Origin of the sequence: Solwaraspora sp. WMMD1047, from assembly GCF_029626155.1 — a bacterium.
In the GTDB taxonomy this organism is placed as follows: domain Bacteria; phylum Actinomycetota; class Actinomycetes; order Mycobacteriales; family Micromonosporaceae; genus WMMD1047.
This window is the reverse complement of the sequence record NZ_JARUBL010000001.1, coordinates 2,284,289-2,340,882: the sequence shown is the minus strand read 5'-3', so window position 1 is coordinate 2,340,882 and position 56,594 is coordinate 2,284,289. Positions and strand designations below refer to the sequence as shown.

Sequence of the window (56,594 nt, the reverse complement as noted above, 5' to 3'; positions counted from 1 at the left end):
GCACCGGTCGATCGGCACCACCTCGTGCGACCGGTGCTTGAGCAGGCCCACCCGGCCGCCGGCGTCGACCGCGTACCGCATCCTCGACCGCCAGCCGAGCGGGCCGCCGGGCAGTTCGTCGACCCGGACCGCCAGTTCGTCGAGCTCGGCCGGGGTCAGCCCGCCGAGGCGGGTCAACTGCTCGCGGACCACGGCGGCTTTCCAGGCCCGCTGACCGGCCGGGGTGACGTGCTGCAGGTCGCAGCCGCCGCAGCGGTCCGGGCCGGCGTACGGGCAGGGCGGCGACACCCGCTGCGGGGCGGCGGTGAGGATCTCCACCGCGTCGGCGCGCAGGTAGGCGCGGTGCACCTCGGTGATCTCGGCGACCACCCGCTCGCCCGGCAGGGCGTGCCGGACGAAGACCACCCGGCCGTCCAGCCGGGCCACGCAGTGCCCGCCGTGCGCCACCGCGCCGACGGTCAGCTCGACCCGCTCCGCCTCGCCCGGCCCGGCCAGCGGATCGGTCCGCTCGGCGCTCATCGCGCTCCCCCGGAGCCGTCGCCGGGGCGACCGGCCGGGCCGTCCCCGGCGCCCGGCTCGTCGACCGTGGCCGGCTCGTCGGTTGCCGCCGGCTCATCCATTGCCGCCGGCGCGTCCGTCGCCGCCGGCTCGGCCACGGCGGTGGCCGTCGCGGTGGCGCCGCTGCGTACCGCCTGCCGGTCCGCCGGCACCGCAACCGGGACCTCACCGGCGCGCGGACCCCGCACCGGCCCCCGGCTGAGGGTGGCGTCGTAGCGCGCCAGGTTCTTGTTCGCGGTCGACGCCAGCTGCCACGGCACGCTCGTCACCATCACCCCGGGCTCGAAGAGCAGCCGGCCCTTGAGCCGCAACGCGCTCTGGTTGTGCAGCAGGTTCTCCCACCAGTGCCCGACCACGTACTCCGGGATGAAGACCGTGACCACGTCGCGCGGCGACTCCCGGCGGACCGACGCCACGTAGTTGATGATCGGCCGGGTGATCTCCCGGTACGGCGAGTCGATGACGGTCAGCGGCACCGGCATGTCCCGCCGTTCCCACTCCTGCTGGATCGTCCGGGTGTCCTTCTCGTCCACGTTGACGGTGACCGCGGTGAGCGTGTCCGGCCGGGTCGCCCGGGCGTAGGCCACCGCCCGCATGGTCGGCATGTGCACCTTGCTGACCAGCACGATGGCGTGATTCCGGGCCGGCAGGACCGGCCGCCCTTCAGCCGGGGCCAGCTCGACGGCGATCCGGTCGTAGTGCCGCCGGATCGCCAGCATGATGCCGTAGATCACCGCCATCGCGACGATCGAGATCCACGCCCCGTGGGTGAACTTCGTGGCCAGCACCAGCACCAGCACCGAGCCCGTCATCGCCGCGCCGAAGCCGTTGATGGCCCGGGACCGGATCATGCGGCGGCGCCGGGTCGGGTCCCGCTCGGTGCGCAGCAGCCGGTTCCAGTGCCGCAGCATGCCGGTCTGGGAGAGCGTGAAGGAGACGAAGACGCCGACGATGTAGAGCTGGATCAGCCGGGTCACCTCGGCCTCGAAGGCCACGATCAGCACGACCGCCATCACGGCCAGGAACATGATCCCGTTGGAGAAGGCCAGCCGGTCGCCCCGGGTGTGCAGCTGCCGCGGCAGGTAGCGGTCCTGGGCCAGGATCGAGCCGAGGACCGGGAACCCGCTGTAGGCGGTGTTCGCCGCCAGCACGAGGATCAGCGCGGTCACGAACAGCACGAAGTAGAAGCCCGGCGTGAAGGTGTCGAAGATCACGTCGGCGAGCTGGGCGGTGACGGTCGGCTGGACGAAGCCGGCCGGCACCCCCTCGATCTGCAGCGCCGGGTTCTCCACGTACTGCAGACCGGTCAGCAGGGCCAGCGCGATGATGCCGAGCAGCATCGTCGCGGAGAGCGTGCCCAGCAGCAGCAGCGTGGTGGCCGCGTTGCGGCTCTTCGGCGGTTTGAAGGCGGGTACCCCGTTGGAGATCGCCTCCACCCCGGTCAGCGCGGCCGACCCGGACGAGAACGCCCGGACCAGCAGGAACGCCATCGCGAAGCCGGTCACCGACTCCTCGGCCCGGATCGTGTAGTCGGCGCTCTCCGCGCGCAGCTCGTGGCCGAGCACGAAGATCCGGAACATTCCCCAGCCGATCAGCGCGAGCAGCCCGACGATGAAGGCGTACGTCGGGATGGCGAACAGGATGCCGGACTCCCGGACGCCACGCAGGTTCAGTGCGGCCAGCAGCAGCACCGTGCCGACCGCGAAGGCCACCTTGTGCTCGCCGACGAACGGCACCGCCGACCCGAGGTTCTCCATCCCCGCCGAGACCGAGACGGCCACCGTCAGCACGTAGTCCACCAGCAGGGCGCTCGCCACCACCAGCCCGAACCGCCGCCCCAGGTTGACCGTCGCCACCTCGTAGTCGCCGCCCCCGGACGGGTAGGCGTGCACGTTCTGCCGGTAGCTGGCGACCACGGTGACCAGCACCAGCACCACCGCGAGCGCGATCCACGGCGAGTACGCGTAGAACGCGGCGCCGGCGATGGAGAGGGTGAGCAGGATCTCGGCCGGCGCGTACGCCACGCTGGAGAGCGGGTCGGAGGCGAACACCGGCAGCGCGATCCGCTTCGGCAGCAGGGTGTGCTGGAGCCGGTCGGACCGGAACGGGCGACCGAGGAGCAGCCTCTTCAGCAGAGAGGTGGGACGTGCCACAAGCGCTAAGGGTACGGCCGGGCCGGCGCCGGTCGCGCCCGGTGGCCGATCATCGCGCGGTACGGGTCGGGCGGCGCGGACGAGGCCCGTCATGGCAGGCTCTTGGCTGAGACCACCAGGCGCCGGGGACCGGCGTGGTCAGCCCGGGAGGAAGCACCGTGCACGTCGTGATCATGGGATGTGGCCGGGTCGGCTCCACCCTCGCCCACAGCCTGGAGAGCCGGGGCCACTCGGTCGCCGTGATCGACCAGGACGGTGACGCGTTCCGCCGGCTCGGCCCGGACTTCGGCGGCATCACCGTGACCGGGGTGGGCTTCGACGGTGAGGTGCTGCGCCAGGCCGGGATCGAACGGGCCGACGCGTTCGCCGCGGTCTCCAGCGGCGACAACTCCAACATCATCTCCGCCCGGCTGGCCCGGGAGACCTTCGGCGTGGCGCGGGTGGCGGCCCGGATCTACGACCAGAAGCGGGCCGAGGTCTACGAGCGGCTCGGTATCCCGACCGTGGCCACCGTCCGCTGGACGGCCGACCGGATGATCCGGCACCTGGTGCCGGAGGGCAACGTGGAGCTGTTCCGGGACCCGACCAGCACGGTCTCGATCATCGAGGTGCCGGTACACAAGGACTGGGTCGGCCGGACGCTGCGCCGGCTGGAGGACGCGACCGGCGCGCGGACCGCGTACGTGATGCGGTTCGGCATCGGCACCCTGCCGGCCGCCGCCACCGTCCTGCAGGAGGGTGACCAGGTCTTCATGCTGGTCACCGACGACATCGCCGGGCCGGTGACGACGGTGGCCGGTTCACCGCCGGAAGGGGGTGCGTGAGGATGCGGGTCGCCATCGCGGGCGCGGGCAACGTGGGCCGCTCGATCGCCCAGGAGCTGATCGGCAACGGCCATCAGGTGATGCTCATCGAGCGGCAGCCCAAGATGCTGCGCCCGGAGCGGGTGCCGAGCGCCGAATGGGTGCTGGCCGACGCCTGCGAGGTGGCCAGCCTGGAGGAGGCCGACATCGCCAGCTGCGACGTGGTGGTCGCCGCGACCGGCGACGACAAGGTGAACCTGGTGGTCTCGCTGCTGGCCAAGACGGAGTTCGCCGTCCCCCGGGTGGTGGCCCGGGTGAACCGGGCGGAGAACGAGTGGCTCTTCACCGAGCAGTGGGGCGTCGACGTGGCGGTCAGCAAGCCCCGGGTGATGGCCGCGCTGGTCGAGGAGGCGGTCACCGTCGGCGACCTGGTCCGGCTGATGACCTTCCGGCAGGGAGAGGCGAACCTGGTGGAGATCACCCTGCCGCCGACCGCCCCGTACGTCGGGCACCCGATCCACTCGGTGCCGCTGCCCCGGGACTCGGCGCTGGTGGCGATCCTGCGCGGCAAGCGGGTGCTGACCCCCAGCCCGGACGACCCGTTGGAGGCCGGCGATGAGCTGATCTTCGTCTGCACGGCGGAGGTCGAGGACGGGGTGCGTCAGGTCATCCTCGGCCCCGACAGCGTGGAGCGGACCCGCGGCTCGCACTGACGAACCGCCCGCCGGTCAGCCGGTGGCCGGCAACTCAGCCGGCGACCGGGGCCGGGGCCGGGTTCTCCCGGGTCACCCGGCGGACCGTCCAGACCGTGATCGCCAGCAGCAGCGCGTACGGCGGGTAGCCCAGGGCGAGCCGGGCGATGCCCAGCGCCGTCTCCATGTCGGCCAGGTAGAGCAGGGCCTGAACGCCGACCTTGATCAGCCAGACCACTCCCCAGAGCACGGTCAGCCAGGTGAAGGTCCGCACCAGCCGGGCGTCCTGCCGCCACTCGGAGCGCCCGCCGGCGGCGAGCACCGACCAGATCCAGCCGACAAGTGGCTGGCGGACCGCCGCCGAGGCGAGCAGCAGCAGTCCGTAGAAGATGCCGTACAGGATGCCGGGTAGGTAGAAGTCCTTGCTCTCCCCGGTCCGCCAGGCGATGACCGCGCCGATCCCGATGCCGAACAGCCCGTTGACGGCGTGCCGGATCGGCCGGCGCTGGGACAGCCGCAGGACCGCGATCCCGACCGCGATGGTGACCGACGCGATGAGCGCCGGACGCAGGCCGGCGATGATGTTGATCAGCACGAAGACGACGATCGGGATGCTGGACTCCACCAGGCCGCGCCAGCCGCCCAACTGCTCGGCCATCTGCTCGCTGATACTCGGCAGCGGCGGCTCGTCGTCCACCGGCGTGGCCGGCCCGGCCTCGGCGCTGCGGTGCTGTCCAGTCGTCATCGGCACGTCTTCCGTCTCGCGGTGGCGGCTGTCCGGCCCCGTTCTCACCGGGGCGGTTCCAACTCGTAGTACGGGTTGTAGATGACTTTACGGTCATCCCGGACCGCCATGCGGCCGCGCGCGGTCAACTGCCGCCCCGGCTCGATCCCGGCGATCTGCCGGCGGCCCAGCCAGACCAGCGTGACCACGTCGCTGCCGTCGTAGAGGTCCGCCTCCAGGGTGGGCAGGTTGGTCCGGGGGGTGTAGACCACGGTACGCAACCGTCCGCACACCGAAACCAGCTGCCCGCGCCGGCACTGGCCGGCCAGCACGCTGCCGGACTCGGCGCTCTCCCGCTGCAGCTCGCGCGCCTCGATCTCGGCCTCGCTCGCGGTGAACCGCCGGAGCAGGTCACGCAGCGACGGACGGCTCTCGTCGGTCGACATGACCTTCCGTGCCACCTCTCTGAACCGGACCCGACTGCCGGACCGGTCCCTGACCGTGCCGGTCCCGCCCGGCTACTGCCAGCGTACGCCGAACCGGCCCGGCCCGGCGCACCCCGGACGCCCGCGATCAGACCGGCCGGGACGGCGGCCGACCCCGGTTGACCCCCGGCGGCCCGGCAACCACGCCGTTGACGCCCGAACGCGCCGGTCCGGCACCCGCCGGGCCACCCGGGCCGGGCTGGCCCGGCCCGGCGGGCTGCCCGGCGGCGTCGGCGCCAGCCTCCCGGGGCAGCCGCAGCGGCAGCGGCTCTCGGACCGGCTTCGCCTCATGCCCACGGTCGACCACCAGGCCGGCCAGGCAGTCGGCCAGCGGTCCGGCCGCGCCGGGATCGGTCGCCGCCGCGCCCTGGTAGACCCCCCGCACCATCCAACGCGGCCCGTCCACCCCCACGAACCGCAGGTGGGTGGCGCCCTCGGTGGTCTGCACCCGGGCCCACAGCTCGACGCCGTACTCGCCGTCGGTCTCCTCGACGGTCGCCCGGTCGGCCAGCAGCGAGGTGCGGATCTCCTCCCGCACCTCGTCCCAGATGCCCTCCGAACGCGGGGCCGCGAAGACCCCGAGCTGCAGCGCGTTCTCGCCGTGCACGAGCACCACCTGCTGGATGACGCCCTCCGGGTTCGCCTGCACCCGGATCTCGACCTCCGGCACCGCCGGAATCCGCAGGCTGCCCAGGTCCAGCCGCTGCACCCCGTCCGGGGCCACCGCGATGTCGTACGGCCCGCGGGCCGGCGCCTCGTCGCCGAGGTCATCCGTGCCCACCGCGTCCACCCGGTCGGCCCGGCCCGTCCGCTCGTCCCGGGAGTGCCGGCCGGAGCCGCCCCGCCGTCGAGAGAAGATCACTTTATCCGCTCCTCGCGCTCACCCTGCTGCTGTTCCACCCGCTCGTGGGCGACCGACCGCTCGTGGGCGACCGACCGCTCGTGGGCGACCGACCGCTCGTGGGCGACCGATCCGTCGGCCGCGTCGGGCGGTGGGCCGAGCCCCGCGTGCCCGCCGGTCGACCCGTGCCCTCCCGCACCACGGTAGGACGCCGGCAGGTCGGCCACGACGTGGAACCGCGCCCGTTCCACCCGCTGCACGACCAGCTGCGCGATCCGGTCGCCCCGACAAATCTTCGCCGGCCGGGCCGGGTCGTGATTTATCAGATTGACCAGGATCTCGCCCCGGTAGCCGGCGTCGACCGTACCGGGCGCGTTGAGCACGGTCACACCCAGTCTGGCGGCCAACCCCGACCGGGGGTGCACCAGACCCACGAACCCCTCCGGGAGGGCGATCGCCACCCCGGTACGGACCAGCGCCCAACCGCCCGGGGGCAGCTCGACGTCGACCGCGGCGACCAGGTCCGCACCGGCGTCGCCGGGATGGGCGTACGCCGGCAGCGGCAGGTCCGGGTCGAGCAGCCGGACGGGTACGGCCACGGCTTCGGTCACGGTCTCACGGTCCTCTCCGGCTCGCCACCGGTTCCCGGTCAGGCTCGCCGCTGGTCTCGCCGGGTCGGGTCCGGCTGGGTTCTCCGCCCATCCTGCCCGGACGCCGGCCGTCCCGCCGGTTCGGGCCGGCCCGGCGCGCCGTACGCTCGACGGATGGCACCGGACGGCTACACGGAGCGGCTGCACCTGCCCTGGTGGATGTGGCTGGCGGCGGCGGGCGTCTCCGGCCTGCTGGCCGCCGAGGTCTGGATGGGCTCGGCCGGGCCGCGCGCCTGGCTGCCGTTCGCGCTGCTGCTGCCGGCCACCGGCGCGGCCCTGTGGTGGCTGGGCCGGATCCGGATCGCGGTCCGCGGCGGTGAGCTCCTGGTCGACGACGCCCGGCTGCCGGTTCGCTTCGTCGCCGAGGCGATCCCGCTGGACGCCGAGGGCCGCCGGGAGGTGCTCGGCGTGGGCGCCGATCCGCTGGCCTTCGTGATCCAACGCCCGTGGATTCCGGGCGCCGTCCAGGTCGTCCTCGACGACCCGGCGGATCCGACGCCGTTCTGGGTGGTCAGCTCCCGCGACCCGGAGCGACTCGCGGCGGCCGTCGTCGCCGCCCAGGGAGCCGGACCGGGGGCCGCCCGGACCGGCGCGGTCAGGGGGTGATCTCGGGCCGACCGCCGAGCGCCGGGCGCTGCCCGCGCAGATCGTCCCGGATCCGCTCGCCGACCCCCCGGGTGGCCCGGCGGTTCAGGTAGCTCGCCACGGCGGCACCGGCCAGGAACGGCCCGAGCGTGGTCAGGTTCCGGCCGAACCGGCGCAGCAGCATGTCCCGCAGTTCCTTGCGGGCGGCGGTGCCCAGCACGGTGCCCACCCCGACCCCGGGGACCAGCGGGTTCACCCCCCGCTGGCTGGCCCAGGACTGGATCAGGCTGACCGCCCGCTGGGTGCCGGTGCCGGCGACCGGCGCGCCGTACGTCTCGTGCAGTTCGCCGATCAGCTTCAGCTCGATGGCCACCACCGCGATCGTCTCGGTCGCCAGCAGCACGGGCGCCGACAGCAGCGTGGGGGTCGCCGTCCACTGCACCGCGGCCACCCCACCGCCGGCCGCACCCACCCCGGCCGTGGCCCGGGCAGCGTTGCGGATCAGCCGCTCGGCCAGTTCGTCGCCGTCCAGCCCGTCGTAGTGACGGCGCAGCGTCTCCCGGTCCCGGATCGGCACGTGCGGCGCGATCTCGCCGACCACCTCCGCCATCCACCGGATGGCCGCGCGGGGCTTGAACAGGTCGGCCACCCCGCGCCCGCGTACCTGACCGACCAGTCGGCCGAGCAGTCGTCGGCGCTGGGCGGGCTCGATGTCGTCGGCGGCCAGCGCGGCGACGGTGCGGCCGAGGTCGTCCACCCGGACCAGATCGCCGCCGGCTGGTGGGTCCCCGCTCCGGTCGTCCGCCGCCGGCGGCGGGTCCACCTCCGACACACCGGCGCCGGCTGCCCCGTCGGTCCCGGCCGGACTGTCGTCGGCGGGTACGGTCGGCGCGGGCTTCTGCTCCGGCGGATCGGACCGGCTCATGACAGCGGTCCGGGACGGTCCGACAGCGGTGCGGGTCGGCTCATGTGGTGACCTCCAGCCCATGGAATCCGTCCGGCGCGGCGGCCGCCGGACAGATCGAGTCAAGCAGGTGCGTGGCCGTCCCGCATGCCGGCGGCGGGGGTCCTGGCGCGTGGTCGGTTCGGACGGTGGCGACCGCGCCGGACGGGCCGGCCCGAGTGCGGGCCCGGCCGCCGGTGTGCTCGGGCTGGTGGCGGGACGGACGGCGGTGGACGGTCAGGCGCACTCGCGGCAGATCAGGTCTCCGCCGCGCTCCACCGCGAGCTGGCTGCGGTGGTGCACCAGGAAACAGCGGGCGCAGCGGAACTCGTCCGACTGCATCGGCAGCACCTTGACGGTGAGCTCCTCGTCGGCCAGATCGGCACCGGGCAACTCGAAACTCTCGGCGACCTCGGCCTCGTCCACGTCCACGGCACCCGACTGTGAGTCGACCCGCCGGGCCTTGAGCTCTTCCAGGCTGTCCTCGCCGAGGTCGACCTCGTCGCGACGCGGGGCGTCGTAGTCGGTGGCCATCGGTTTCACTCTCCCATATCGATATCGTCGCTTCCGGTTGTAACGCCGGACGACACTGTTTCGGTTCCCGCTGGCCGGCCGTGATTTTCTCCGGCGGCCCGCCCGGACCTACGCTCCGGGCGGCAGCCACCGTGGAAACCACCCCGGCGAGCGGCGTACCTTACCCCCCTGCGGGCGAGGAATGTATACCGCCCTTCAGGCATGCATGTACGCCCGAGAGCGTGGAGTTGTTCCCAATGTGACTCAGGCGACACGAAGATAGGGGTAGCACTGGGCCGATCGGCGTCGGCGCGCCGGCAGGTTCGGCGGTTTCCGCAGCGGACCGGACAACCGCTAGCCTCAACGGGATACTCGGTAGTCACCGCCAACAGGAGCGACGGGGAGCGGGCAGATGAGCTTTGCGCGGGTGCGGGCCCTCGCCGTGATCGGGGTGCTGGTGATGTTCGCCCTGGTCTTCATCGGCGTGGCCATCGTCCGGGACAGCCAGGCCGACGGTGACCTCACCGTCGGGTGCCCCGAGGGCTACCAGCGGGCCGACATCACCCTGCACGAGCCCAAGGACGTCAAGATCCGGGTCTTCAACGCGACCGAGACCCAGGGGCTGGCCAACACCGTCGCCCAGGACTTCGAGAACCGGAAGTTCCAGGTCGTCGAGAAGGGCAACAGCAAGAAGGGCGTGGACGGAGTCGCGGTGCTGCGGTACGGCCCGAAGGCGGTCGGTTCCTGGCACCTGCTGCGGGCCTACTTCCTGGATGAGGCCGATCCCGAGTACGACCCGAACCGCGAGGACGACGTCGTCGACGTGTTGATCGGCAACAGCTTCCGGCAGTTGGCCACCACGACCGAGGTCAACCAGGCCCTGGTGGAGCTGGGCGGGAAGCCGGAGCTGCCGCCGCAGACCTGCGCCGAGGACCCGCAGAGCTGACCGGTCCACCGGCCCCGGGCGCGGGGCCGGTCACGGACCGCCGGCGGCGTCAAGGCGGACCAGCCGGTCGTGCAGCGGCCCGAACAGGGCGGGCGGCGCGGCCACCACCATCATGGGGCTCGGTGGCGCGCCGGCGAGCCCGGCGACCCGCAGGCCGGCCTCGGCGGCGACCAGTCCCCCCGCCGCGTGGTCCCAGTGGTTGAGACCCTTCTCGAAGTAGGCGTCGACCGTGCCCTCGGCGGCGAGGCAGAGGTCGAGCGCGGCCGCGCCGAACCGGCGGACGTCGCGGACCTGCGAGATCAACCCGGCCAGCACGCCGGCCTGGTGGATCCGCCGGGCGGCGTCGTACCCGAAGCCGGTGGCCACCAGGGCCTGGCCCAGGTCCACTTCGACGGATCCGGTGATCCGCCGGCCGTCGCGCCAGGCCCCGCCACCCAGAGTGGCCGTCCACTCGTCGCCGGTGGCCGCGTTGCGGACCACCCCGGCCACCACCACCCCGTCGACCTCGGCGGCCAGCGAGACGGCGTACTGCGGGATGCCGTAGAGGTAGTTGACGGTGCCGTCGATCGGGTCCAGGATCCAGCGCACCCCGCCGGCGCCCGACCCGGCGCCCTCGGCGGCGCCGTACTCCTCGCCCAGGATCCGGTCGTCGGGTCGCCGCTCGCGCAGGGCGGCGACCGCCTGGCGCTCGACCGCCCGGTCGGCGGCGGTCACCACGTCGGTGGCGGTGCTCTTGGTGGCCACCCCTGAGACGCCGTCCGCCCGCATCCGCCGGGCCGTCGTCGCGGCGTCCCGTGCCACCTCCACCGCGATCCGGAGCAGTTCGTCCGGAGCAGGTGTCCTGACCCCCATCGAGTCCCCTTCCCGCACGCCCGCGACGTTGCCCGCCGGTCGCGAGTATCATCCTTACAAAGTCCACACGCGCTTCGAGTCGGCGGCCCCCAGCCGCCCTTTCGGCGTGCGGCGCGGGATGATCGCCACACTCGGCGTTACAATTCACGCCTGCCCACGCGCCACGGACGGCCGACGACCGGCCGGCCCGGGACACGGGGGTCCCTCAACATCATCGGTACGGCACGACGCCCCCGCGCCGCGCCGACTGATCCGGCCGTGCTCGCTCATCGCCTCCGGAAGGTCATTCGTGACAGAACCCCGCCACACCGGCGCCGACGTTCGCTCGCTCACCGACACCCTGATCGCCAACGCGCAGAGCGCCGGCGGCCAGTTGACCTCGGCCGAGCTCGCGCGGACCGTCGAGTCCGCTGAGGTGACTCCGGCCCAGGCCAAGAAGATCCTGCGTGCGCTCTCCGAGGCGGGCGTGACCGTGGTTGTCGACGGCTCGGCGAGCACCCGCCGCCGGGTCGCCGCCGCCCGGTCGGCGACCCCCGCCTCCCGGGCGACCACCGCCAAGGCGACCAAGAAGGCGGCTGCCCCGAAGCAGCAGCCCGGTGCCGAGGATCCGGCGCCCGCCCCGCGCAAGCCCGCACCCCGCAAGGCCACCGAGGCCACGCCGGTCGCCGCCGGCTCGCGGGCCCCGGCGGCGAAGGCCGCCGCCGCGCCCGCTGAGACGGGCGCTAAGGCACCGGCGAAGGCCGGTCGGGGGTCCAAGGCCGCCGGCGGTCGCGCCGGCGGCACCGGCGCCACCAAGGCCGCTCCGGACGCGACCAAGGGTCAGCCCGGCGCGGACGCCCCGGCCGACGGCGAGATCGATCCGGAGGAGCTCGCCGCCGAGATCGAGGACGTCGTGGTCGAGGAGCCGGTCGAGCTGGCCAAGGCCGCCGAGGCGGACGCCGCCGGCGCGGCCACCGACAACGACTTCGAGTGGGACGACGAGGAGTCCGAGGCGCTCAAGCAGGCCCGCCGGGACGCCGAGCTGACCGCCTCCGCCGACTCGGTCCGGGCCTACCTCAAGCAGATCGGCAAGGTGCCACTGCTCAACGCCGAGCAGGAGGTGGAGCTGGCCAAGCGGATCGAGGCCGGACTCTACGCGGCGGAGCGGCTGCGGGCCGCCGAGGAGGGCGAGGAGAAGCTCGTCACCCAGTTGGCCCGGGACCTGGGCTGGATCTCCCGGGACGGGGAGCGGGCCAAGAACCACCTGCTGGAGGCGAACCTGCGGCTGGTGGTCTCGCTGGCCAAGCGGTACACCGGCCGCGGCATGGCGTTCCTCGACCTGATCCAGGAGGGCAACCTCGGCCTGATCCGCGCGGTCGAGAAGTTCGACTACACCAAGGGCTACAAGTTCTCCACCTACGCCACCTGGTGGATCCGGCAGGCCATCACCCGCGCCATGGCCGACCAGGCCCGCACCATCCGCATCCCGGTCCACATGGTCGAGGTCATCAACAAGCTCGGCCGGATCCAACGCGAGCTGCTCCAGGACCTGGGTCGCGAGCCCACCCCCGAGGAGCTCGCGAAGGAGATGGATATCACACCGGAGAAGGTGCTGGAGATCCAGCAGTACGCCCGGGAACCGATCTCGCTGGACCAGACCATCGGCGACGAGGGCGACAGCCAGCTCGGCGACTTCATCGAGGACTCCGAGGCCGTGGTGGCCGTCGACGCGGTCTCCTTCTCGCTGCTACAGGACCAGCTCCAGCAGGTTCTGCAGACCCTCTCCGAGCGGGAGGCGGGCGTGGTCCGGCTGCGGTTCGGCCTCACCGACGGGCAGCCCCGGACGCTGGACGAGATCGGCCAGGTCTACGGCGTCACCCGGGAGCGGATCCGGCAGATCGAGTCGAAGACCATGTCCAAGCTCCGGCATCCCTCCCGGTCGCAGGTGCTGCGGGACTACCTCGACTGAGGCGTGAGCGGGACCCGCACCAGATCAACCGGACGTGCTTATCTGATCACCGGAAGTACATGCCGCGTGAGTGATTGGCCGGTTCCCCGGCTGTGATCGTTGACGTGGCACCCTTGGTGCACGGCACACTGTCTCTACCGCGTGTGACGTCGGTCCCCCCGGGGCACACTGGGAAGGCAACGCCGCACAGGTGTGTTGGACGATAGGTGAGCAATGACGGAAGAAAGTGTTCATCGGTGACGACCGCAGGAGGAAGGCGATGACCCCGACCCTCACGCCGCCGCCCGAGACGGTGGCTCCCCCAGCCGCCGATGAACGGTGCGACCGCTGCAACGCTGCCGGCAAGCTCCGGATCACCCTGGCGGGTGGGAGCGAGCTGGTGTTCTGCGGGCATCACGCGAACAAGTACGCAGAGGACCTGGTGAAGATCACGGTCCGGTTCGCGGCTGACCCGGAGTTCAGTTGGCGTGGTGCCGATCTGATGGCGAACTGACCGGGACGAGACATAGGTGACCGGAGGTGCCCTACGGGGCACCTCCGGTCGTCTCATCCGGAACCGTTCGTTCCATCCGGTCGGGCGGCCGGCGACCGCTGTCGTCCGGTCTCGCACCGTTCCGGCGATCCGTACTGCCGGGCGCCCGTCACCGGGCACCGGTCGGAGGACGGTCTAGAGCGTCTGCACCGTCGCGATCCGCTCCTCCAGCTGCTCGATCGTGGCCTGGGCGCTGGGCGGCCCACCACAGATCCGGCGGAGCTCCGCGTGGATCTTTCCGTGCGGCAGGTTGGTCCGGTGGTGATGCGCCGCGACCAGGGCGTTCAGCTGCCGACGCAGCGCCACCCGACGCTGGGCGGCGTTCATCGGCTGCGGCTCCGGCTGGCGCGGCACGGCCGGCGGTTCGCCGGCCGACCGCCGCCGCTGGGCGGCCAACTGTTCGGCCTGCCGCTTGTTGAGCAGCACCGCCACCTGGTCGGCGGTGAGCAGACCAGGCAGGCCCAGATATTCCTCCTCCTCCGGCGTGCCGGCCTGGGCCGCCGTGCCGAAGGACGCCCCGTCGAAGATCACCTGGTCCAGTTCGGCGGTGGCCGACAGGGCCTCGAACCGCTTTTCCAGCTCCCCGCTGGCCTGCTCGGACCGCTGCGCCCGGTCCAGCAGCTCGTCGTCCAGGCCGTCCGGATTCTTCGGCTGGCCGAGCACGTGGTCGCGCTCGGTCTCCATCTCGCTGGCCAGCCCGAGCAGGTGGGGCACGCTGGGCAGGAAGACCGAGGCGGTCTCCCCCGGCCGGCGGGCCCGGACGAACCGGCCGATCGCCTGGGCGAAGTAGAGCGGGGTGGAGGCGCTGGTGGCGTAGACCCCGACGGCGAGCCGGGGGATGTCCACCCCCTCCGAGACCATCCGCACCGCCACCATCCACCGCTGGTCCGACTCGGCGAAGGCGGCGATCCGGGCCGAGGCGCCGGCGTCGTCGGAGAGCACCACCACGGCCCGCTCCCCGGTCAACCGCTCGATCAGCCGGCCGTAGGCGCGCGCGGCCTGCTGGTCGCTGGCGATCACCAGGCCGGCCGCGTCGGCCATCCCGGCCTCCCGCAGGATCCGCAGCCGGGCGTCGGCGGCGCGCAGCACCTGCGGCATCCAGTCGCCGGCCGGGTCGAGCGCGGTCCGCCACGCCTGGGCGATGAGGTCCTGGGTCATCGGCTCGCCCAACCGGGCGGCCAGCTCGTCCCCGGCGTTCGTCCGCCACCGGGTCTCCCCGGAGTACGCCAGGAACAGCACCGGCCGGACGACCCCGTCGCGCAGCGCGTCGGCGTACCCGTAGACGGAGTCGGCGCGGGAGCGCTGCAGCCCGTCGTTGCCGCGTTCGTAGGTGACGAAGGGGATCGGGTTGTCGTCGGAGCGGAACGGGGTGCCGGTGAGCATCAGTCGTCGGACGGCCGGCTCGAAGGCAGCCTTCACGCCGTCGCCCCAGGAGCGTGAGTCGCCGGCGTGGTGGATCTCGTCCAGGATCACCAGCGTCCGCCGGGTCATGGTGCGCCGCCGGTGCACGTGCGGGGCCATGCCGACCTGGGCGTACGTCACCACGGCACCGTGGAAGTCGGTGGCCGAGTGCAGGTCGGCGTTGCGGAACGCCGAGTCGAGTTGGACCCCGACCCGGGCGGCGGCCGCGGCCCACTGGGCCTTGAGGTGTTCGGTGGGCGCGACGACCGTGACCGCCTCGACGGTCCGGTCGGCGAGCAGTTCGACGGCGATCCGGAGGGCGAAGGTGGTCTTGCCGGCGCCCGGGGTGGCCACCGCGAGAAAGTCGTCGGACCGACGGCGCAGATAGGTCACCAGCGCCTTGCGCTGCCATCCGCGCAGGCTGGGAAATGCTTCCGTCACCGGGGACCGGGCAACCAACCGGGACGCTCCTCCCCATTCTCACCCGCCGTCCGGGGTACGGCACGGACGGTCCAGGCCATGAAAACGCCCCCGCGACCGGTGGCGCGCGAAGGCGGTTCCAGCATAACCAGCGGCCCCGGGCCGGTGGTTGCCAGCCATCGGGGTGTCGGGGTGGTTCCGGGGGCCGGACGCGGACGCTCAGTCGCGCATCGAGTCGTAGATCTCCTTGCACCGCGGGCAGACCGGCGAGCCGGGCTTCGCCGCCTTGGTGACGGGGAAGGTCTCCCCGCAGAGAGCGATCACGAAGGTTCCCATGACCGCGCTCTCTGCGATCTTCTCTTTCCGGACGTAATGGAACATCTCCGGCCCGGTGTCGGCATCCTTGACCTCTGGACGCTCGAGAACCTCGGTGCTCACGTCAGCTATACCTCCCGAATGACCCCGCAGCCCTCAAGTTTGGCAGCTCACCGCCGAGTGGTCCACTGGAACACCCGGTCGGAGTGGCACGTACGGTAATGATCGTGACGGACTTTCAGATCCGGTACGGCACCGAGGTGGCCGCGGCCCGCCAGGCCGGCCGGCCGGTGGTCGCGCTGGAGAGCACAATCATCTCGCACGGCCTGCCCCGGCCGGACAACCTGCGGGTCGCCCGGGAGATCGAGCAGGCGGTCCGGGCGGGTGGCGCGGTGCCGGCCACCATCGGGATGGTCGGCGGGGAGCTGGTCGTGGGTCTGGACGACCCGCAGATCGTCCGGCTCGCCGGCGCCGACGACGTGGCGAAGCTCTCGGTCCGGGACCTGGCGGTGGCCGCCGCGAACCGCGTCGACGGCGCCACCACGGTCGCGGCCACCAGCGCCGTGGCCGCCGCCGCCGGCATCGGGGTCTTCGCCACCGGCGGGCTCGGCGGGGTGCACCGGGAGGCGGCGCAGACCTTCGACGAGTCCGCCGACCTGACCACGCTGGCCGGCACGCCGATCGCGGTGGTCTGCGCCGGGGTCAAGTCGATCCTCGACGTCGGGGCGACCCTGGAGCGGCTGGAGACCCTCGGGGTGACCGTGGTCGGCTACCGCAGCCGGCGCTTCCCGGGCTTCTTCGTCACCGACGGCGGCTTCGACCTGGACTGGTCGGTCGACTCGCCGGAGCGGGTGGCCGACCTGCTGGCGGCCCGCGCGGCGCACGGCGTACCCCGGGGGGCCGTGCTGGTGGCGAACCCGGTGCCGGCGGACGAGCAGCTCGATCCGGCGCTGCACGACCGGGTGCTGACCGAAGGCCTGACCATGCTCGACCGGGCCGGGATCACCGGCAAGGCGGTGACCCCGTTCCTGCTGGCGCATTTCCACTCCGCGACGGCCGGCGCCAGCCTGGCGGTGAACGTCCGCATCATTTTGCGCAACGCGGCGCTCGCCGCGGCGATCGCGGTGGCCACGGTGAACCGGCCGGCGCGCACCGGCGGATGACCGGACAGGCCAGGATCATCGTCGTCGGGGACATCATCACCGATGTCCTCGCGGTGCTGGCCGCGCCGCTCGCGCCCGGCTCGGACACCCCGGCGGCGGTCCGGGTGGGCGGCGGCGGACAGGCCGCCAACACCGCCGCCTGGCTGGCCTGGCAGGGTTGCCCGGTGACCCTGGTGGGCGCGGTCGGCGACGACGACGCCGGCCGGGACCGGCTGGCCGAGCTGACCGGACACGGGGTCCGCTGCGCGGTCCGGCGCAGTCCCGGCCGGGCCACCGGCACCGTGATCGTGCTCGTCCGGGACGGCGAGCGGACGATGATCACCGAACGGGGCGCGAACCTCGGCATCAGCCCCGACGACGTGACCACGGCGCTCGCCGGCAGCCCGGACGCCGGTCACCTGCACCTGTCCGGGTACCCGCTGCTGGACCCCGAGTCGCGCGCCGCCGGCCTGCACGCGCTGGCCGCCGCCCGCGAGCGCGGGCTGACGACAAGCGTCGACGCGGCCTCCGCGGAGCCGCTGCGGCGGGTCGGCACGGCGGCCTTCCTGACCTGGGTACGCGGCGTCGACCTGCTGCTGGCCAACGCCGAGGAGGCGGTGGTGCTCACCGAGGTGGCGGATCCCCGGAGCGCGGCGCGGGAGCTGACCGGGGTCGCCCGGCACGCGGTGGTGAAGCGCGGCCCGGACGGCGCGGTCTGGGCCGGTCCCGGCGGGCAGACCGTCGAGGCGCCGGCCCGCCAGGTGCCGGTGCTGGACGTCACCGGCGCGGGCGACGCGTTCGCGGCGGCGTTGCTGGCGGCCTGGGTCAGCGGGGCCGATCCGGCCGAGGCGCTGGACCGGTCCGGCGCCGTGGGCGCCGTCGCGGTCGGCACGGTGGGCGCACGCCCACCCTGCTGACCGGCACCGCCCCAGGCGGGCCTACGGCTCGACGTCGATCACCCGGTGTGGCCGGTCCGGTGCCACCGGGCCGAGCGAGCGGGGCGGCGCCGGCTCGCTCGGCTGCCGCAGCCGGGCGCCGATGCGATGCCGTTCCTTGGGCGGGCGGTCGTTGGCCAGCAGCACCGCCAGCCAGGGCAGCAGGATCATGCCGACCACACAGAGCGGCAGCCAGAGCCAGAGCAGCGGCGCGTCCGCCCCGACGAGGATCGCCCCGACGATCACGCAGAGCGCCCGGACGCCCATCATCACCACGTACCGCACCTGGCGGCGGCGGAGCTGGTCGTCCTGGCTGGGCGGGGCGTCGGTGATCAGAATCGGCTGGTACGCCTGTCGCTTCACCAGGTCCTCCTCGCAGGATCCGGTCCATCCTCCCACCTTTGCCGGGTGGCGCCGAATGCGTGTTACGCCCGTGGTACGCGGTGGTAGGATCGCGGCGTGGCCAGCAGGTTCAGCTTCACCGACGAGGCGTTGGACAACCTACGGGTCTACGAGGTCAGCCCAGGCGAGGTCTGGGAGGCCCTGCACAGCAACCGGCGGGTCATCCGGCACCTCGGCGACGACGTGCTCGTGGTCTACGCCACGGCCGGCAACGGCCGCCGACTGGCGATCCTGCTCGCCGAGGCAGACCGGGCCGACCACGACTGGGACGTGCTGTCCGCGCGGGATCTCAGCGACATCGAGGCCAAGCGCTACGACCAGGCGGTACGCGGGCCACACCGGTGACACCGACGAGGAGGTGGCGGCGATGAACCGACACGACGCGACCAAGCAGTTCCACGAGTCCGGCGACCTGCTCGCGGACCTGATCGACGACGGCCGACCGGTCGAGCTGCCCACCCCCGACAGCGAGCTGCCGATGGTGAGCCGGTCGGTACGGCTGCCGTTGGACACCTACGAACGGGTCCGGGCCGCCGCCGAGGCCCGCGGCATCGGGGTCACCACCCTGATGCGGCAGTGGATCGAGGCCGGGCTGGCCGACCTGGACGATTCGGCGACCGTGTCGCTCGCCGACGTCCGGCGGGCGATAGCGGCGCTCGCCCACCCGACCGCCGCCTGACGCCGGCCGACCACCCGACCGGGCCGCGGAACGCCGCCCGCCGTCATTCCGCGGCCGCCGGTCCGCAGCCGCCGCGCCTCGACGTCGGGCGGGTGTCTGGCGGGTCAGATCCGCTGCACCGGCTGCTCGACCGGGCCGCGCCGGGACCGGCGGGTGTCGGTGACCGCGACGCCGAGCAGCACCGCCCCGGTGGCCGCCCCCACCGCCAGCGGCGGCGTGCCGCGCAGGGCCACGGCGAGGGCGCCGAGCAGGGCGACCGCCACCACGCGCGACCCGGAGACCCGGTCGAAGACCAGCCACTCGAAGTACGCCCGCCCGATCAGGAACAGCGCCGGTCCGCCGAGGATCGGGGCCAGCCAGGCCCGGTCGGGCGGACCGGCCGGGTGGTCGATGAACAACTCGTAGCCGACCCCCGTCAGCACGACTCCGATGATCATCAACAGGTGCGCCAGGCCGAGTGTGCCGCCCAGCCGGGCCGGGTCCCGGGCCCGGCCGATCGCCGCCGGCAGCAGGTGGCCGGCCCGGTGGAAGTAGATCCGCCAGAGCAGCACGGTGGTGCCGAACGCGAGCACGAAACCGACGGACCGGGCCGGGGTGAAGGCGCCGCCGCTGTAGGTCAGGCCGACCCCCAGCACCATCTCCCCCAGCGCGATGAGCAGAAACTGCTGGTAGCGCTCGGCGAGGTGCTCGCTGGCGATGGGCTGGCCGGTCACCGGCGACCGGCCCAGCCTCGGGACCGGGTAGCCGAGCGCCACCCCGCCGTACCCGACCGCGAGCGCCGCGGTCCAGACCGCGCCCCGGGCCGGACCCTCGGAGAACACTCCCCCGGTGATCCAGAGCAGGCCGCTGGCCACGCTCCAGATCAGGGCCCGCCGGCCCAGCCAGCGGGCCGGCCGGGCGCGCAGCGCGCGCAGGAGAATGAAGGCACGGATGATCTGCAGGGCGGCGAACGCGCCGGCGAAGAGCAGCCCGTGTACGCCGAACCCCTCCGGGAGCGCCACCGCCATCAGCATGCTGCCGAACATCGCCACCACGACCATGGCCTGCACCGCCGGCAGATCCGGGTCGAGCTGGCTGGTCGCCCAGACGGTCGTCGACCAGACCAGCCAGACGGCGAGGAAGAGAATCAGCGTCTCGCCGGCCTCGGTGAGCAGGATCCGCCGGTCCCCGGTCAGGTCGATGATGATCCGCTGCGAGACCCGGGTGAGCGCGAAGATGAAGACCAGGTCGAAGAAGAGCTCCAGGAACGTGGCCCGCTGCGAGGTCGCCTCCGACCGCAGCAGCCGGCCCAGTCCGCTCGCCTCGTCCACGCCCATCCGTTGCTCAACGAGGCAACCGGCCGGCCGGCGCTGCCGGCCCGCCGACCCGGCGCCGCCGGATCAGCCCTTCGCCGCCTTGGCGGCGGCCTTGGTCCGCTGCTTGTGCTCCCGCACCTTCAGCAGCGATTCCTGGTCGGTGATGTCGGCGACCGAACGGTACGCGTCCGCGGCGCCGTACTCGCCGGCCGCCTCCCGCCAGCCGGGCGGGTCGACGCCGAACCGCTTGCCCAGCAGGGCGAGGAAGATCTGCGCCTTCTGCCGGCCGAAACCGGGCAGCTCGGCGATCCGGGTCAGGGCGGCGCGGCCGTCGGGCGCCTCCGCCCAGACCCGGGCGGCATCGCCGTCGTACCGGTCGACGAGCAGCCGGGCGGCCTCCTGCACCCGGGCCGCCATCGCCTTCGGGAACCGGTGCAGGGCGGGTCGCTCGGCGAAGATCGCGGTCAGCGCCGCCGGGTCGAAGGCCGCCAGCTCGGCGGCGTCCGGCTCGTGCCCCAGCCGACGAACCAGCTCGTACGGCGCGGAGAACGCCTTCTCCAGTGGAACTTGTTGATCAAGGATCATTCCGATCAACAACGCCAGCGGGCTGCGCTGGAGCAGTTCGTTCGCCTCGGCGTCGATGGGCAGGCTGATCGTCATGGCCCCATCCTGCCGGCCGCCGGGCCGGCGACGCGACACCCCCGCCCAGGACGTCCGGAGGTCGAACCGGACGCCGGCGGCAACCGCGGCCGGACAGCACTGGATTTCCCGCCGGATTCCGTCGAAGATTGCCGATGGAAGCAGACGACGAGGTGATGAAAGTGCTGGACACCCCCACCAGGCCCGCGCCCTGGTACCGCAACCGGTTCGTCTGGGTCGCGGTGATCCTGCTGGTGGTCTCGACCGGGGCGTTCGTGCTGGTCAGCAGGCTCGGCTCCGCCTCGGGCGAGCCGACGGACCTGCGCGGCCAGATCGCCGCCCGGATGCTGACCGTGCTGGAGGAGATCGACCCGGCGCAACACGAGGGGCACGGCGAGCACCTCACCGGGACCGACTCCGCCGACGCGCCGGTGATCTGCGGGGTCCACGTCTACGGCTTCGAACCCGCCGACGCCACCACCCTGCCCGAGGTGGACCGGGTCTACGGCTTCCACCTCTGCGGCATCGCCGAACAGCAGCGGCCGTGGGACTGGGCGGTGAAGCTCGCCGGCCCGGTCATCCTGGGCATGGAGAGCGACCCGCCGACGGTGCAGGTCGCCGAGGCCACCGAGACCGTCGGGTTCCGTGACCGGGTCCGGCAGCTGTTCCCGCCGGAGTATCACGAGGCGGTCTTCACCGAGGCCCTCGATCCGGAGGACATGCTCGAACTGCGGCGCCGCTACGACGCCGCCGCCGGCGTCTGACCGGGTCACCCGTCGGCCGCCGGCCCGGCGCCACCGGGCCGGCCGCCGGTACGATCCGGTCCGCCCGCCGCGGCCCGCCACCGGGGTGCGGCGGCAGCGGACCGACGACCCGCGTCGGCGCGTACCGGAAACGAGGTGACCAGATGGGCACGTCGCCGCGACCCGAGCTGGCCGAGCGGCTCGACCTGGCGCCCCACCCCGAGGGTGGCTGGTTCCGGGAGACCTGGCGCAGCGGACACGACTTCCAGCCGGCCGGCTACGGCACCGCCCGGTCGGCCGCCACCGCCATCTACTTCCTGCTCAACCCCGGCGAGGCGTCCCGCTGGCACGTCGTACGCTCCGACGAGTTGTGGCTGTGGCACGCTGGCGGGCCGCTCACCCTCCGGTTCGGCGGCGCCGGCGAGCGGCCCGCGGACCCCGGAGTCGAACGCGTCCTCGGCACCGATCTGGCGGCCGGTCACGCCCCGCAGCTGCTGGTCCCGGGTGGCACCTGGCAGGCGGCCGCGCCCGCCGGCCCGGAGCCGGTGCTGGTGAGCTGCGTGGTCGCCCCCGGCTTCGACTTCGCCGACTTCCGGCTCGACTGATCCGGTCACCGGTGGCGATCACCTCCGGTCGCGAGCCGCGATCACCCGGATGCGGCGCGTGACAGCGGCGGCGATCCTGGAGACATGACCCCCTGGCGACCGGCGCCCGGCACCCCGTACCACCGGATGGCCCGCACCGACGCGCACCGCTGGTGGCTGCCCCCGGCCGCCACCGCCGCGGTGGCCGCCGGCACCGCGGCGGCGGTCGGCGTGCTGCTCAGCGTCCGTAGCCTCGTCGGGCTGCTCACCGGCCGGTCATCGGGGCCGGCCGACGAGCCGGACTTCGGCCCGATCGGCGAGACCGCGTTGCTGCTGCTGGTGGTCGCCGCCGCGCTGCCGGTGGTGCTGGTCGTCGCGCGGTCCTGGCAGCAACGCCCGGCCGGCACCCTCACCTCGGTCGAGGGACGGGTGCGGTGGCGATGGCTCACCGCCTGCCTGCTGATCGCCGTGCCGGCCGTCTGGTTCATGTTGGCGGGCTTCAGCCAGCTGCTCGATCTCACCGGCGAACCCACCGCCGCGCCCGCGGCCTGGGTGGGTTGGCCGAAGTTCGCGGCCAGCCTCTCGATGCTGCTGCTCCTGGTGCCGCTGCAGACCGCGGCCGAGGAGTACGTGTTCCGGGGCTGGCTGCTGCAGGCGGTCGGGGCGTTCGTCCACCGGCCCTGGTTGGCGATCGGACCGCAGGCGGTGCTCTTCGCCACCGCACACGGCTGGGGCACCCCGTGGGGATTCCTCGACCTGCTGACCATGGGACTGGTCTGCGGCTGGCTGACCGTGCGCACCGGCGGGCTGGAGGCGGCGGTGGCGCTGCACCTGGTGAACAACCTGATCGCGTACGGCGGGGTGGCCGCCCTGGGCCTGCTCGGTTCCGCCGGTACGGCCGCCGACGCGCCGTGGCAACTCTGCGCCGTGAGCGTGCTGGCGCTGGCCGGCTACGCCCTGGCGGTCCGCTGGCAGGCCGACCGGCGCGGCATCGCGGCGCGGACCCGACCGGCAGGGTCAAAGCCGGCAGGGTCCCAGCCGGCAGGGTCCCAGCCGGCGCCGAGGTCCCGGCCGGCGGGGTGGCGCGGCGCGGAGGAGGCCGGCGCGGCAGGATGACGGGGTGCACACAGAGGAGATGCTGCTCTCACCGGACGGGGTGGACCGGCTGCGGGCCGCGCTGACCGGCGCCGGGTTCACCGCGAACGGGATCGCCAACCGGCTCGGTCCGCCCGGCACCGCGGCGGTCGCCCGCAACGACTTCCGGGCGGCGCTGCGGGCCACCGAGGACCGCGACCCGCTCGGCTCGCTGATCCGGCTCTTCATCTGCGGGCAGACCGAGTCCGAACAGGTCGCCGCCGACGCGCTCGCCCCGCTGCCGCTGGCCGACGCGCTGGCCGCGGGGCTCGTCGAACGCTTTGCCGGCGGGGTGCGGCAGGCGCTCGACCTGGAGCCGTACGGCGACGCCTGGTGGGTGCTGTCCGACCTGCCGGCGGGCACCCGGCCGGGGCAGCCGCTCGCGGCCGACCACGTGCTCGGCGTCGGCGGCGCCTCCTCGACGCTGATCGGGGCGACCGTGCGCCGGCCGGTCGGCAGCGCGCTCGACCTCGGCACCGGCAGCGGCGTCCAGGCCCTGCACCTGGCCACCCACGCCGACTCGGTGACCGCCACCGACCTCTCGCGGCGCGCCCTGCGGTTCGCCGCCACCACCGCCGCGCTCAACGGGCAGCACTGGGAACTGCTCCCCGGTGACCTGGTCGCCCCCGTCGCCGGCCGCCGCTTCGACCTGGTGGTGAGCAACCCGCCGTTCGTCGTCGGCCCGGGCACCACCACCCACACCTACCGCGACTCGGGCCGGGTCGGCGACCGGATCGGCGCCGAACTGGCCGCCGCCGCGCCCGGCCTGCTCACCGAGGGCGGCACCATGCAGTACCTGGCGAACTGGGTGCACATCGCCGGGGAGGACTGGGGCGAACGGGTCGCCGGCTGGCTGGCCGGCACCGGCCTGGACGGGTGGGTGATCCAGCGCGAGGTGGCCGACCCGATGACCTACGTCAACCTGTGGCTGGCCGACGCCAGCGAGGCGACCGACCCCGACCGGGTGGTCGCCTGGCTGGACTGGTTCGACGCCCACAAGGTGGAGGCGATCGGTTTCGGGCTGGTCAACCTGCGGCGGTCCGACCACGACGATCCGCTGGTACGGGTCGAGGACCTGCGCCAGTCGGTGCAGCCGCCGCTGGGTGACCAGGTCGCGGCCTGGTTCGACCGGCGGGACTGGCTGCGCGACCGCGACGACCGGGCGGTGCTGGCGGCCCGCTACCGGGCCGCCGACGGGCTGCGCCTGCACCAGGAGGCGACAATGGGCGCCGACGGTTGGGCGGTCGATCGGCAGGTACTCGCGATGCCGCACGGTCTGCGCTGGAGCGAGGAGGTCGACCCGCTGGTGCTGGCCCTGGTCGGCGGCTGCGACGGGCGGGTGCCGCTGCGCGACCAGGTGGCCTTGCTCGCGGTGGCGCACGAGGTGGCCGAGGCCGACCTGGCCGAGGCGGCCGTGCCGATCATCGCCCACCTGGTCGAGCGGGGCGTGCTCGTCCCGGCGGCGGACTGACCGCCGTGCGGGCAATGGTGCAGACGGTCAGCCGGGCCAGCGTCACGGTGGACGGTGCGGTGGTGGGCGCGATCGCGGACGGCCTGCTGGTGCTGCTCGGGGTGACCCACACCGACACCGGGGCGACCGCCGAGGCGATGGCCCGCAAGGTGTACGAGTTGCGCATCCTCGACGAGGAGCGGTCCGCCGCCGACACCGGCGCCCCGGTCCTGGTGGTCAGCCAGTTCACCCTCTACGGCGACGCCCGCAAGGGTCGGCGCCCGAGCTGGGGGCGGGCCGCCCCGGCGGAGGTCGCCGAGCCGCTGGTGGCGGCATTCGCCGCGGCGTTGCGCCAGCGCGGCGCCGAGGTGGCCACCGGCCGGTTCCGCGCCCACATGCTGGTCGAGAGCGTCAACGTCGGCCCGCGCACGGTGCTGCTGGAGCTCTGAACCGGCGGGCCGGTCGGCTGGCTCGTCAGCCGACCGACCCGCCGGGCGGTCAGAAGAAGAGTCCCCGTTGCTGGATCGACTGCCGCAGCCAGGCGTCGAGCTGGGCGGCCCAGTCCGTCCGGTCCGCGCTGGCGTAGTCCACGTTGAACCGGCCGAACGCGTCGCGGCCCTCGGTGAAGACACCGCCCCGCTTGTCGATCTCCAACACGATCTGCAGGTGCTGCGGCGTCGCCACGAAGGTCAGTTCGAGCTGGTTGATCGCCCGGGCGTACTGCGGCGCCGGGTAGAACTCGATCTCCTGGTAGAACGGCAGCGTCTGGTGTACGCCGTGGATCCGGCCCCGCTCGACGTCGGCGCGGGTGAACCGGAAGCCGAGCCGGACGAGCGCGTCGAGGACCCGTTCCTGGGCGGGCAGCGGGTGCACCGCCACCGGGTCGAGATCGCCCTTGTCGACCGCGCGGGCCACCTCCAGCTCGGTCCGCAGGCCCATCGTCATGCCGGTCAGGTGCCGACCGTAGAGGTCGGTGATGGGGGTCTCCCATGGCACGTCGCAGCGGAACGGGATGTCGTACCGCTGGCCGGCGGCGAGCGGAAAGGCACCGGTCACCGGCAGCCGGTGGAACTCCTGGTTGGTGTCGTACTCGCTGTCACCGCTCTCCACCTCGACCCGGGTCACCAGGCCGACCGCGACGTACTCGATGTCGACCGGGTGGTCGCCGCCGAGCACCTGGATCCGGCCCTCCAACTGACCGCCCGGACGGCAGTTCGGGTTGGTCAGCACCGTCTCCACCGACGGACCGCCGACCCCCATCGCCTGCATCAGCTTCTTGAAGACCACGAACCCTCCATCACCGTCACCTCCGCCGACCGGTCCGGCCGGCGAACGGCAGCGTAATCGACCTTGACAATCCCGGCCCGGCGTCTGACAAAAGCCGCGAAGGCCACTATCGGCCGTTGACTCCTCCCGGATTCATGCCACCTCACCGATCTCCTCACTCCCGCTTCACGCCCCGACCGCCAAGCTGTTTGTCACCAGCGCCACCCGGCTCTGGTGAACGCCACGTTGTCGAAGCGGGGAGGCGACTGAAGATGGTCCTGCAGATGATCGAGCACGAACTACACCCGGCCACGACGTCCGGGGCCGGCAGTGACACCCCGGCCGGTGCCGCGCCCGCCGCCGCCGACCATGCTGTCGACCTGGACGCCACCGACGAGCGCGGCGTCTCCGCCGACCTGGTCCGGGCCTACCTCAACGGCATCGGTCGCACCAAGCTGCTGACCGCCGTGCAGGAGGTCGACCTGGCCAAACGGATCGAGGCCGGGCTCTACGCCGACGAGAAGGTGGCCCACGGTGGCGCGCTGACGCCGCAGCTGCGGGCCGACCTGGAGTTGATCGCGGCCCAGGGGCGGGCCGCCAAGAACCACCTGCTGGAGGCGAACCTGCGGCTGGTGGTGAGCATCGCCAAGCGGTACACCGGCCGCGGCATGGCGTTCCTCGACCTGATCCAGGAGGGCAACCTCGGCCTGATCCGCGCGGTCGAGAAGTTCGACTACACCAAGGGCTACAAGTTCTCCACCTACGCCACCTGGTGGATCCGGCAGGCCATCACCCGCGCCATGGCCGACCAGGCCCGCACCATCCGCATCCCGGTCCACATGGTGGAGCAGGTCAACCGGATGGTCCGGGCCCGGCGTGACCTGGCCACCGCGTTGGGGCGGGAGCCGAGCATCGCCGAGATCGCCAGCGCCCTGCAGGTGGCCGAGTTCCAGGTGATCGAGCTGATCTCCTACGACCGGGAGCCGGTCAGCCTGGACCAGGCCGTCGGCGAGGACGGCGAGAGCGCCCTCGGCGACTTCGTCGCCGCCACCGACCTGCGCGACGAGCCGGGTGACTCGGTGTCGCAGGGGATGCTCCGCAACGAGGTGGAGATCGTGCTGGCCACCCTCTCGCAGCGCGAGCAGGCGGTGATCAGGCTGCGGTTCGGCCTCGACGACGGCCGGCAGCGCACCCTGGACGAGGTGGGCCGCGAGTTCGGGCTCTCCCGGGAGCGGATCCGCCAGATCGAGAAGGTGACCCTGCTGAAGCTGCGGCACCCGTCCCGCGCCGAACGCCTGGAGGCGTACGCGAGCTGACCCGCACCGCCGGTGACCGGCGGCTGCCGGGCGCGTCCGGGTCGTGACCCCGTCAGGGGTCACGACCCGTTTCTGCGGCCGGCGGGTCGCGTCGGGCGCGCTCAGGCCGGCAGGTCGCGGCGGCGGAACAGGAGCAGGCCACCGGCGGTCAGCAGGCCGGTCACGGCCAGCAGGACCGCGGTCGGCAGCGGGGCCGGGTCCACCGCCGGCACCGGCGGCAGGTGGGTGAACGGCGACACGTTCAGCACCGGTTGGGGCAGCTCGAGAATCCCGCCGAGCTGCCCGACCAGCAGGCAGACCGCGAGCACGGTCCAGGACAGCGCCACCGACCAGCGCGGCAGCGCGGCGAACAGCAGCGCGCCGACGGCGGCCAGCACCAGCGCGGCCGGCGCCTGGGTCAGCGCCGCCCCGGTGAGCCGGACGACCTGGCCCGGCACGTCGCCGGCCACCAGCCCGTAGCCGAGGCCGGTGCCCGCCCCGGCCAGCAGCACCAACGCCACCGTCCCGAGCCCCGCGCAGCCGAGGTGGCTGGCCATCCACCGGCGCCGACCCACGGCGGCCGCCAGCACCTCCTCCGCGGTCCCGGCCACCTCCTCGGCCCGCAGCCGCAGCACCGCCTGCACCGCGTAGCCGGCGATCACCAGCGCGAACAGCCGCAGTATCGCGCCGAGGTAGGCGTCGACCAGCCCGCCCGGCCCGCCGAGCTGTGCCATCACCTCGGCCAGCGCGGCGTTGTCGCCGACCATCTCGTCCACCTCGTCGCCGACCGCGCCCATGCCCAGCCCGATCACGGCCACCCCGACCGCCCAGCCGGCCAGCCCGGCGCGCTGCAGCCGCCAGGCGAGCCCCACCGGGCTGAGCAGGCCGGGGGCGGCGCGACCCGGTCCCCTCCGGACGGCCAGCAACCCGGAGCCGAAGTCCCGGTGCGCGGTGAGCGCGCCGGCCAACGCCACCGCGGCCAGCGTGAACCCGACGGCGATGGCCAGCACCCACCACCGGTCGGCGTCGTACGGCCGCAGCTGGTTGCCCCAGCCCAGCGGGGAGAGCCAGGACGGCCAGGCGCTGCGCACCCGTAGCCCGTCGGCGCTCAGCGTGCCGAGCGCGTCCCCGGCGGCCCGCAGCCCGAACGCCAGCCCGACCGCCGCGGCGGCCAGCCCGTTGGCGCCCCGGGCGGTGCCGGAGACCTGCGCGGTCACCCCGGCCACCGCGGCGAACGCGATGCCGGTGGCGACGAGCGCGGCGCCGTAGCCGATGCTGCCGGCGGTGGGCAGTCCCATCGCCAGCAGCACGCCGGTGACAAGCGTCCCGGTCGCCAGGTTGGCCAGGGTGGCGGCGACCAGCGCGGCGGCCAGCGGGGCGTGCCGACCGACCACCGCCGAGCCGAGGATCTCGGCCCGGCCGGTCTCCTCGTTCTGCCGGGTGTGCCGGATCACGGTGAAGGTGCTCAGCAGCGCCGTGAGCACCGCCAGGAAGGTGTACGACTCGGCGGTCACCACCGCACCCAGGCTCGGTCCGGAGGTCGGGCCGTTGAAGGCCCGGGCGACGGCGCTCGCGGCGGTGGTGGCCGCGTACCCCAGGCGGTCCTGTTCGGTGGTGTAGAGACCGACGACGCTGCCGGCGGTGCCGGCGGCCACGGCCGGCAGCCCGGCCACCCAGACCAGCAGCTTTCCCCGGTCCCGCCGCAGCGCCAGCCGGCTCAGCCGGCCGGTGCCGGTCAGCCCGGTCGCCGCGGTCACCGCACACCCGCCGGCTGCGACCCGACCGCCGCCCCGGTTCCGCCGGCATCGTCGCCGGGTGCGCCGTAGTGGCGCAGGAAGAGCTCCTCAAGGGTCGGCGGTGCACTGGTCAGGTCGTTGATCCCGAACTCGACCAGGTGCCGCAGGACCGGGTCGAGTCGGCCGGGATCGACCTCGAAGCTGGCCCGCGTGCCGTCGAGCCGTACCTCGTGTACGCCGGCCAACCCGGCGAGCCCGTCGATCGGCCGGGCGGTCTCCACGGTGATCGGGGTGCGGGTGAGGTGCCGCAGCTGCGCCAGCGTGCCCGTCTCGACGGTCCGGCCGGCCCGGATGATCGTCACCCGGTCGCAGAGCGCCTCCACCTCGGCCAGCACGTGACTGGAGAGCAGCACCGTCCGGCCCTGGTCCCGCAGCCGCCGTACGTAGTCCTGGAAGACCGCCTCCATCAGCGGGTCCAGCCCGGAGGTGGGCTCGTCGAGTACGAGCAGCTCCACATCGGAGGCGAAGGCCGCGACGATCGCGACCTTCTGCCGGTTGCCCTTCGAGTAGGTCCGGCACCGCTTGGTCGGGTCGAGGTCGAAGCGGCGCAGCAGGTCGTCGCGGCGGGTCGCGTCGAGCCCGCCGCGCAGCGCGCCGAACAGGTCGATGGCCTCCCCGCCGGTGAGGTTGGGCCAGAGGCTGACGTCGCCGGGCACGTAGGCCAGCCGGCGGTGCAGCGCCACCGCGTCCCGCCACGGATCCCCGCCGAGCAGTCGCACCTCGCCGGCGTCGAAGCGCAGCAGGCCGAGCAGGATGCGGATCGTGGTCGACTTGCCGGCCCCGTTCGGGCCGAGGAATCCGTGCACCTCCCCGGCCCGCACGCTCAGGTCCAACTCGTCCAGGGCCCGGGTGTTGCCGAAGGTCTTCACCAACCCGGCGACCGAGACAGCGGTCATGGCACCTCCACAAGCGATCAGACGATCCGCCGACCCGTCGGCCGGTCCTCTTCGAGGGTACTAACCGCTGGAAAGTGAATTCAACGGCCGCCACTTTTCGTTGGTCAGGAGGAAGGGTATCCTCGGTCCGGTGCAGGACAGCGGGCTCGCGGCCGCCAGCAACCGGCCGCCGGACACCAGGGCCAGGATCCTCGAGACGGCCATGGACCTGTTCGCCCGGCACGGGTACCAGCGCACTCCGCTCCGGGTGATAGCCGACCAGCTGGGGCTGACCAAGGCCGCCATCCTCTACCACTTCCCGACCAAGGAAGCCCTGCTGACAGCGTTGGTGGAGCCGTTCCTGGATGAGCTGGACACGATGCTCGACGCGGCGCGGGCGCTACCGCCGCAGGCGGCCCGCTCGGCGGTGCTGGAGGGTTTCCTGGATGTCGTACTGCGACACCGCCGGGCGCTGGGCATGCTGGCGCATGACATGTCTCTGCTCGCCAGGGGCGAGTCCTACCAGCGGCTGTTCGGACTCTCCATGCGGATGAACCAGGTGGTGGCGGGTCCCCGGCCGAGCCGGCGCGACCGGGTCCGGTCGGTGCAGGCGTTCGCGATGCTCAGTGACCCGGTGGTGATGCTCGCCGACATCCCCGACGACCTGCTCCGCGCCGACATGCTCGACGGGCTGCGCCGGCTCCTGCCGGACCTGCCCCTCGGTGATCCGGACCGGACCGGTCCCGCCCCCGCTCGGAGCGGCCCGGAGCGGCCCGATTCCGGGTCGGACCGGACCGGACGGGGACCGCGCCGGTCGGCCGGCCGGCCCCGGGCGCTGAGCGAGGAGCGGATCCAGGTCGCCCGCCGGATGCACGCCAGCGGCGCGCACACCGTCGAGGAGATCGCCGGCCGGCTCGGCGTCTCCCGCGCCACCGTCTACCGCCACCTGGCGGCCGGGACCGGCGATCCGCCGCCTGGCGGCATCGATCCTTAATTTTGAAACTATTTAGAGACGCCTGGGTTTTGCGACAGCGCATTTTGAGACGATGACGCCGGCGCGGGCGGTAGGCGCCCACGCCGGCGTCGGGCTCCGGCCGGCTCAGACTCCCGCCGGTACCCGCTCCTGCTCGTCGAGCCGGGCCCGCAGGTTCTCCCCCTCGATGTCCACGTTGGGCAGCGCCCGACCCAACCAGCGGGGCAACCACCAGGCGCGGTCGCCGAGCAGCGACATCACCGCCGGCACGATGGTCATCCGGACCACGAAGGCATCGATGGCCACCCCGATCGCCAACGCGAAGCCCATCGACTTGATGACCGGATCGTCCAGCAGGATGAAGCCGCCGAACACCGAGATCATGATGAGCGCCGCGGCGGTCACCACCCGGGCACCGTGCCCCATCCCGTTGATGGTGGCCTGCTGCGCGGTGTCGCCGTGCACGAAGTCCTCCCGCATCCGGGAGACGAGGAAGACCTCGTAATCCATCGCCAGGCCGAACAGGATGCCGATCAGCAGGATCGGCAGGAAGCTGATCAGCGGACCGGGGGTGTCCAGGGCCACCAGGTCGGCCAGCCAGCCCCACTGGAAGACCGCGACCGTGATGCCGAAGGTCGCCCCGACGGTGAGCAGGAAGCCGAGGGCGGCCTTCAGCGGCACCAGCACCGACCGGAACACCAGCATCAGCAGCAGAATGGAGAGGCCGACGACGACAATCAGGTAGACGGGCAGCGCGTCCGCCAGCCGGTCCGACACGTCGATGCCGACCGCGGTGGCCCCGGTGAGCCAGACGTCGGCACCCTCGACCGCGCCGACCGCCGTCCGGATCTCCTGCACCAGCGTCTCGGTGGCGGCGTCGGTCGGCCCGGTGGTCGGGATGACCGCGAGCAGCGCCGTCGAGCCGTCCGGGCTGAACTGCGGCGGCGCCACCGCGAGCACCCCGTCGGTCTGGCCGATCAGCTCGGTCGCCTGCTGCGCCGCCGCCTGACTCGCCCCCGGCGAGTCGGCCGAGACCACCGCTGCGAGCCGGCCGTTGAAACCCGGCCCGAACCCCTCGCTGGTCAGGTCGTACGCGGCGCGGGCGGAGGTACCGCTCGGCGCGGTGCCGGCGTCGGGCAGCGACAGCCGCATCTGCGCGGTGGGCACCGCGAGCAGCCCGAGCCCGAGCAGCCCGGCCAGGATGACCGGGATCCGCCAGCGGATGACACCGCCCGCCCAGCGGAAGCCGAACGCGGTGTTCTCGTCGCGCGCCCGGTGGCCGCCGCCGCCACTGCGGAACCGCCGGGGCAGCACCCGGTCGCCGGCGAACCCGAGCAGGGCCGGTTGCAGGGTGATCGCCACCAGGACCGCGACGGTGACCGTACCGGCCGCCGCCAGCCCCATCACGGTCAGGAACGGGATGTTCACCACCGCGAGCCCGGCCAGCGCGATGACCACCGTCGCGCCGGCGAAGACGACCGCCGAGCCCGCGGTCCCGACGGCGCGGGCCACCGCCTCCCGCGGTTCCAGTCCGGCCAGCAGGTTCTGCCGGTGCCGGGAGGTGATGAACAGTGAGTAGTCGATGCCGACCGCCAGCCCGAGCATCAGCGCCAGCACCGGCGCGGTGCTGGTCAGCTCGATCACGCCGCTGAGGCTGAACAGGCCCGCCATCCCGACCCCGACACCGATCAGCGCGTTGAGCATCGTCATGCCGGCGGCGACAAGTGACCCGAAGGTGATGACCAGCACCACGCCGGCCACCAGGACGCCGATCGCCTCGGTCGAACCGACGTGCGGCTCGGTCGTCATCACCTCGCCGCCGGGCTCCACCCGCAGCCCGGCCGCCTCGGCCTGCGCGCCGACGGCCTCGTAGGCGGCCCGCTGGTCATCGGTGACCTCGTCGTTCACGGCGGTGAACTGCACCTGCACCAGGGCGTACCGGCCGTCCGGGGAGACCGCGCCGGCCTGGAACGGGTCGACCGCCGCGACCACGCCGGGCAGCCCGCCGGCCTCCGCGACCAGCCCGGCCAACGCCTCCCGGGCGGCCGGCTCGGCGAGCTGGCTGCCTTCCGGCGCGGCCACCACGATGGTCCCGGTGGCCCCGCTGGCCGCCGGGAACTGCTCGGCCAGCGCGTCCAGCGCCCGCTGGGACTCGGTGCCCGGCATCGTGAAGTTGCTGACTGTCGGAACACTCAGGGTGAACGCGCCCACGCCGAGGCCGGCCAGAACGACGAGCCAGGCGACGACGACCAGCCGGCGATGCCGGAACGAGCCCCGGCCGAGCCGGTAGAGCAAGGTGGCCATGCGGATTCCTAGGTTTCGGTTGTCGGGTGAGCCGGACGCCGGTCGGCGCCCGGCGGGTCAGCGGTCCGGACGCAACGTCCGGTGGGAGATCTCGATCAGGTACCCGCGCAGATCGTCGTCGGGCAGGTCGGTGGCCTCCCCGCAGATCGCCGGCACCCCGGCGAGCACCATCAACGCGGCGAGCCGGGCCATCGGCTGCCCGGCCGGACCGGCGACCGCGGTCGCCAGCCGGTCGGTGAGCTCCTTGATCCGGGCGAAGGCCGGCAGCTCCAGCAGCTCGGGGATGTCACCGCGCAACACCGAGATCTCCCGGCGGAACCGCACCGCAAGCGCCACGAACCCGTCGACCGCCACCCGCTGGGCCGCGGCCGGATCGAGCCCGACCAGGTCGGCGTCGAGCGCGTCCAGCGCCGCCACCGCCGGGGCGAGCAGCTCGGCGAGGATCGCCTCCTTGGTCTGGAAGTGGTAGAGCAGGGTGGCCTTCGAGCAGCCCACCTCGGTCGCGATGTCGTGCAACGAGGTGCCCTTGAACCCGGTCACGGCGAACCGGCGGGACGCCGCCGCCAGGATCTCGTCGTGGGTGCCCAACCGGGTGCCGCGGGACATCAGATCCACCTCCGCGACCAAGGATGCCTGACCGATCGGTCAGTGACTGACCAATCGGTCAGTGAACCGGTGTGGCGTTCCGCACAGTGGAACCGGACGGTTGCCGGCAAGCGGCGGCAAAGGCGATCAGAGGCGGCGCGGGCCGCGATCCGGACGGACGCCGGCCTCGGCGACCCGGACGCTCGCGTGCAGCACCGCCAGCCCGTCCGGCCGGGCCAGCACCGGATTCAGGCTCAGCGCCCGAACCCTCGGCTGCTCGTCCACCAGCCGGCCGATCCGCGCCACCAGGTCGGCCAGCGCCGCCCGGTCCACCGGCGCCGCGCCACGATGCCCGCGCAGCAACGGCGCGGCCCGCGGTTCGTCGATCAACGCGGCGGCGTCCAGGTCGGTCAACGGCGCGGCCCGCCAGGCCCGGTCGCCGAGCAGGTCGGTCGCCACGCCCCCCAGGCCGAAACCCACCACCGGCCCGAACACCGGATCCTCGACCATCTCCACGACGCAGGCCACCCCCGGCGCCACCATCGCCTGAACCAGGACGTCCGCGCCGAAGGCGTCCGAAATCTCCAGGTACGCCCGGCGCACCGCCGCCGGGTCGGCCAGGTCCAGCCGTACCGCCCCCAGGTCCAACCGGTGCCGCAGCCCGGCCCCCGCCGCCTTCACCGCCACCGGGAACCCCAGCCGGGTCGCCGCCGCCACCGCCGCCGGCCCCGATCCGGCCGCCAGCGACGGCACCATCGGCACGCCGTACGCGGCGAGCAGCCGGCCGGCCAGCTCCGGGCCGCCCTCGGCGATCGCCGCCGCGGCGGCCCGCCGGTCCACCCCCGGCAGTTCCGGCGGCGCACCCACCGGCTGGCGCAGCCACTCGGCGTAGCCGGCCACCCGGGCCAGCGCCCGCACCGCCTCCTCCACCGACGGGTACGCCGGCACACTGGCCGGCAGCCGCCCCACCAGGAAGGTCGCCACGCTCGGCTTCTCCCCGGCCAGCGCCACGCTGGCCAGCGCTGAGGTGAAGTCCGCGTCCTCGTCGACAAGCTGACCCGGCAGCGGCGGCGCGAAGACCACCACCAGCGCGTCGACGCCACCGTCCACGGCCGCGTCGGCGAGCGCGTCGGCGAAGTCGTGCGCGGTGGCCAGCGGCCCGACGTCCCGCGGATAACCCTCCGCCACCGCCAGCCCGTGCCCCCGGCAGGCGATGGCGGCCAGCCGGGCCAGCGCCGGGGAGTTCCCGACGATGCCGACCCGCCGGCCGGCGGGCAGCGGCTGGTTGGCCAGTAGCACCCCGACGTCGAAGAGCTCCGCGACGGTGTCCACCCGGATCACCCCCGACCGGGCGAACAACGCCGTCACGGCCGGCGCGTCCGGCCCGTCCGGTTCGGACCCCGGCCCGAGCGATCCCGGCAGCGGCCCGGCCGGCTCCGACGGCACTCCGGCCGACCCCGGCAGCGGCCCGGCCGACCCCGGCGACGGCCCAGCCGACCCCGGCAATGGCCCAGCCGGCCCCGGCAGTGGCCCGGCGCCGGGCGTCCGCGCGGTGGAGGCGAGCGCGACCACCGGCTTCGTCCGGCCGATCCGGCGGGCCAGCCGGGCGAACTTGCGGGGATTACCGAAGCTCTCCAGATAGAGCATGATCACGTCGGTGGCCGGGTCGTCCTGCCAGTACTGCAGCAGGTCGTTGCCGGAGACGTCGGCCCGGTTGCCCGCCGACACGAAACTCGACAGCCCCAACCCGCGCCGGTCCGCCTCGGCCAGCAGCGCCACGCCGAGCGCACCGGACTGGCTGAAGAAGCCGACCCGGCCGGCCGCCGGCAGCCGCGGGGCCAACGTGGCGTTCAGGCGTACCCGGTCGTCGGTGTTGGCGATGCCCAGACAGTTCGGGCCGACCACCCGCATCCCGGCGGCGTGCGCGGTGCGGATCAGCTCGGCCTGGGCGGCGGCGCCCGCCGGGCCGGTCTCGGCGAACCCCGCCGAGACCACCACCAGGCCGTGCGCCCCGGCCCGGCCGGCGTCGGCCACCGCCGCCAACGCCGCCTCCGGCGGGACCGCGACCACCGCCAGGTCGACCGGGAAACCGGCACCGACCGCCGACGGCCGGGCCGGCAGGCCCGCCACGGTCTCCGCGGCCGGGTGCACCGGCAGCACCCCGCCGGCGAAGCCGCCGTCCCGCAGATGCCCCAGCAGGGCGGCACCCACCCCCTGCCCGGTGGCGCTGGCCCCGTACACCGCCACCCCCCGGGGGGCCAGCAGCCGCGCGATCGACCGCGCCTCGGTGCGGTGCTCGCGTTCCCACTGCACCTGCCGGGTCCGCTCGGTCGCGGCGATCGGGAACTCCAGGTGCACCACCCCGTCGGCGTACTCGCGACGCACCTGGTAGCCGAAGTCGGCGAAGACCCGCAGCATCGCGCCGTTCGCCGGCAGCACCTCGGCCACGAACCGGGTGATCCCCTCCTGCCGGGCCGCCTCGGCCAGGTGCTCCAGCAGCACCGGACCGATACCCCGGCGCTGGTGGGCGTCCTCGACCACGAACGCCACCTCGGCGTCGGTGGCCCCCGGCCCGAGCCGGTCGAACCGGCCGACCGCCAGGATGCGGTCGCCCGACACCACCACGAACGCCTCCCGGTCGTGGTGGTCGACGTGCACGAACCGGTGCAGGTCACGTTCCGGGATCCGCGGGTACGGCGAGAAGTAGCGCAGATAGCGGGTCCGGTCCGAGAAGCGCGAATGCATCGCCACGATCTCCGGCGCGTCGGCCGGCCGGATCGGCCGCAGGTGCACGGTGGTGCCGTCGCTGAGCAGCACGTCCGCCGAGCGGTCGAGCTCCGACGCGGTCACCGGCCGCCCCCTCAGTCCCGGGGATCGTGCGGGTCGAGCCCGTGCAGCGGGAACACCGCCTTGCGGGTCGCCATCACCGCCCGGTCCACCGCGTCCGGTTCCCCGGTCGGCTGCCACGGCTCGTACCCGGTGTCGGCGTCGTCGGTCATCCGCAGCGGTACCTCCCGGTCCGCCCGGCGGGTCCGGGCCAGCTTCCGCCAACCCGGCGGGGTGAGCGTCGCCGGGTCGAGCGGCTCGCCGGTCGCCGTGGCCAGCAGGTGCGTCCAGGCCCGGGGAACGACCTCGACCAGCGCGTACCCGCCGCCGCCGGTGGCCACCCAGCGGCCGTCGCACAACTCGTCGGCCAACGCCCGCAACGCGAGTTGGCCGGCCCGCTGACCGTCCACCGACAGCCGCAGGTCGGCCAGCGGATCCAGTCGGTGACTGTCGGCCCCGCACTGGGTGATCAGGATCTGCGGCCGGAACGCCCGCAGCACCGACGGCACGATCGCGTGGAAGGCCCGCAGCCAGCCCGCGTCCCCGGTGCCCGGCGGCAGCGGCACGTTCACCGCGCTGCCCTGGGCGGCCGGGCCGCCCGTCTCGTCCGGAAACCCGGTGCCCGGGAAGAGGCTCAGCGGCGTCTCGTGCAGGCTGACCGTGAGCACCCGCGGATCGTCGTAGAAGATCTCCTGTACGCCGTCGCCGTGGTGCACGTCGATGTCGACGTAACCGACCCGCTCGGCCCCCAGGTCGAGCAGCCGGGCGATGGCCACCGCCGGGTCGTTGTAGACGCAGAACCCGGCCGCCCGACCCGGCATCGCGTGGTGCAGCCCGCCGGCGACGTTGACCGCCCGGCGGGCCCGCCCCCGCCAGACCGCCTCGGCCGCCGCCAGCGTCGCTCCGGCGACCAGGGCACTCGACTCGTGCATCCCGTCGAAGACCGGGTTGTCGGCGGTGCCGAGTCCGTACCCGGAGAAGAACGGGTCGTGCGGGGCGGCCCGGACCGCGTCCAGGTAGTCCGCCCGGTGCACCCGGGTCAGCGCCGCGTCGTCGGCGGCCACCGGAGCCGACAACCGGACGCCGGGACGGTCCAGCACGCCCAGCTCCCGGGCCAGGGCGATCGTCAGCTCCACCCGGACCGGGTCGAGCGGGTGCTCGCCCAGGTCGTAGGCGAGCAGCGACTCGTCCCACAGCACGAGCGTGCCGGTGGGGTCCGCGCCATCTTCCATCGCGACATCGTCGCACGCACCGGTGCGGCCGGCCCGGCGGTGCCGGACCCACCGGCCGGACCGCGACGTATCCGACCCCACGGCTACCGTTGTCCGGATCGCGCGCCCACCGGTGTCGGCCGGTTCGGCGACGGCGGCCACGCCACCAACCGGGGTAGCATTCTGTACTTGGAGGACCGCTGACGTGAACGACCTTGTCGACACCACTGAGATGTATCTGCGCACCATCCTCGAGCTGGAGGAGGAGGGCGTCCCGCCGCTGCGCGCCCGGATCGCCGAACGGCTGCACCAGAGCGGGCCGACCGTCAGCCAGACCGTCGCCCGGATGGAGCGCGACGGCCTGCTGACCATCGAGGACGATCGGCACCTGCGGCTGACCCCGCTCGGCCGCACCCACGCCGTCTCCGTGATGCGTAAGCACCGGCTCGCCGAGCTGCTGCTGGTGAACGTGATCGGCATGCCCTACGAGGAGGCCCACGAGGAGGCCTGCCGGTGGGAGCACGTGATGAGCGACGCGGTCGAGCAGAAGGTGTACGAGCTGTTGAACCGGCCGACCCGGTCGCCGTACGGGAACCCGATCCCGGGTCTGGAGGCGTTCGACAGCACCGCGCTGCCGGCCGCCAGCAGCCCGGCCGAAGGCGAGCGCAACCTCGCCTTCCCGGGCCTGTCCGGCACGGTGGTGGTCCGGCGGATCTGCGAGAGCGTCCAGACCAACGGGGACGTGCTGCGGCAGCTGCACGCGGCCGGGGTGGACCCGGGCGCGACGGTGACCGTCGCCCAGGAACGCGACGGCGTCACCGTCGACCGTTCCGGGGACAAGATCCGGCTGCCCCGCGAGGTCGCCTCCCGGGTCTTCGTCGCCGCCCGCTGATCACCTGCCGCCGCTGACACCCGCCGCCCGCTGACGCCCAGGCCGACCCGGCGTCAGAGGCGGTCCACGTCCAGCCGCTTCGCCATCGTGACCAGCTTCTCCGCGAAGGCGTCCGCGGTGGCCCGGTCCCCGTCGGCCGCGAGCGTGTAGCGCAGGCTCAACATCCGACCTTCCCCGGTGAGCCAACCGATCTCCACCGCGGCGCCGTGCCCCTTGGCCGGTGCGCGGGTCAGCCGGTAGGCGGCCTTACCGAGGCCACCCACCGACGTGCTCCCGCTGGGCGCCATCTCCTCGGTGAACGTCTCGACGTTCGCCTTCGTGGTGGTCACCGACAGCAGCAGATCCGGGTGGGCCGCGGCCTCCGACCGCACCTGGCAGGTCTGGGTGGTGCTGTGCTGGCTGGCCGCCGAGACGTCGAACCGTACCCCGGTGGTCTCCTCGATCGTCGAATAGTCGAGCAGCTGGCAGGCCCCGCCGGCGGAGGCGGCCGGCACCTGCACCACCGGCGGCACCCGCACCTGGTCGGGCGGCGCTTCCTCGCCGCCGTCGCCGCAGCCGGCCACGGCCAGCAGGCCGACCCCGGTCAGGCAGAGCAGCCGCGCACGCAAGGTAACCTCCCGCTCACCGGGACCGGCCGCCGGTCGGCCGGCCCGTCGGACACCGTACGGCCTGGGCCGCCACCGCGAAAGTCGGCCGGCGGCCGGCACCGCGCCGGTCAGACCGGCAGCCGGCCGACGATGTGCCGGGCGATCTCCAGCGAACTCGTCGCCGCCGGTGACGGCGCATTCAGTACGTGCACCTGCCGGTCGCCCTCGGCGATCAGGAAGTCGTCCACAAGCGAACCGTCCCGGCCCACCGCCTGGGCCCGCACCCCCGGTTCACCGGGCACCAGATCCGCCTCGGTCAGCTCCGGCACCAACCGGGCCAGGCTGCGGGCGAACCGCTGCCGCGACAGGGACCTGCGCACCTCGGCCAGGCCGTACCCGAGGTGCCGGCTGCCCAGCCGCCAGAAGCCCGGGTAGCCGGCCAGGTCGGCCAGGTCGCGAAGATTGCCCTTGGTCCACGAATAACCCTCCCGGGCCAGCGCCAACACCGCGTTCGGACCGGCGTGCACGCTCCCGTCGATCGACCGGGTCAGGTGTACGCCGAGGAACGGGAACCGCGGGTCGGGCACCGGGTAGATCAGCCCTCGGACCAGCGACGCCCGCTCCGGACGCAGCTCGTAGTACTCCCCCCGGAACGGGATGATCCGCGCCGCCGGCCGCACCCCGGCCAGCCCGGCCACCCGGTCGGAGTAGAGCCCGGCGCAGTTGACCAGCACGTCCGCCACCAGCTCGCCGGTCGTGGTCCGGACCACCTGCTCACCGCCGCGCACCCGCACCCCGGTGAACCGGGTGTTCAGCCGGATCGTCGCGCCCGCCGCCACGGCGAGCCGGCCCAACGCCTGGCAGACCGCGGTGAAGTCGACGATGCCGGTGGAGGCGACGTGCAGCCCGCCGACGCAGCGCACGGCCGGCTCGTACTCCCGGGCCTGCGCCCCGTCGATCAGCTTCACCGGCAGGCCGTTGGCCACCGCCCGGTCGTGCAGCGCCCGCAGCCGGGGCAGCTCGCTGTCGTCGGTGGCCACGATGAGCTTGCCGCAGACCTGCACCGGAATGTCGTTCGCGGCGCAGAACTCCACCATGGACTGGCTGCCGGCCCGGCACAGCCGCGCCTTCAGACTGCCGGGCTGGTAGTACACGCCCGCGTGGATGACGCCGGAGTTGCGGCCGGTCTGGTGCGCCGCCAGCCGCGGCTCCTTCTCCAGCACCGTCACCTCGGCGTCCGGCCGGTCGAGGATGATCCGGTGCGCGACCGCCAGCCCGACGATGCCGCCGCCGATCACCACGTACCTGGTCATGGCCAGCTACGCTACCCGTCCACCGGCTCGTTGACGTACGGACAGTGCCGGCAACCCCGCCCGCAGCAGGTTCCCCGCCGGGCCAGGAAGCCGGCGGTGAGGACGAAGAGGCCGGTCTCCGGGTCGGGGTAGCCGGCCTGCCCGGCCGCCAGCGCCGCCGCGTGGGCGGCCAGGATCCGTTCCCGGTCCGGGTGGTCCGGCGCCAGGCGCGCCGGGTGCGGCACGGTCAGCGGCCGCGGCGCCAGCGGCAACCGGCGTTCCCGATCGGCGTTCACCGGACCGACCCTAGCCACTGCCGGCCTCAGCTCAACGCGGCGGCCGGCAGGTTGACGTTGCCGCACTGCCGGTCGAAGGAGCGCCGGCCTCCCCCACCCGGCGGCCCCACCGCTCGCCGGCGTGCGGCGTTCACATTCCCATCCCGGCGCTGGTCGCGCCACCCGGCGGGCGGCACGAACACGGCGGCCGTCCGATCCGGGGTCGGATCGGACGGCCGCCGTCGGTTCAGCGGTGCTAGCTGCAGCCCGAGGTGGAGCCGCAGCCTTCACAGACGTAGCAGCTACCGGCCGGGCGCATCTTCGTACCGCAGGTGAAGCAGAGCGGCGCGTCGGCCGCCTTGCCGATCACCGCCTCCAGCAGTTCGGTGGAGGAGCCCACCTCCGGTGCCGGCCGGACGGCGGCCGGCTCGGCCGCGGCGGCCTCAGCCGACGCCGCCGGGGCCGGGGCCGGCTCGGCCGGCGCCTCGACCGGCGCCGACGAGGCGATGGCGGTCAGATCCGCGCCGCTCTCCGCGTCCGCCTCGGCCCGCAACTGCGCGGCCCGCTCCCGCGCCGTGAAGATGCCCAGCTCAGCCCGGCGCTCGTACGGCAGGAAATCCAACGCCAGCCGGCGGAAGATGTAGTCCATCACCGAGGTCGCCAACCGGATGTCCGGGTCGTCGGTCATCCCGGCCGGCTCGAACCGCATGTTGGTGAACTTGCTGACGTACGTGTCCAGCGGCACGCCGTACTGCAGACCGATCGAGATGGCCACCGAGAAGGCGTCCATCACCCCGGCCAGCGTCGAGCCCTGCTTGGACATCTTCAGGAAGACCTCACCGAGCCCGTCATCCGGGTACGACGACGCGGTCAGATAGCCCTCCGCGCCGCCGACGGCGAACGACACCGTCTCTGACGGCCGCTTCTTCGGCAGCCGCTTGCGGACCGGCCGGTACTCGACGACCTTCTCGACGACCTTCTCCACCTCGGCCGGTGCCGCCTCGGCGGCCTTCTCCCGCTTGCTCGCCGACAGCGGCTGGCCGACCTTGCAGTTGTCCCGGTAGATCGCCAGCGCCTTCAGCCCCAGCTTCCAGCCCTCGAAGTAGATCTTCTCGACATCCTCGACGGTCGCCGCCTCTGGCATGTTCACCGTCTTGGAGATCGCCCCGGAGATGAACGGCTGGACCGCCGCCATCATCCGCACGTGCCCCATCGGCGCGATCGACCGCTCCCCCATCGCGCAGTCGAAGACCGGGTAGTGCTCCGGCTTGAGGCCGGGCGCGTCCACCACGTGGCCCTGGTCGGCGATGTGCTCGACGACCGCCTCGACCTGCTCCTCGGGGTAGCCGAGGCTGCGCAGCGCCCGCGGCACGGTCTGGTTGACGATCTGCATCGAGCCGCCGCCGACCAGCTTCTTGAACTTGACGAGCGCCAGGTCCGGCTCCACCCCGGTGGTGTCGCAGTCCATCATGAGGCCGATGGTGTTGTGGCTGACGAACCCCGCCGCCACGTAGGTGACGTTGGCCGGCACAGACAGGTCGTACGTGGGCTGGACACCACCGTCCTCGTTGGCCCGGACCGTCTCGTACAGGTACCCGAGCGCGTGCCCGAGCCGGTCGTCGCCGGTCTCCGCGAACAGCCGCAGCGCCACCGACCGCGGTACCCCGCCGGTCTTGCGCAACGACTGGAGCACCGTGTCACGCAGCTCGTGACCACCCGGCACCAACAGTTCCCAGATGGCCCGGGGCAGCCGGATCCGGTCCCGGTTGCCGGTCTGCCCGGGTTCGAGCACGATCAGCTCCGCCTTGCGGCGTCCGATGAACCCGACGATCTCCTCGAACGCGATCGCGTGCTCCTGGTTGCGGAGCCGGACCTGGAAGATGTCGCCGCCGAAGCCGGAAACCGTACGCCGGGTGGTCGTCGCCATACCGAGGCTGAGCAACACCGTCCGGATCTCGTCGGCGAACGACTCGGTCGACGTCGACATCGAGGGAACCCCGCTGAGGACCGTGCCGTCGGCCTCGAACAGGCCGCGCAGGAAGGCCGCGTACACGGTGACGTCGTTGGTCTCCAGGATCGCCGACGGTACCCGGGGCGCCCAGCCCGTGCCGCTGTGCTCCTCATCCGGCACCCTCCGGCCGGCGCGCTCGATGGTCGGCAGCGTCTTGCCGAAGCCGGCCGCCCGCCACCACCGCGCCAGCCGAACGGACGAGAGGGTGACCTCCCGGTATCCGGTTCTCACCTCGACGGTCGGCTCGAGCCCGAACAGCCCCTTGCTCAGTACCTGGATCCGCTCGACCACGTCCAGGTCGGTGTCGGCGACACAGAGCCGGATGCCCTTGGCGTGCAGGCTGCCGTCGCCCATGAAGTAACCGACCAGTTCGGCCAGCTCCTCGTCGACGTGCTCCGGTACGTACAGCCGGTGATCCCCGGCGTAGTACGCCTGGTCGAGCACGGGCAGCGGCACACGCCGAGGTTCACCTACCAACGTGCCAAGCTGGATCGGCACGACATCGCCGGGGGCGACCTCGGCCATCCGCTTCCACTCCCAGTCACCGGTCGCGGTGTTCACGACCTTGATCCGGTGGGCGAGGGTGCCCTGAATCCGGTAGCCGGCGTCGGTGGCGATCCGGCGGGTCGGCTCCTCGCCGTTGATGAAGAACCGGGTCGCCTGCCGGGCGCCCTCATCGGTGGAAACCTTGAGGTCCAGGTCCTGCCACCGGTCGCCGTAGACGTCGCCGAGCTCACCGAGCCGGGTCAGGCCACGGTCGGTGGTGACAAGGGTGTCCGCCGTCAGGCACCCGGTGGGCGCAAGCACGCTGGCCTGCGAGTTGCGCCAACCCGACTTCTCGCCGATCTTGTTGCCGGTCTGCCACTGCCGGGTCGCCTCCCGGACGATCGCGGTGCTGACGGCGCCGACCGGCTTGATCGCGTCGCTGGCGGCGGCGTGCTTGCGCATCACCCGCTTGTGCGGCTCGGCGTTGCGGGCGTACCCGTCGTATGGGCCGACCACGCCGGCAAGTTCCGCCGAGCGGCGGTACGCCACCCCGGTCATCAGCGAGGTGATGCCGGCCGCCAGGGTCCGACCCCCCTCCGAGTCGTACGGCAGGCCGGAGGCCATCAGCAGCGCACCGAGGTTGGCGTACCCGATGCCGAGCTGACGGTAGGCCCGGGTGGTCTCGCCGATCTTCTGGGTCGGGAAGTCGGCGAAGCAGATCGAGATGTCCATCGCGGTGATCACGAACTCGACGGACCGGACGAACTTCTCGACCTCGAATCCGCCGTCGGCCCGCAGGAACTTCATCAGGTTCAGCGAAGCCAGGTTGCAGGACGAGTTGTCCAAATGGAGATATTCACTACATGGGTTAGATGCGGTGATACGTCCGGTTTCAGGGCAGGTGTGCCAGTCGTTGATGGTGTCGTCGTACTGCAGGCCCGGGTCGGCGCACTCCCAGGCGGCCTGCGAGATCTTGCGGAACAGACCCTTGGCGTCGACGGTGTCGATGACCGCGCCGTCGAGCCGGCCGCGCAGCTCGAAGTCGCCGCCGTCCTCGACCGAGCGCATGAACTCGTCGGAGACCCGGACCGAGTTGTTGGCGTTCTGGTACTGCACGCTGACGATGTCGGAGCCGCCGAGGTCCATGTCGAAGCCGGCGTCGCGCAGCGCCCGGATCTTGTGCTCCTCGCGCGCCTTGGTGACGACGAACTCCTCGATGTCGGGGTGGTCGACGTCGAGGATGACCATCTTGGCCGCCCGCCTGGTGGCGCCGCCGGACTTGATCGTCCCGGCGCTGGCGTCGGCGCCGCGCATGAAGCTGACCGGCCCGGAGGCGGTGCCACCGCTGGAGAGCAGCTCCCGCGAGGAGCGGATCCGGGACAGGTTCACCCCGGAGCCGGAGCCACCCTTGAAGATCAACCCTTCCTCTTTGTACCAATCCAGGATGGAATCCATGGAGTCGTCGACGGCCAGAATGAAACAGTTGTGGACTCGGAGGTTCCCCGAGAGATACTCACCCGACTCGGTCTGGATGTCGTAGACCTCCATCGACCCGAGCCGCTCGACGCGCGCGATCTCCAGCCGCTTGACCGGCCGGGCCGCTCGGCCGCCCTTGGCGAAGCTCTCCTCCAGCTTGCGCGACTTGCGGTCGTCGACGAAGCCGATCTCATCGGCGAAGATCTCCCGATCACCGGCATTCTGGATCCGCAGCGACCAGCATCCCTTGCGATCGGCACGCCGGTCGGCCTTGAACGAGACCCTGGCGAAGATTCCGAAACGCAGCAGCAGGCTCTGCATCCCGCGAACCAGCTGCTCGGAGATCATGTCCAGCCCGACGAGCGTCGACCGTTCCCGGGCCGAAACGTATCCTTCGGCCTGGAACATGCTCTTCAGGTAAGCCGCGACCACTGGCAACGGCGCGTTGAAGAGCGCCGCCGGCACCACCATGTCGGTGCCCCGAGCCAGCAGGTCCCACTTGTCGACGAACGTACGCAGGTGCTCGCCGTAGAGGCGGGTACGCCGGCAGTCCAGGTCCGCGCTCTGGGTGGCGACCGCACGCTCGTGCCGGTGAGCCCCGGGGAACACCGCGTCGAGCGCGGCCACCACCCAGTCGAGCTCCTGGTTGTTGACCGTCATCGCCTCGATCGTCAGCGAACGGTTGGTGCCCGTGTCGTACTTCCCCACGAACCCGTCGGACTGCAACCAACCGGCGAGGGCCGCCTCGGCGACCTCCCGCCCAGCGATCTCCTTCTCACCGAAGGCAGCCCGCCGGTGCCACTCGAGGGAGTCGCCGGGAACGAGGGTGCCGGCCTCGACGAACCGGCCGGTGCCCGCACCGGTCGACTTCCACACCAGATGGTCCGGCGTCACGTCGAGGGTGTAGCCGGCCTTGCTGTGCAGCCGGAGCACATCCTTCGTGCCATTGGCCTTGACCGCGATGATCTTGGTCAGGCCGTGCGCGTCATACACCTTTGTACCGACGGCGTTGGTCTCCACGAGCTCGCCGATCGGGACGAGTCCGGCAGGGGTGCTGACCAGCGCGTCGTAGGGCTGGCACGCGGAAACCTGCTGCGGTGACTGGGTGCCGACGTTGAACCAGACCGGCGAGTTGAAGCTGAACACCTGGTGCAGCAGCATCCAGGTCAGCTCGTGCTCGAAGATCTCCGCGTCGGCCGGCGTGGCGAAGTAGCCGTGCTGCTCCCCCGCCGCCCGGTAGGTCTTCACCACCCGGTCGATGAGCTGCTTGAGCGACCACTCCCGCTCCGGGGTGCCGACGGCGCCGCGGAAGTACTTGGTGGTCACGATGTTGGCGGCGTTGACGCTCCAGGTCTCGGGGAACTCGACCCCGCGCTGCTCGAAGTTGATCGAGCCGTCCCGCCAGTTCGTCATCACGACGTCGCGGCGCTGCCACGCCACCTCGTCGTAGGGGTGCACGCCGTCGGTCGTCCAGACCCGCTCGACCGTCAGCCCCCGCTGGCTCCTGGCCCCGTTGGACCGGGCCCGCGGCGCCTTGCTTGCTGTCACGCCTTCCCCCGACATCTCATCCGCCCCCTCGCACGCGCGTGTGCCGCGCGCAAACTCTTCCGATTGACAAGAACCCCTGAAACCGACGGGCCCAAACCGACGGGCCCGAAGAATCAGAACAACTAGCCGGTACGACCACCGGCGGGCACGCCCACCGGGGCCCCATCCCCGGTACGCGCCTTCGCCGCGGCGGCCGCCCGCAGCGCCTCGATCTCACGTTCGAAGTCGCCGAGCGAGTCGAACGACCGGTAGACGCTGGCGAATCGCAGGTAGGCCACCTCGTCGAGCTCCCGCAGCGGTCCCAGGATGGCCAGTCCCACCTCGTGGCTGGGCAGCTCGGCGGCGCCCTTGGCCCGGACCGTCTCCTCGACCCGCTGGGCCAGCAGGGCGATCGCGTCGTCGTCGACCGGCCGGCCCTGGCAGGCCTTGCGGACGCCACCGATGATCTTCGTCCGGCTGAACGGCTCGGTGACCCCGCTGCGCTTGACGACGGCGAGTACGGCCTCCTCGACGGTGGTGAACCGCTTGCCGCACTCCGGGCAGGAGCGCCGCCGGCGGATCAGTTGGCCGTCGTCCGCCTCCCGCGAGTCCACGACCCGGGAGTCGGCGTGCCGGCAGTACGGACAGCGCATCGCCGGCCTCCCTCTCCGATTGGCTCCGCGCACGGCGCGACCCCGGCCGGGCACCTGTGGTGGCCGACGCCGAGGTGTCGTACGTAGGAACCTGTGGGGGTAGTCGAACCCAACCTGTGGACGACTTACACCCTTGTGACTACTAGATGTTGGGGTCGACGTTATGCCGCCGAATGGCTGCGGTCAAGTTCCACGGGCGTGGCGCGCACCGCTTCCACCCTGCCAACACCCGCAGCGGCCGCGGGGTTACCCGCTGCTCGGAAGAGTGAGCCGTTGCCCCGGGTGCACGGTGTAGTCGGCGAGTCCGTTGAGTCGACGGATCTCGCGGATGGTGGCGAACGGATCCCGGCTGGGTCGGTGCCGCTCGGCCACCGACCAGAGCGTGTCCCCGGGTTGCACGACGGCGGTCGGCGCGTCGCCGGCCGGATCGGCGGCCCGGGAGGCCGGCGCCAGCCAGGCGACGACGGCGGTGATCATCAGCGCGCAGAGGAGGGTCACGACCACCCGGCCGCGCCGGGTGAGCCGCAGCCGACCGCCTCCGGAGGGCCTCTGCATCCGCGCCACAGCCATCGCGACCTCCAAGATCGTACGCCCGTTCGATAGCACGGACGTACGATTGGTCTATCAGAACACCCGTACGATGTCGAGCCGGAACCGTCGACACGCCGACAAACATGTCGTACAGATGTTTGAAACTGTCGGAACTCACCTATACGGTCAGACCAACCGATCAACACCCAGCACCCGCACCACGAGCCGACGAGGCACCCCAGACAGGGAGGACGACGTGTCGAGCGAGGACCGGACGAGCCGGCGGGAGCCCCCGCCACCCAGCCTGGCCGAGACCGCCGGAGCGGGCGGCCGGCGACGGTCCGCCCGCACCCGGGGCGGCGAGCCGGCGTTGCGCGCCGTCACCCCGATGGTCAGCAGCTTCCCCGACGTGGCCACCCCCGACCTGACCACCCGCCAACGCCGGATCCTGGAGTTCATCCGCGGCTGGGTGGAGCGCTACGGCTACCCGCCGAGTGTCCGGGAGATCGGCGAGGCGGTCGGTCTGGTCTCGCCGTCCAGCGTCGCCTACCAGCTCAAGGAGTTGGAGCGGAAGGGTTTCCTGCGCCGCGATCCGAACCGTCCCCGGGCCGTCGACGTCCGGCCGCCCAGCGAGATGATCGACGACGAGGCGGCCCGGGCGCAGCGCCCCACCCCGGCGTACGTGCCGATGTTGGGGCGGATCGCCGCCGGTGGCCCGATCCTCGCCGAGCAGGCGGTGGAGGAGATCTTCCCGCTGCCCCGCGAACTGGTGGGCGAGGGCGAGGTCTTCATGTTGCAGGTCAAGGGCGACTCGATGCTGGAGGCCGCGATCTGCGACGGGGACTGGGTGGTGGTCCGCCAGCAGCCGACCGCCAACGCGGGTGAGATCGTGGCCGCGATGCTGGACGGTGAGGCCACCGTGAAGACCTACCGCCGCCGCGACGGCCATGTCTGGCTGATGCCGGCGAACGCCGCCTTCGACCCGATCCCGGGCGACGACGCGACCATCATGGGTCGGGTGGTCGCGGTGCTGCGCCGGATCTGACCCGGCGGTGCGGACCGCAACCGGGCGCCGGTCCACCACCGGCACCCGGACCTGCCCCGGCTGTCGGGCGTCAGACCGACCGGAAAGCCGCCGAGGGCACTGGTTTGCCAGTGGAGCCACCGCGTTCTGCTGACCGGGAACGCTCCTGATCCGGTGCGGCCGTCCGGCTGCCCCGGTTCGGCGGTAGCCGTGGCCGACCGGCGATCACCGGTAGCCGTGGTTGACCCGGCGGTCAGCGGTAGCCGTGGTTACCCGGCGGTCAGCGGTAGCCGTGGTTGACCCGGCGGTCAGCGGTAGCCGTAGTCGTTGTCGGGGTAGCCGCCGCCCCGGTCCGAGTAGCCGGCCCGGGTCCGGCCGCGCCGGTCGTCCCACTCATCGGCGGGCCGGCCACCCCGCCGGTAACCGTCCCCGGTCATCGGTCCGTCGTCGTCGCGGAAACCACCGCCTCCGTCGCGGGAACCACCCCCGCCCCGGCTGCCGCCGTAGACACCGCCCGCCTTCGGCGCGCCACCGCCGGCTCCAGCGGCCTGCGGTCCCCCGCCGCCGTAGCCGTCGCCCGGCGATCCGCCGTACCTGCCGCCCGGGGCTGCTCCACCGGCGTGGCCCTTGGCGGGGCCCCCGCGGTATCCGCCGCCCTTCGGCTCGTCGCCGTCATACCCGCCGCCCGGCGGTCGACCGCCGCGGTAGCTGCTGCCCTTCGCCGGGCCGCCGTAACCAGCGCCCTGCGGTCCGCCGCCAGCCTGTGGTCCGCCGCCGTAGACCGCGCCGCCCGCCGGTTTGCGGGCGGGGGCGCCGTTGGCGCCGCCGTACACCGCCCCACCCGACGGTGCGGCGGACTTGCCGCCGTAGACACCGCCCGGCCGGCGAGCCGGTGGCGGGTCGTAGTCGGGACCCGGCTCGCCGGGAGGGTGCCCCGATGCTGGACGCCAACCGGAGTCGTCGCGCGCGTACGGCGTGGCCCGCGCCGCCGCGATCGGGCGATCCGCGTCCGGTGAGTCCGGATCCGGGGACTCCTCGTCGCGGGGGGGCCGTCGTCGGGCCCGCAGGATTCCGAACACCCCGGCGCCGACCAGCGCCGCCCCGAGCAACCCGACCCCCGCGATCAGGTAGGTGATGTCGTCCAGGGACAGCCCGTCCAACCAGGATCGGCCGGTCTCCTCGGCAGCGTCGGCGTCGGCGCCCGCCGCAGCCTCCGGGGCAGGTTGCGCCGCCGGCGGATAGCTGAGGATCTCGACCGTCGCGTCCTCGCCCAGCGAGCCGACGTCGGAGACGGTGAGGAAGGTCTTGCCGTCCGGGGTGTACGCGATCGCCTCGCCGAACGGGTCGGCCAGCGCGGTCGCCCGGGGCTCACCGGTGGTGAGGGTCTTGACGATGTCGCCGTCGACCAGGTCCCACTCGAAGGCGTCGGCGTAGGTGCGCAACGCGATCCGGGCGCCGTCGGGCGACCTGGCCGCGCCGGTGATGGTGACCCGACCGGTCGGTCCGAAGGTGTTCGCCGTGGTGGTCTTCGGCAGGGTGAGCTCGCCGGCCTTCTCCATCGGCACGCCTTCGGCGTTGTTCTTCTTCAGGGCCGCGGTCGGCCGGTAGATCTCCGCGGCTCCGGTCGACTTGGTGATCAGATACGGCGTGCCGTCGTCGCCCATCAGCAACGCCTCGACGTCGTGCGGCTTGCCACCCGGGTAGGTCAACCGGTGCAGCACCGGGCGGCTCGAACCGTTCACCGGCATGCTCCACAGCACCACGCTGGTGCGCCGCTCGGTGCTTGTCACGTTGTCGCCGGTGTCGGCGATCCAGACGGTCTTGCCGTCGGCGGAGAGCGCCAGGTCCTCCGGGTCACGTGGCCCGTTGCCGCCGTAGCGGACCGCCTCGGTGACCGCGCACTTCTTGTCGAGCAGGAAGACCCGCTCCCCGGCCTCCGAGTCGCTGCTGTCGTTGATCACGATGTAGCCACTCTCGGTGGCGATCATGCCGGACAGTTCGATGAGCCGTTCGTCGGTGACGGTGCAGACCTTCTTGCCCGCGGCGAGGGCCGGCGACGCCCCGACGGTGAGGCCGGCGCCGATCAGACCGAGGCTCAATCCGGCCAGGCCACCGGCGACCAGGATCGGGGAGAGGACACGCCGCATCGGCCAAGTGTCGCACGCGTTCGGGTTGGCGCGGGGGCCGCGGCCGACCCCGTCCCGCCCGTCCGTCACAGCTGTCCCGTTGGTTACTTCCCGTAAATCTACTTGCCGTCGACCCGAAACGGGGAGAGCTCGGCGGCCAGTGCCTCATCGACGCGGACCCGCAGCACGGTGCCCTCCGGGGCGTGCGTGGTGCTCAGCACCTCTCCCCGACGGTGCACCCGGGCGACCAGGTCGCCCCGGCTGTACGGCACCGCGGCGGTCAGCTCCACCGCGGGTCGGGGCAGCCGGGCCTCGATGGTGGCCCGCAACCCGTCGATGCCCCGGCCGCTGCGGGCGGAGACGAAGACGGCGTCCGGCCACTCCCGCTTGAGCCGCAGCAGCATCTCCTCGTCCGCCGCGTCGATCTTGTTGACCACGAGCAGCTCGGGCAGCTTGTCGGCGCCCACCTCGGCGAGCACCTCGCGGACCGCCCGGACCTGCTCCTGGGGATCGGGGTGCGCGCCGTCGACGACGTGCACCACCAGGTCGGCCTCGGAGACCTCCTCCAGGGTGGAGCGGAACGCCTCGACGATCTGGTGTGGCAGGTGCCGGACGAAGCCGACCGTGTCGGAGAGGGTGTAGACCCGCCCGTCGGAGGTGGTGGCCCGCCGGGTGGCCGGGTCCAGGGTGGCGAAGAGCGCATCCTCGACCAGTACGCCGGCGTCGGTGAGCCGGTTGAGCAGGCTCGACTTGCCGGCGTTCGTGTAGCCGGCGATGGCCACCGCGGGCACCCCGTTGCGGGTGCGCCGGGCGCGCTTGGTCTGGCGTACGGTGCGCATGCCCTTGATCTCGCGGCGCAGCCGGGAGATCCGGGTCCGGATCCGCCGCCGGTCGGTCTCCAGCTTGGTCTCACCCGGTCCGCGCAGACCCACGCCACCGCCGGCGCCGCCGCCCCGGGCGCTGCCGCCGGACTGCCGGGACAGGCTCTCGCCCCAGCCCCGCAGCCGGGGCAGCAGGTATTCGAGCTGGGCCAGCTCGACCTGGGCCTTGCCCTCCTTGCTCTTGGCGTGCTGGGCGAAGATGTCCAGGATCAGGGCGGTCCGGTCGACCACCTTGACCTTGGTCCGCTGTTCCAGGTTGCGCAGCTGCGACGGGGAGAGTTCGCCGTCGCAGATCACCGTGTCCGCGCCGGTGGAGAGTACCACCGAGCCGAGGTCGTCGACCTTGCCCCGGCCGATGTAGGTGGCCGGGTCGGGCCGGTTGCGGCGCTGGATCAGCCCTTCGAGCACCTGGGAGCCGGCGGTCTCGGCGAGCGCGGCCAGCTCGGTCAGCGAGTTCTCCGCGTCGGTGACGCTGCCCTCGGTCCAGACCCCGACCAGCACCACCCGCTCCAGCCGGAGCTGGCGGTACTCGACCTCGGTGACGTCGGTCAGTTCGGTGGAGAGCCCGGCGACCCGGCGCAGCGCCTGCCGGTCCGCCAGCTCCAGCTCGCCGGTGGTGACGTCGTCGAGGTCGGAGTCCACCGTCGGCACGAAGCTGTCCTGGCTAGGCAATCCGCTCTCCTTCTGGCGCGAGGTGTGACTCGATCTGATCAGTGACTACCAATCCTGACACGCGACCCGACCCGCCGCACCCGCGTTTCGGCCGCCGCGCCGCCGGTACCGGATCGGTGCCGCGTCGCCGCTGACCGCCGCCGATCCGAGGGGCCGCGTTACGGTCGGTCAGGTCGGGGGCGTAAGAATGCCAGGGCGATGTCGCGCCGACCGACACACCTTCGACGGAGGGACCCCGTGGCGATCTCCCGCCTGCCGAGCGCCGGATTCTCGATCACCATCCGGATCGGCATCCCCGCCGACGCCTCGGCGATCGGCCGGCTCACCACCTGTGTCGGCGAGGCCGGTGCGATCGTCACCGCGCTGGACGTGGTCGACTCCGACCCCACCACCGTGATCGTCGACCTCACCTGCGACACCGCCGACGCCGGTCACGCCGACCAGGTCGTGCAGGCGCTCTCCGCGCTGGACGGGGTGGATGTCCGGAAGGTCTCCGACCGGACCTTCCTGCTGCACCTCGGCGGCAAGATCGAGGTGGCCCCGAAGGTGGCGCTGCGTAACCGCGACGAGCTGTCCCGGGCGTACACCCCGGGGGTGGCCCGGGTCTGCCTGGCGATCGCGGAGAACCCGGCCGACGCCCGCCGGCTGACCATCAAGCGCAACACCGTCGCCGTGGTGACCGACGGCTCGGCGGTGCTCGGGCTCGGCAACATCGGCCCGGCGGCGGCGCTGCCGGTGATGGAGGGCAAGGCGGCGCTGTTCAAGCGGTTCGGCGGGGTGGACGCCTGGCCGGTGGTGCTCGACACCCAGGACCCGGACGAGATCGTCTCGATCGTCCGGGCGATCGCCCCGGGGTACGGCGGCATCAACCTGGAGGACATCGCCGCCCCGCGCTGCTTCGAGATCGAGACCCGGTTGCGGGAGCTGCTCGACATCCCGGTCTTCCACGACGACCAGCACGGCACCGCGATCTGTGTGCTGGCGGCGCTGACCAACGCGCTGCGGGTGGTCGGCAAGCAGCTCGCCGACGTGAAGGTGGTGGTCTCCGGCGCCGGCGCCGCCGGCACGGCGATCATGAAGCTGCTGCTCCGGCAGGGCGTCGGCGACATCGTCGCCTGCGACCGCGACGGCGCCCTGCACCGCGGCCTGATCCCCGGCCCCGGCGGCGGGGTGGACGGCAACGGCGCGGTGGCGCCGCTGAACGCGGCCTGGCAGTGGCTGGCCGAGCACACCAACCGGGACGGCTACGCGGGCGACCTGCGCGGCGCCCTGCGCGGCGCGGACGTCTTCATCGGGGTCAGCGCGCCGAACCTGCTGACCGGCGACGACATCGCCACCATGGCGCCCGACCCGATCGTCTTCGCGCTGGCCAACCCGGATCCCGAGGTGGACCCGCGGCAGGCCCGCAGGCACGCCGCCGTGGTGGCCACCGGCCGCTCGGACCAGCCGAACCAGATCAACAACGTGCTCGCCTTCCCCGGCGTCTTCCGGGGCATGCTCGACGCGCACGCCGAGGAGTTCACCGAGGAGATGGCGCTCGCCGCCGCCCGGGCGATCGCCGACGTGGTCGGCGAAGACAAGATCAACCCGACGGTGATCGTGCCGAGCGTCTTCGACTCGCGGGTGGCCCCGGCGGTCGCCGCCGCGGTGCGGGCCGCCGCGCAGACCCGGGTCCCGCCGGCCGCCGACCCGGGTCCGGCCGACCTGCCGGAGATCGCCGCCGGGGCCGCCGCCCCGGCCAACCCGCTGCTCAACTGAGCCAACCCCGCCAGCCAGCGGCACCCGACCGAAACCGCCCGCCAGCGCGCCCGGCTCAACCGGTCAGCGCCGCCGGGTCGAACTCGCCGTGCGCGACAAGCGTCGCCGGCCCGGCCAGCCAGCAGCGGTCGCCGTCGATGGTGACGGTCAGCCGGCCACCCGGCACATCGACGGCGATCCGGCCACCGTCGCGTCCGGCGTCACGCAGCACCACGGCCGCCACCGCGCAGGCACCCGAGCCGCAGGAGAGGGTCTCGGCCGATCCGCGTTCGTAGACCCGCATCCGCACGTGCCCGTCGGCCCCGCCGACCGGCCCGGCCGGGGTCACGAACTCGACGTTGACCCCGGTCGGGAACGCCTCCCGGTCGTAGCCGGGCGCCCGGAGCAGGTCCAGATCCGACAGCTCGATGCCGGCGGCGAGGGTGCAGACCAGGTGCGGGTTGCCGCAGTCGACCTCGACGCCGGGCAGGGTGAGCGGGCCGACGGTGGCCACGCCGCCGCCCAGAATCCGGGGCCGACCGAGATCCACCGCGAGGTCACCGGCCCACCCGCCGGCGCCGGCAGTCCCGGCCGCGCCGGTGGTCGCGTGGGCGGGCACGGCCCGGACCACGCCGGCCCGGGTCGCGATCGGCAGCCCGTCCGGGCCGCCCTCGGCGAGGCCACCGGCGGTCAGGTACCGGGCGAACACCCGTACGCCGTTGCCGCACATCTCGGCGAAGGACCCGTCGGCGTTCCAGTAGTCCATGAACCACTCGGCCTGCCCGGCCAGCCCGACCGCGTCGGGATGCTTCGCGGCCCGCACCACCCGCAGCACGCCGTCGGCGCCGATCCCGCGTCGCCGGTCGCAGACCGCCGCCACCAGTTCCGGGGTGAGCGCCAGCCGCCCGTCCGGGTCGGGCAGGATCACGAAGTCGTTGCCGGTGCCGTGGCCCTTGGTGAACTCCACCGTCCCATCATCGCCGAACCTCGGACCCGGCCGCCGGCCACCCCAGCCGACCGAGCCTGATCGCGTCGAGTGCCGCGTCGACCAGGTCCGCTCGGGCGGCGTCCAGCCAGCCGATCCGCGGGTCGCGCCGGAACCAGGACCGCTGCCGACGGACGAAGCGGCGGGTGGCCCGGACCGTTTCGGCGTACGCGTCCTGCTCGGTGCCCTCGCCGCGCAGGAACCGCAGCACCTGCTGGTAGCCGAGCGCCCGGCTGGCGGTGCGGCCGGTGGCCAGCCCGGCGTCGACCAGGCCCCGGGTCTCGTCGACCAGGCCGGCCGCCCACATCAGGTCGACCCGGGCGGCGATCCGCTCGTCCAGCGCGGTGGAGTCCAGGTCGACCCCGAGCTGTACCGCGTCGTAGTGCGGCCGGGGCGGCGGCAGGGCGGCGGCGAACGGCCGACCGGTCAGCTCGACCACCTCCAGCGCCCGGACGATCCGCCGGCCGTTGCCGGGCAGGATCCGGTCGGCGGCGGCCGGGTCGACGGCCCGCAGCCGCTCGTACAGCGCGGCCGGGCCGGCGGCTTCCAGCTCCTGCTCCAGCCGCAGCCGCAGCGCCGGGTCGGTGCCCGGGAACTCGAACTCCTCCAGCACCGCCCGCACGTAGAGCCCGGAGCCGCCGACCAGGATCGGCACCCGGCCCCGGGCCGCGATGTCGTCGACCGCCGCGCGGGCCAGCCGCTGGTACTCGGCGACGCTGGCCGGTTCGGTGACGTCCCAGATGTCGAGGACGTGATGCGGCACGCCGGCCCGCTCGGCCGGGCGCAGTTTCGCCGTCCCGATGTCCATTCCCCGGTACAGCTGCATGGAGTCGGCGTTGACCACCTCGCCGCCGAGCGCCCGCGCCAGGTGCAGGCTCAACGCGGACTTCCCGGCCGCGGTGGGGCCGACCACGGCGACGACCGCCGGCCGGGCCGCGCCGGTCATCGCGGCGACCGTTCGTAGGGCGCGCCGGTCATCGCGGCGACCAGTTGGCGACGAAGTAGGCCACGCCGTAGGGCGCCGCGTAGTAGGACAGCTCGCCCCGCCACGGCCGGCCGGTCCGCGCGGCGGTCACGGCCAGCGCCTGCCAGGCGGCCCGGCCGGCGACCATCAGCTCGGCCGACAGGGCCGGGTCCAGGTCGAGCAGGGCGGCGGTGTCCGCGCCGGCCAGGGCCGCCGCGACCCGATCGTCGTACGGTTCGGCGCGCCGATCGTCGTACCCGGGCGAACTCGGGCCGCGGCAGGCGGACCCGTCACCCATCGCGAGCAGTGCCCACGGTTCCTCGTCGGGGATCTCGGTCTGGGGTGGGCGGCCGGCGGCGCCGTCGGCGCGCAGCGTCGCCAGCCGCAGTCGAACCGGCGTCGCCGGCCGGAACGCCCGACGCACCAGCCAACCACCGACGAGCAGACTCAACGGCAGCCCGGCCGGCTCGGCGGCACCGGCCGGCTCGGCGGCACCGGCCGGGTCGGTCGGCCCGCCGACGGTGGCCGGGGTGGTCAGCCCGCCGACGGTGATCTCGACCGGTATCCCCCACGGGCGGAACGAGCCGCGCAGCGGCGGTCGGTACGACCGGTCGGCGTCGTCGGTGCCGAGAATCAGCAGCGTGGTGGCGCCGGAGTCGGCCAACCCGGCCAGCGCGGCGTCGCAGGCGGTACGCAGCTCGGCCAGCTCGGCGGCGGCGGCGCCCGCGACCTCGGGCAGGATCAGTGGCGGATGCGGGCAGACGGCCGCGGCGACCAGGGGCACGCCCTCACCGTAGCGGGCATGCGACTTTACACCCGCGTCGATACCGTTCTACCACCTTCAAGGACACCGTATGGTCACGGTCGACCACAGGCGCTCGACGCGGACCGGGTTGGACCTGTGACAATGCCGGGAGAAACTTCGCTGCAACTTGCTGCGCCGTGGCGGCGATCGCCGGGACCCCCCACTCCGGCGACGC

General features: G+C 73.2%; 48 protein-coding genes and 8 pseudogenes (1 of these 56 cut by a window edge). 20 read left to right on the top strand and 36 right to left on the bottom strand.

Annotated elements, in window-relative coordinates; genetic code table 11:
* Positions 1-519: the 5' end (the start) of a TRAM domain-containing protein gene (locus tag O7627_RS10815; protein ID WP_278093361.1), read on the bottom strand. 723 nt of this gene lie to the left of the window's left edge; the window shows 519 of its 1,242 coding nt (coding positions 1-519); the start codon lies at positions 517-519; its stop codon lies off the left edge, out of view.
* A 212-nt stretch (positions 520-731) separates the two neighbouring features.
* Positions 732-2,711: pseudogene (locus O7627_RS10810) on the bottom strand (APC family permease); the annotation flags it as partial.
* Positions 2,712-2,869: 158 nt separating this feature from the next.
* Here O7627_RS10810 and O7627_RS10805 point away from each other — a divergent pair.
* Positions 2,870-3,535: a TrkA family potassium uptake protein gene (locus O7627_RS10805; protein WP_278093359.1), complete on the top strand. Its 666-nt coding sequence runs from the start codon at positions 2,870-2,872 to the stop codon at positions 3,533-3,535.
* Complete coding sequence (locus O7627_RS10800; protein ID WP_278093358.1) at positions 3,532-4,227, top strand: TrkA family potassium uptake protein; 696 nt, start codon at positions 3,532-3,534, stop codon at positions 4,225-4,227. Before O7627_RS10805 ends, O7627_RS10800 begins: the two co-directional genes overlap by 4 nt.
* A 34-nt stretch (positions 4,228-4,261) precedes the next feature.
* Here O7627_RS10800 and O7627_RS10795 read toward each other — a convergent pair whose 3' ends face one another.
* The 4 genes and pseudogenes from O7627_RS10795 to dut all read right to left on the bottom strand — a co-directional run.
* A complete protein-coding gene (locus O7627_RS10795) occupies positions 4,262-4,951 on the bottom strand; it encodes a DUF3159 domain-containing protein (RefSeq protein WP_278093357.1) in 690 nt (229 codons plus the stop codon).
* Positions 4,952-4,995: 44 nt separating this feature from the next.
* Positions 4,996-5,376, bottom strand: a complete 381-nt coding sequence (locus O7627_RS10790) for an OB-fold nucleic acid binding domain-containing protein (RefSeq protein ID WP_278093356.1) — start codon at positions 5,374-5,376, stop codon at positions 4,996-4,998.
* A gap of 277 nt (positions 5,377-5,653) precedes the next feature.
* Positions 5,654-6,277: pseudogene (locus O7627_RS10785) on the bottom strand (DUF3710 domain-containing protein); the annotation flags it as partial.
* 137 nt (positions 6,278-6,414) lie between these two features.
* Positions 6,415-6,867: pseudogene (gene dut, locus O7627_RS10780) on the bottom strand (dUTP diphosphatase); the annotation flags it as partial.
* A 153-nt stretch (positions 6,868-7,020) separates the two neighbouring features.
* Here dut and O7627_RS10775 point away from each other — a divergent pair.
* A complete protein-coding gene (locus O7627_RS10775) occupies positions 7,021-7,512 on the top strand; it encodes a DUF3093 domain-containing protein (protein ID WP_278093355.1) in 492 nt (163 codons plus the stop codon).
* Here the strand turns inward: O7627_RS10775 and O7627_RS10770 are convergent.
* Together O7627_RS10770 and O7627_RS10765 are read right to left on the bottom strand one after the other, a co-directional pair.
* Positions 7,502-8,416 carry a hypothetical protein gene (locus O7627_RS10770; protein WP_278093354.1) on the bottom strand — a complete coding sequence of 305 codons (915 nt, stop codon included), beginning with the start codon at positions 8,414-8,416 and terminating at the stop codon, positions 7,502-7,504. The two genes, O7627_RS10775 and O7627_RS10770, sit on opposite strands and share 11 nt — an antisense overlap.
* Before the next feature lie 255 nt (positions 8,417-8,671).
* The gene (locus O7627_RS10765; protein ID WP_278093353.1) at positions 8,672-8,968 is read right to left on the bottom strand and encodes a DUF4193 domain-containing protein; all 297 of its coding nucleotides are present in this window, start codon (positions 8,966-8,968) and stop codon (positions 8,672-8,674) included.
* A 406-nt stretch (positions 8,969-9,374) separates the two neighbouring features.
* Between O7627_RS10765 and O7627_RS10760 the strand changes: the two genes are divergently transcribed.
* Positions 9,375-9,893, top strand: a complete 519-nt coding sequence (locus O7627_RS10760) for a LytR C-terminal domain-containing protein (RefSeq protein ID WP_278098242.1) — start codon at positions 9,375-9,377, stop codon at positions 9,891-9,893.
* A 30-nt stretch (positions 9,894-9,923) separates the two neighbouring features.
* Here O7627_RS10760 and O7627_RS10755 read toward each other — a convergent pair whose 3' ends face one another.
* Complete coding sequence (locus O7627_RS10755; protein ID WP_278098241.1) at positions 9,924-10,745, bottom strand: inositol monophosphatase family protein; 822 nt, start codon at positions 10,743-10,745, stop codon at positions 9,924-9,926.
* A 289-nt stretch (positions 10,746-11,034) separates the two neighbouring features.
* Here O7627_RS10755 and O7627_RS10750 point away from each other — a divergent pair, with 289 nt between their 5' ends.
* Both O7627_RS10750 and O7627_RS10745 read left to right on the top strand, forming a co-directional pair.
* A complete protein-coding gene (locus tag O7627_RS10750; RefSeq protein ID WP_278093352.1) occupies positions 11,035-12,693 on the top strand; it encodes an RNA polymerase sigma factor in 1,659 nt (552 codons plus the stop codon).
* A gap of 259 nt (positions 12,694-12,952) precedes the next feature.
* On the top strand, positions 12,953-13,186 hold the full coding sequence (locus O7627_RS10745) for a hypothetical protein (RefSeq protein WP_278093351.1): 234 nt from the start codon (positions 12,953-12,955) through the stop codon (positions 13,184-13,186).
* 174 nt (positions 13,187-13,360) lie between these two features.
* Here the strand turns inward: O7627_RS10745 and O7627_RS10740 are convergent, their stop codons facing one another.
* Both O7627_RS10740 and O7627_RS10735 read right to left on the bottom strand, forming a co-directional pair.
* Complete coding sequence (locus O7627_RS10740) at positions 13,361-15,085, bottom strand: DEAD/DEAH box helicase (RefSeq protein WP_278093350.1); 1,725 nt, start codon at positions 15,083-15,085, stop codon at positions 13,361-13,363.
* Positions 15,086-15,265: 180 nt separating this feature from the next.
* The gene (locus tag O7627_RS10735; protein ID WP_278093349.1) at positions 15,266-15,484 is read right to left on the bottom strand and encodes a DUF3039 domain-containing protein; all 219 of its coding nucleotides are present in this window, start codon (positions 15,482-15,484) and stop codon (positions 15,266-15,268) included.
* A gap of 104 nt (positions 15,485-15,588) precedes the next feature.
* On the opposite strand from O7627_RS10735, the gene O7627_RS10730 reads away from it, so the two are divergent.
* Together O7627_RS10730 and O7627_RS10725 are read left to right on the top strand one after the other, a co-directional pair.
* Complete coding sequence (locus O7627_RS10730; protein ID WP_278093348.1) at positions 15,589-16,524, top strand: pseudouridine-5'-phosphate glycosidase; 936 nt, start codon at positions 15,589-15,591, stop codon at positions 16,522-16,524.
* A complete protein-coding gene (locus O7627_RS10725; protein WP_278093347.1) occupies positions 16,521-17,420 on the top strand; it encodes a PfkB family carbohydrate kinase in 900 nt (299 codons plus the stop codon). The genes O7627_RS10730 and O7627_RS10725 overlap by 4 nt, the downstream gene beginning before the upstream one ends.
* A gap of 21 nt (positions 17,421-17,441) precedes the next feature.
* Here O7627_RS10725 and O7627_RS10720 read toward each other — a convergent pair whose 3' ends face one another.
* Entirely contained in the window at positions 17,442-17,801 is a 360-nt protein-coding gene (locus tag O7627_RS10720; RefSeq protein WP_278093346.1) for a DUF3099 domain-containing protein, read from the bottom strand.
* Between the two features lie 96 nt (positions 17,802-17,897).
* Between O7627_RS10720 and O7627_RS10715 the strand changes: the two genes are divergently transcribed.
* Together O7627_RS10715 and O7627_RS10710 are read left to right on the top strand one after the other, a co-directional pair.
* The gene (locus tag O7627_RS10715; protein ID WP_278093345.1) at positions 17,898-18,185 is read left to right on the top strand and encodes a hypothetical protein; all 288 of its coding nucleotides are present in this window, start codon (positions 17,898-17,900) and stop codon (positions 18,183-18,185) included.
* A 22-nt stretch (positions 18,186-18,207) separates the two neighbouring features.
* Positions 18,208-18,519, top strand: a complete 312-nt coding sequence (locus O7627_RS10710) for a hypothetical protein (protein ID WP_278093344.1) — start codon at positions 18,208-18,210, stop codon at positions 18,517-18,519.
* 104 nt (positions 18,520-18,623) lie between these two features.
* Here the strand turns inward: O7627_RS10710 and O7627_RS10705 are convergent, their stop codons facing one another.
* On the bottom strand, positions 18,624-19,835 hold the full coding sequence (locus O7627_RS10705) for a low temperature requirement protein A (RefSeq protein ID WP_278093343.1): 1,212 nt from the start codon (positions 19,833-19,835) through the stop codon (positions 18,624-18,626).
* 63 nt (positions 19,836-19,898) lie between these two features.
* On the bottom strand, positions 19,899-20,474 hold the full coding sequence (locus tag O7627_RS10700; RefSeq protein WP_278093342.1) for an HhH-GPD-type base excision DNA repair protein: 576 nt from the start codon (positions 20,472-20,474) through the stop codon (positions 19,899-19,901).
* Positions 20,475-20,608: 134 nt separating this feature from the next.
* Between O7627_RS10700 and O7627_RS10695 the strand changes: the two genes are divergently transcribed.
* The 5 genes from O7627_RS10695 (at position 20,609) to dtd (ending at position 24,813) form a co-directional block, all read left to right on the top strand.
* The gene (locus O7627_RS10695; RefSeq protein ID WP_278093341.1) at positions 20,609-21,217 is read left to right on the top strand and encodes a hypothetical protein; all 609 of its coding nucleotides are present in this window, start codon (positions 20,609-20,611) and stop codon (positions 21,215-21,217) included.
* 143 nt (positions 21,218-21,360) lie between these two features.
* Complete coding sequence (locus O7627_RS10690; RefSeq protein WP_278093340.1) at positions 21,361-21,801, top strand: cupin domain-containing protein; 441 nt, start codon at positions 21,361-21,363, stop codon at positions 21,799-21,801.
* Positions 21,802-21,885: 84 nt separating this feature from the next.
* On the top strand, positions 21,886-22,896 hold the full coding sequence (locus tag O7627_RS10685; protein ID WP_278093339.1) for a CPBP family intramembrane glutamic endopeptidase: 1,011 nt from the start codon (positions 21,886-21,888) through the stop codon (positions 22,894-22,896).
* Positions 22,897-22,900: 4 nt separating this feature from the next.
* Positions 22,901-24,385, top strand: coding sequence for a methyltransferase (locus O7627_RS10680; RefSeq protein WP_278093338.1), 1,485 nt, complete (start codon positions 22,901-22,903; stop codon positions 24,383-24,385).
* 5 nt (positions 24,386-24,390) lie between these two features.
* Positions 24,391-24,813 (top strand): D-aminoacyl-tRNA deacylase, encoded by a 423-nt coding sequence (dtd, locus tag O7627_RS10675; RefSeq protein ID WP_278093337.1) that lies wholly within the window; start codon positions 24,391-24,393, stop codon positions 24,811-24,813.
* A 49-nt stretch (positions 24,814-24,862) separates the two neighbouring features.
* Here dtd and O7627_RS10670 read toward each other — a convergent pair whose 3' ends face one another.
* Complete coding sequence (locus tag O7627_RS10670; RefSeq protein WP_278093336.1) at positions 24,863-25,651, bottom strand: sporulation protein; 789 nt, start codon at positions 25,649-25,651, stop codon at positions 24,863-24,865.
* 251 nt (positions 25,652-25,902) lie between these two features.
* On the opposite strand from O7627_RS10670, the gene sigB reads away from it, so the two are divergent.
* Positions 25,903-26,946, top strand: a complete 1,044-nt coding sequence (sigB, locus tag O7627_RS10665) for an RNA polymerase sigma factor SigB (protein WP_278093335.1) — start codon at positions 25,903-25,905, stop codon at positions 26,944-26,946.
* Between the two features lie 101 nt (positions 26,947-27,047).
* On the opposite strand, the gene O7627_RS10660 is transcribed toward sigB, so the two are convergent.
* Together O7627_RS10660 and O7627_RS10655 are read right to left on the bottom strand one after the other, a co-directional pair.
* Positions 27,048-28,682 (bottom strand): anibiotic ABC transporter, encoded by a 1,635-nt coding sequence (locus O7627_RS10660; RefSeq protein ID WP_278093334.1) that lies wholly within the window; start codon positions 28,680-28,682, stop codon positions 27,048-27,050.
* Complete coding sequence (locus tag O7627_RS10655) at positions 28,679-29,617, bottom strand: ABC transporter ATP-binding protein (protein ID WP_278093333.1); 939 nt, start codon at positions 29,615-29,617, stop codon at positions 28,679-28,681. Before O7627_RS10655 ends, O7627_RS10660 begins: the two co-directional genes overlap by 4 nt.
* A 130-nt stretch (positions 29,618-29,747) precedes the next feature.
* Here O7627_RS10655 and O7627_RS10650 point away from each other — a divergent pair, with 130 nt between their 5' ends.
* Positions 29,748-30,590 carry a TetR family transcriptional regulator gene (locus tag O7627_RS10650; RefSeq protein ID WP_278093332.1) on the top strand — a complete coding sequence of 281 codons (843 nt, stop codon included), beginning with the start codon at positions 29,748-29,750 and terminating at the stop codon, positions 30,588-30,590.
* A gap of 105 nt (positions 30,591-30,695) precedes the next feature.
* Here the strand turns inward: O7627_RS10650 and O7627_RS10645 are convergent, their stop codons facing one another.
* From O7627_RS10645 to O7627_RS10630, 4 genes are all read right to left on the bottom strand, one after another.
* Positions 30,696-32,873 (bottom strand): MMPL family transporter, encoded by a 2,178-nt coding sequence (locus tag O7627_RS10645; protein ID WP_278093331.1) that lies wholly within the window; start codon positions 32,871-32,873, stop codon positions 30,696-30,698.
* Positions 32,874-32,930: 57 nt separating this feature from the next.
* Positions 32,931-33,479, bottom strand: a complete 549-nt coding sequence (locus tag O7627_RS10640; protein WP_278093330.1) for a TetR/AcrR family transcriptional regulator — start codon at positions 33,477-33,479, stop codon at positions 32,931-32,933.
* 126 nt (positions 33,480-33,605) lie between these two features.
* Positions 33,606-36,308 (bottom strand): bifunctional GNAT family N-acetyltransferase/acetate--CoA ligase family protein, encoded by a 2,703-nt coding sequence (locus O7627_RS10635; RefSeq protein WP_278093329.1) that lies wholly within the window; start codon positions 36,306-36,308, stop codon positions 33,606-33,608.
* A gap of 11 nt (positions 36,309-36,319) precedes the next feature.
* Positions 36,320-37,516: an acetoin utilization protein AcuC gene (locus O7627_RS10630; RefSeq protein ID WP_278093328.1), complete on the bottom strand. Its 1,197-nt coding sequence runs from the start codon at positions 37,514-37,516 to the stop codon at positions 36,320-36,322.
* A gap of 184 nt (positions 37,517-37,700) precedes the next feature.
* On the opposite strand from O7627_RS10630, the gene O7627_RS10625 reads away from it, so the two are divergent.
* A complete protein-coding gene (locus O7627_RS10625; RefSeq protein ID WP_278093327.1) occupies positions 37,701-38,387 on the top strand; it encodes a metal-dependent transcriptional regulator in 687 nt (228 codons plus the stop codon).
* Between the two features lie 53 nt (positions 38,388-38,440).
* Here O7627_RS10625 and O7627_RS10620 read toward each other — a convergent pair whose 3' ends face one another.
* The 10 genes and pseudogenes from O7627_RS10620 to O7627_RS10595 all read right to left on the bottom strand — a co-directional run bounded on the left by O7627_RS10620 (position 38,441) and on the right by O7627_RS10595 (position 47,249).
* Positions 38,441-38,995, bottom strand: coding sequence for a hypothetical protein (locus O7627_RS10620; protein WP_278093326.1), 555 nt, complete (start codon positions 38,993-38,995; stop codon positions 38,441-38,443).
* 107 nt (positions 38,996-39,102) lie between these two features.
* Positions 39,103-40,287 carry an L-2-hydroxyglutarate oxidase gene (gene lhgO, locus O7627_RS10615; protein ID WP_278093325.1) on the bottom strand — a complete coding sequence of 395 codons (1,185 nt, stop codon included), beginning with the start codon at positions 40,285-40,287 and terminating at the stop codon, positions 39,103-39,105.
* 11 nt (positions 40,288-40,298) lie between these two features.
* A complete protein-coding gene (locus O7627_RS10610; protein ID WP_278093324.1) occupies positions 40,299-40,562 on the bottom strand; it encodes a DUF5522 domain-containing protein in 264 nt (87 codons plus the stop codon).
* A gap of 235 nt (positions 40,563-40,797) precedes the next feature.
* A pseudogene (locus O7627_RS37175) lies at positions 40,798-42,024 on the bottom strand (vitamin B12-dependent ribonucleotide reductase); the annotation flags it as partial.
* A 351-nt stretch (positions 42,025-42,375) separates the two neighbouring features.
* Positions 42,376-42,582: pseudogene (locus tag O7627_RS37170) on the bottom strand (LAGLIDADG family homing endonuclease); the annotation flags it as partial.
* A gap of 759 nt (positions 42,583-43,341) precedes the next feature.
* A pseudogene (locus O7627_RS37165) lies at positions 43,342-44,520 on the bottom strand (adenosylcobalamin-dependent ribonucleoside-diphosphate reductase); the annotation flags it as partial.
* Positions 44,521-44,709: 189 nt separating this feature from the next.
* A pseudogene (locus tag O7627_RS37160) lies at positions 44,710-45,582 on the bottom strand (LAGLIDADG family homing endonuclease); the annotation flags it as partial.
* A 9-nt stretch (positions 45,583-45,591) separates the two neighbouring features.
* Positions 45,592-46,077, bottom strand: a pseudogene (locus tag O7627_RS37155) (vitamin B12-dependent ribonucleotide reductase); the annotation flags it as partial.
* A gap of 107 nt (positions 46,078-46,184) precedes the next feature.
* On the bottom strand, positions 46,185-46,694 hold the full coding sequence (gene nrdR / locus O7627_RS10600) for a transcriptional regulator NrdR (protein WP_278093322.1): 510 nt from the start codon (positions 46,692-46,694) through the stop codon (positions 46,185-46,187).
* 246 nt (positions 46,695-46,940) lie between these two features.
* Positions 46,941-47,249 carry a LysM peptidoglycan-binding domain-containing protein gene (locus O7627_RS10595; protein WP_278093321.1) on the bottom strand — a complete coding sequence of 103 codons (309 nt, stop codon included), beginning with the start codon at positions 47,247-47,249 and terminating at the stop codon, positions 46,941-46,943.
* A gap of 280 nt (positions 47,250-47,529) precedes the next feature.
* On the opposite strand from O7627_RS10595, the gene lexA reads away from it, so the two are divergent.
* Positions 47,530-48,270 carry a transcriptional repressor LexA gene (gene lexA, locus O7627_RS10590; protein ID WP_278098240.1) on the top strand — a complete coding sequence of 247 codons (741 nt, stop codon included), beginning with the start codon at positions 47,530-47,532 and terminating at the stop codon, positions 48,268-48,270.
* Positions 48,271-48,557: 287 nt separating this feature from the next.
* Here lexA and O7627_RS10585 read toward each other — a convergent pair whose 3' ends face one another.
* The gene (locus tag O7627_RS10585; RefSeq protein ID WP_278093320.1) at positions 48,558-50,396 is read right to left on the bottom strand and encodes a hypothetical protein; all 1,839 of its coding nucleotides are present in this window, start codon (positions 50,394-50,396) and stop codon (positions 48,558-48,560) included.
* 98 nt (positions 50,397-50,494) lie between these two features.
* Positions 50,495-51,928, bottom strand: coding sequence for a GTPase HflX (hflX, locus tag O7627_RS10580; RefSeq protein ID WP_278093319.1), 1,434 nt, complete (start codon positions 51,926-51,928; stop codon positions 50,495-50,497).
* Between the two features lie 198 nt (positions 51,929-52,126).
* Between hflX and O7627_RS10575 the strand changes: the two genes are divergently transcribed.
* Positions 52,127-53,686, top strand: coding sequence for an NAD-dependent malic enzyme (locus O7627_RS10575; protein ID WP_278093318.1), 1,560 nt, complete (start codon positions 52,127-52,129; stop codon positions 53,684-53,686).
* 55 nt (positions 53,687-53,741) lie between these two features.
* Here the strand turns inward: O7627_RS10575 and dapF are convergent, their stop codons facing one another.
* From dapF to O7627_RS10560, 3 genes are read right to left on the bottom strand one after another with little or no spacing between them, the layout of a single operon-like run.
* Positions 53,742-54,632 (bottom strand): diaminopimelate epimerase, encoded by an 891-nt coding sequence (gene dapF / locus O7627_RS10570; protein ID WP_278093317.1) that lies wholly within the window; start codon positions 54,630-54,632, stop codon positions 53,742-53,744.
* Positions 54,633-54,639: 7 nt separating this feature from the next.
* The gene (gene miaA / locus O7627_RS10565) at positions 54,640-55,596 is read right to left on the bottom strand and encodes a tRNA (adenosine(37)-N6)-dimethylallyltransferase MiaA (RefSeq protein WP_278093316.1); all 957 of its coding nucleotides are present in this window, start codon (positions 55,594-55,596) and stop codon (positions 54,640-54,642) included.
* Positions 55,597-55,624: 28 nt separating this feature from the next.
* Positions 55,625-56,398, bottom strand: a complete 774-nt coding sequence (locus O7627_RS10560; protein ID WP_278093315.1) for a hypothetical protein — start codon at positions 56,396-56,398, stop codon at positions 55,625-55,627.
* Between the last annotated feature and the right edge of the window lie 196 nt (positions 56,399-56,594).

Coding starts and splice junctions, on each gene's coding strand:
- sigB (WP_278093335.1), top strand. CDS start 25,903: ATGGTCCTGCAGATGATCGAGCACGAACTACACCCGGCCACGACGTCC.
- O7627_RS10790 (WP_278093356.1), bottom strand. CDS start 5,376: ATGTCGACCGACGAGAGCCGTCCGTCGCTGCGTGACCTGCTCCGGCGG.
- O7627_RS10705 (WP_278093343.1), bottom strand. CDS start 19,835: ATGGGCGTGGACGAGGCGAGCGGACTGGGCCGGCTGCTGCGGTCGGAG.
- O7627_RS10645 (WP_278093331.1), bottom strand. CDS start 32,873: ATGGCCACCTTGCTCTACCGGCTCGGCCGGGGCTCGTTCCGGCATCGC.
- O7627_RS10725 (WP_278093347.1), top strand. CDS start 16,521: ATGACCGGACAGGCCAGGATCATCGTCGTCGGGGACATCATCACCGAT.
- O7627_RS10690 (WP_278093340.1), top strand. CDS start 21,361: ATGGGCACGTCGCCGCGACCCGAGCTGGCCGAGCGGCTCGACCTGGCG.
- O7627_RS10685 (WP_278093339.1), top strand. CDS start 21,886: ATGACCCCCTGGCGACCGGCGCCCGGCACCCCGTACCACCGGATGGCC.
- O7627_RS10585 (WP_278093320.1), bottom strand. CDS start 50,396: ATGCGGCGTGTCCTCTCCCCGATCCTGGTCGCCGGTGGCCTGGCCGGA.
- O7627_RS10710 (WP_278093344.1), top strand. CDS start 18,208: ATGAACCGACACGACGCGACCAAGCAGTTCCACGAGTCCGGCGACCTG.
- nrdR (WP_278093322.1), bottom strand. CDS start 46,694: ATGCGCTGTCCGTACTGCCGGCACGCCGACTCCCGGGTCGTGGACTCG.
- miaA (WP_278093316.1), bottom strand. CDS start 55,596: ATGACCGGCGCGGCCCGGCCGGCGGTCGTCGCCGTGGTCGGCCCCACC.
- O7627_RS10745 (WP_278093351.1), top strand. CDS start 12,953: ATGACCCCGACCCTCACGCCGCCGCCCGAGACGGTGGCTCCCCCAGCC.
- O7627_RS10655 (WP_278093333.1), bottom strand. CDS start 29,617: ATGACCGCTGTCTCGGTCGCCGGGTTGGTGAAGACCTTCGGCAACACC.
- O7627_RS10770 (WP_278093354.1), bottom strand. CDS start 8,416: ATGAGCCGGTCCGATCCGCCGGAGCAGAAGCCCGCGCCGACCGTACCC.
- O7627_RS10795 (WP_278093357.1), bottom strand. CDS start 4,951: ATGACGACTGGACAGCACCGCAGCGCCGAGGCCGGGCCGGCCACGCCG.
- O7627_RS10695 (WP_278093341.1), top strand. CDS start 20,609: ATGGAAGCAGACGACGAGGTGATGAAAGTGCTGGACACCCCCACCAGG.
- O7627_RS10575 (WP_278093318.1), top strand. CDS start 52,127: ATGTCGCGCCGACCGACACACCTTCGACGGAGGGACCCCGTGGCGATC.
- O7627_RS10765 (WP_278093353.1), bottom strand. CDS start 8,968: ATGGCCACCGACTACGACGCCCCGCGTCGCGACGAGGTCGACCTCGGC.
- O7627_RS10700 (WP_278093342.1), bottom strand. CDS start 20,474: ATGACGATCAGCCTGCCCATCGACGCCGAGGCGAACGAACTGCTCCAG.
- O7627_RS10595 (WP_278093321.1), bottom strand. CDS start 47,249: ATGCAGAGGCCCTCCGGAGGCGGTCGGCTGCGGCTCACCCGGCGCGGC.
- lhgO (WP_278093325.1), bottom strand. CDS start 40,287: ATGACCAGGTACGTGGTGATCGGCGGCGGCATCGTCGGGCTGGCGGTC.
- O7627_RS10755 (WP_278098241.1), bottom strand. CDS start 10,745: ATGGGGGTCAGGACACCTGCTCCGGACGAACTGCTCCGGATCGCGGTG.
- O7627_RS10640 (WP_278093330.1), bottom strand. CDS start 33,479: ATGTCCCGCGGCACCCGGTTGGGCACCCACGACGAGATCCTGGCGGCG.
- O7627_RS10630 (WP_278093328.1), bottom strand. CDS start 37,516: ATGGAAGATGGCGCGGACCCCACCGGCACGCTCGTGCTGTGGGACGAG.
- O7627_RS10775 (WP_278093355.1), top strand. CDS start 7,021: ATGGCACCGGACGGCTACACGGAGCGGCTGCACCTGCCCTGGTGGATG.